This window comes from Neobacillus sp. MER 74 (genome assembly GCF_023714155.1).
Window position 1 is genome coordinate 173,014 of sequence record NZ_JAMAUV010000001.1, and the last position, 57,671, is coordinate 230,684.

The following is a 57,671-nucleotide window of genomic DNA, read 5'->3' on the forward strand; positions in this document are numbered from 1 at the left end:
AACAAGTATAAAATAAATGCCTACTTCAAATACTAAAAAAAATCTATTGAAGGATATGTTTCAATTGAAAATCCATCTAAATAAAAATAACTGCCCTAACTATGAAAAAATTAAATACATCCTAAACGAATCACCAGACTTAATGTGTAGAACACTTGAAGTTGGTGGAGATTGTCTCGAAGTTATTTTTATGAAAAATTTAATTAAACATGAGTTTCTAAATGAGTATGTAATTAAATACATTCAACAACTTCCAATAGAATACATAACTTTCTCTTACTTATTGAAAAACATACCAATGGACGAAGTAAAGACAAACTTTGATGAACAAGAGGTTATCTCTTCCCTCTTAAAGGGATTCGTTTATATTTACTTATCAGTCGAAAGTAAAGCATTTATGGTAAATTGCACTAACCCTATTGAAAGGTCTATCGAGAAAGCTGAAACAGAATCATTGGTATACGGTCCTAAAATATCATTTACAGAATCATTAACTTCAAATATAAAAATTATAAGACAAAATCTAAAAGATTCTAATTTGTGTACAGATGAACTAGAAATAGGAGAACGTGCTAAAAAGCAAGTAAGAATTATATATATTAAAGATATAGCGGATGATGACATACTTAAAACACTTAAGGAAAGGTTTGAAAAAATAAAAACTGACGATATAAGTGACAGTTCAGTATTAGCACAATGTCTTGAAGATAATCATTACTCGTTTTTTCCACAGTTTATATTAACAGAGTTGCCCGATCGATTCCTCTATTCTATTTTAAACGGAAGGATTGGTGTTCTAATAGATAGAAGTCCCGTTGCCATTATAGGACCTGCTAATTTTTTATCATTTTTTGAATCAACAGAAGATATTTATTTAAGATGGTCCTTAAGTACTTTTATTAGATTTGTACGATTATTTGCTATGGTTGGGTCACTCCTCTTTACAGCATTCTATGTTGCAACCATTACCTATCACTTTGAACTTATTCCATCTAAATTGTTAATAATAATTGGTCAATCCCGTTCACAAGTTCCTTTCCCCCCTTTGCTAGAAGCACTTTTATTGGAATTTTTAATTGAATTACTTAGAGAAGCAGGGGCACGCCTTCCTTCAAAAGTAGGTCAAACAATGGGAATTGTTGGAGGGATTGTTATTGGCCAAGCAACTGTTGAGGCGGGCTTGACTAGTAATATTCTAATTATTATTGTGGCATTTAGTGCATTGGGGGCGTTTATGGCTCCAATTTATGAAATGGGAACTGCTATAAGAGTTGCCAGATTTCCTTTCATCATTCTAGCTGGTATTTGGGGATTAAATGGAATTATTATCGGTGTCTGTGTACTGATGGTCCACTTGTTAAAATTGACATCATTAAACAAACCTTATCTTGCACCTTTATACCCGTTTAGGATCGAGGATTTAAAATATTTCTTAATACGTCTCCCACATCATTTTTATATGAAACGTCCTATTGTCAATCGTCCATTAAATGCAATCCGCACCAGGTGGAAATCTAAAAAAACAGAAAAAGATTTGGATGAATTTTGAGGTGGATAATGAAATCAAATATTAGTTTTGTAAACGCCTATATTGCTTTCTTTATCATACACACTTCGCAAATTGGGATGGGCATCCTTGGTGTTCCTAGAATAATTTATCTTGAAGCTAAGCAAGATGCATGGATGTCCATTTTACTATCTGGTCTATACATTAGTCTTATCACTTGGATTATGATTAGCTTACTAAATAAATATGAAAACTGTAATCTTTATGAAATACACGAAATTTTGTTTGGTCGCTTTCTAGGTAGTATCATCAATACCTTTATTGTCATTTACTTCATTGCAGCCAATTACTCTATCATCATTGGTTATATAGAATTGTCCCTAACATGGGGCTATGAAGGGTTTTATGAATGGGGAGCCACTTTAGTACTATTATTACTAACCATTTATGCAGTATCAGGTGGATTCAGAGTAATTGCAGGGATATGCTTCTTATCCTTTATAATGACTATATGGCTGGTATTTGTGATGTATCAACCACTAGATTCCATAAAGTTTACTAGAATTTTACCCATCCTGTCTGCTTCCCCTTCAGAATTGATGAAAGGAGTCTTTAAAAGTAGTTATACCATGTTGGGTTTTGAGACTTTATATTTTATTTTTCCCTTTATAAAGGAGAAAAATAAAATACTTTTTTTCAGTCAATTAGCAGTTTGGTTTACCACCCTCCTTATTTTATTTTCAACTGTTATTTCTATATTATTTTTCAGCCCAAAAGAATTAGAAAGGCATATCTGGCCTATTGTCAGTATGATAAGTTCTGTCCATTTTCCATTTATTGAGCGTTTTGAATTTATAGCCGTTTCATTATGGATAATAGTCATTTTTCCGAATTTATGTACATACCTATTTATTTCTTCAAAAGGAGTTAAACAAATATTTCACTTAAAACAAAAACACGGAATATGGATAATTTCTATCATCATTCTTATAACCAGTCTTTTTATCACAAAAAGAGTCGACAATAACCTTTTTTTTGATCAAGTTAGTCAGGTTGGCTTTTACCTATGGTTTATCTATCCGATATTCTTATATTTCATTTCAATCATTAAATCTAAAATCTTTTCACGTTCTTAACGGAGTTGAAAAAATGAAAAAATGTTTTATTCTATTGTGTTCCCTTCTCTGCACTGCATGTATGCCCCCTGATAAAACATTAGAAAGGCAAGGGATTTCAACAATTATTGGTTATGACTTACTTGATGAGGATACATACAAAGGTACAATTAGCTTGTTACAATTCGACCGTAAAGAAGAAAAGACAAGTGTAACCATTTCTGCCGTCGGAACGACAAGCAAACAAATAAGACAAAGGTTAGAACAACAGACAAGCCACGACATTACTTCTGGACAACTAAGGACAATATTATTTGATAAAGATATGACTGAAATGTTAGGAATTGCTTCTTTTTTAGATACCATGCAACGTGACACCAGCATTGGGTCTTTAATATTTTTGGCAATTACAAACAATGCTGAGGATACGATTAATAATAATAACTATGAAGAATTCCCTGACATGGGATCATATATTTACCAATTATTAGATAAACACGAAAGGAAGGAAATGTTAATAGACTCCAACTTGCACGATTTTTTCTCCTCACTATATGATATTGGTATCGATCCTACCTTACCTATTATAGCGAATAAGAAGGGTGTAGCCCCCTATATCAATAGTGTTGCATTATTTAAGGGTGATAAAATGGTGGGTTCTATCTCTTTGAAAAAAACCTTGTTCATAAAATTATTCACTAAAAGAGATGCTTTTTTGGGAGATATAACATTTAACATTCCTGTTGAGGTTTTAGAAAAAAAGGGAGTAACACTAGTCGAAAAGATAAAAGGAGATAAATTTAATATTACCATTCGCCCAATAAAGTACCGTGGAAAAATTGAATTTTCTAAAGAAGAGGCGGTAAACCTAAACGCCACTATTTCAGTTTCAACTATAGAATTACAGCCTGCTGTGACTTTTAAAAATAAGGAATCCATAAAAAAATTGGAGCAAATACTTGAGGAAGAACTAAACAAAGAATTAGGGGATATTCTTGAGGTGTTTAGGAAATTAGAAATTGATCCAATTGGCATTGGAAGAAAAATAAAAAGTATTCGAAAATATTCCAATACTAATGAAGAAGATTTGAGAGAAAAGTATTCCAGATTAAAGTTCAAACCAAATATAACGATAGAAATAAAACGAACAGGGGCAGTTGATTAGTAAAGATAATGATAAAGTCTTATTCTTCCATGTATCAATATGTAAAACCATAATTAACTACAATCCTTGTTCAACAATTGGGCCAGATTGTTGAACAAAGATCAAACAACACTTTCAACATGAGAAATTATGTAAATGATGAAAATCCATAATTGGCGGGACTGCGTGGGAATCGAACCCACCAGACCTGGCACGCAGGTCTCGAGCAGTATTGAAGTTAGAGGAAAAGTGTTATTTCAAGTTTTTTTAAGTACTTAATAGTTATTGGTAATCCTTATTCTTAAAGGCTTTTTTAGGCACTGTTATAAATTTGGTTACTAATTATTATCGGAAGTTATTTTTAGTTCGTTACCAAAATGTTACAAACTTATTTCTATTCGGAACCCGCCCTAAGTTACCGACAACATCTGCAGATCCTTTTTAAGTGGTCTGCAGATTATTTTATTTATTTTTTAATTTTTACTTTTAATCCATTACTAAATTGACCATTAATCTTTGGTATCGTAAATGATCTCAACCTTGTCAAGGACGAGTCTTGTATTCTTTCTAATTATTTATTGTTACCGACAGTTTCTATTAATCTTTATTTATAAGTTGACTTGAGGGATCTCTTTGACATTTCACATAAATAATGTTCCATATTTAATCCCCTTTCTCTAATCCACTTTTAAGACAATTATGATTTTAAATCCCTTTATAAGAAACCGTTTCATCACAAAAAAGGTGTCTTATATTACGCATCTCTATCATTCTTTTTTCTTATAAAAGGATAAGGTGTTCTTTATTAGTATTAAATAGCGATAAAGGACATCTTTTAAAAATATAAGGAATAATTGCGTAGAAAGCATCCTAAAATTCACAATAAAAAAGTAGGGAAACCTCTCACGAGGCTTCCCCCTATTTTAAACCCTATGTGCCCTACTAAGGCAGCTTTCTAACATGATACCGCCCTAATCCCCTGGGACATATGGTTTTTTACTAATATTCCATCCTGTGTTTTTACTACAAACAACATTTAATTTAATAGAACACAATAGTTCAAAATGAAAGGACCACTAGAACTATTATCTCTAAAAGATATTAACCCTGTTTTCTTGACAGCCATAGGCCAACTTAATTTTAATCTTCGACAAATAGTTGTACTTAATACTTGGCCCTTCCTCTTGAATAAATCATAATCCCTTTGCTTGGTTGAACCAATCCGAAGTAATTCTTTTTTTAGGTCTTCAAGGGTTTCTTCATTTGATTTCAACAAAACCACCCTCCATATATTTTAGATCAACACGTTTTTTATTAATTTAGTCAAGTGTTTTTTTACCAGCCAAGCTCCTCCAATTACGCCTGCATTATTTCCTAGTGTTGCAGGAACAATCTCTACACCTTGGGATACTCTTGGAAAAGTAAAGGAAAAAAACTCCTCTCTCAAATTACTCAAAAGTGCGTTACCTGCTTTTGACACTCCGCCTCCGATGACAATTTTTTCAGGATTTAAGCCATTAGGTAAATTGGCCAAAGCCAATCCCAAGTGATATGCAACTTGTTGGATTATTTGCTTCGCAAATTCATCCCCTTCGTTTGCAGCATCAAAAACTTGCTTGGCTGTTATTGCTTGATTTTCCTCATGAATTCCCCTTAATTTACTAGTACAATCATCAAAAGCTAGTCGTTTTTGAGCTAATCGGACAATTCCTGTTGCAGATGCAACGGTTTCTAAACACCCCGTTTTTCCACAATTACAAGGTAAACCATCTCTGGGAACAGAGGTAATATGATCAATTTCTCCGCCAGCTCCATTGGTACCATGTACAATCTCACCGTTGACGATAATCCCGCCTCCTACGCCTGTTCCTAAGGTGACACAGATTAAGTTCACAGCTCCTTTGCCTGCACCTTTCCACATTCCTCCTATTGCTGCAATATTAGCATCATTTTCAACAATAACTGGTAAGGATGTTTCCATTTCAAGAATTTCCCGTAAAGGAAATTTCTCCCACCCTAAATTTACCGCCACTTCAATGGAACCGTCTTCTTTATTAACGGGACCAGGTGCTCCTATTCCGATACCTATTAACTTATTTTTTTTCATATAATTCGTTTAACTTTTGATCAATCGATTTTGAGATAGTTGTGGGAATATGCTGACCCCTTTCCCTTTTGTCCGTTTCTATTTCCGAACTTTTTATAATCTCACCATGCAAGTTAACAAATGTTTTAATGGTGTCCCACCTATATCCACACCACCAAGCCATTTTTCTTCCATAACTATCACTCTTTTTCCCTTTTTATTTATATGATCTTTAAAACTATCATTACATTTTCTACCTAAAAAAGGGACTTGGCTTTATAAAAATAGAAGAATAGAGTGAGATTTATACATTACAGATAATCTCACTCTATAAATATCATACTATTTTATTTTCTCTGTTTTTTTATTTTCAATTCCGTCGCGGTCGATGACAATCATTTCCCAGTATTCCAAGCTTGGAAGGGTAATGACTAACTCTTCCTTCTCCCATTTATACTGAAGTTCTTTTAATTGTCCCTGGTCGGCATCCGGACTAGCTGAATAAACCTTTAAGTCAGGCAGTTCTTGTTGGCTCATTCCTATTGGGTATCGTACTGTTAATTCTTGATGCTTAATTGGTTTTGATGCTGCATTTCTCCAGTTGGAATCATTATTTAATAGATTAATGAGATGAACTACGTCATAGTCCTCAAAACCATTATTCTTGTTTTCCCTAACAATTGACCAAATAGTATTTTTCTCTCCATCTCTGCTGACTTTTAGTGGCTGGCCTTTCTCTTCGGCCTTTATCATCCGATCCGTCCCTTTACTATCAAAAAGCAGATTTTCGTAGGCAGCAAAAAACTTATAATAATCCTTCATAGATTCTTTAAGAGATTGACTCATTTTTTTACTGCGATTCGGATAATATTCATGTGCCAACATATTAGGTCCTTCATCGTATTTCTCAGCTGTACCCATTTCAATATGTGTCGCGCCCATTGCCGCGAGTCCCGCATCCATTAAACGTACCGATGGTTCATCAAATAGTCCAACGGTCATACGACGTAAATTAATAGAACCCTTTTGATTATCATCCTGTTTCAACGTAATCGTATGTTTACCTGAATCTAAACCTGGTAATACCACATATCCGTCTTCACTATAGGTATCTATATTTTTTGTAGTATTAAATGCGACCGTATACGGATTCCCTTTGTCATCTAACACTGGTTTTCCATCCACATAGATTGTTCTTACTGTGTCGGCTCCTGCATTAGAATAAGTAAATATAAAACTAGTTTCTCCTTTTTCCTTTAAATCTACGTCAAAAGTAACTTCATCCCCTGCATGTCCGAAATTTAATAACGTATCTTTATAGATTTGCATTGTAGGCAGAGAATTAGTTGATTCGGCATGATACTTTTTACTTCCGATTTGTAAATAATCTAGCTTCACCCCATCATCATCTAGATTCTCGACTCTTATGGTAATCTTATTTTTTCCTTCTTTTAAAGGAATTCCTGTCATAGTTTGATCTTTCCAATTATTACTGTAAGCAAAATTAACATCATCTATTTTCTCGTTATTTACATAAACAGAACGATTCGCCGTTCTTTTTGACGAAGAGTCATTGTTATACCTCCATGTCAAATCATACTTCCCTGCATTTGCTGTATTTACATCAAAAGTCAGGAAGTCCCCATCCTCGTTAAAGTCGTATATATAGCCTTCTGATGTCGTAATTCCATTACCTTCCGGAGCAAAAGCTGCCTCTTCGACTTGATATTCCTCATCTCCAACCAGCAAACTATCTAAATTGATATACTCTCCATTTGAAGCCAATTCAAATAACACCTCATGCTGGCCGGCAGGTACAATTGCTTTAATAGACTTTTCCACCATTGCACCGTCCCAGCCGCCTGGTGTACTGGCAAAAATATTCTCAGAAACCGTTTTCCCGTCCACATATGAGTTATTTGCTGGTATTAATTTTCCATCGACATAAATATTTACCCTTGGATTATTACCGGTACGATATTTAAACCGGAGAGTATCTGTTTCTTTTTCGTTATTAACGGTAAAGATGGCCCGTTGACCTGCCTGACCAAAATTATCGGTTTTTCCAGGAGATACAGAAATGCTGCTCGTTCTAGCCTCAACAGGACTCCAGCCTAGATCGGTTTTTTCTGCTTCAATTACTTGATGGTTTACTTCCAACTGATCCACTTCAATACCTTTTTCAGTGGTTTGATCTTCCATCTTCAGTTGAATCTCATTTGTTCCTTTATAAAGATAGATTGGTACATGAACCTTGTTCCAGCCAGCGTTTGTCTGATTAAAGTGAACGATTCCTGCTTTTTTTCCATTTACAAGAAGACTACGTTCTGTTTCCGCTCCAGCATTTTTATATGTAATGGAGATTGGTAACTCTTTAGACTCATCTGAATCCACTTTGAAAGACAGATAATCTCCCTGCTGTTTAAAGTTACTAATTTGATTACTTGCTGTTTCTATTATTGGCTTCTGAGTAGGGTCCCAGCCAACAGTTGATTTTTCCGCTTGATAGCGAGAATCCCCTACCTTAAGATAATCTACTTTAGCGCCTGTATCATTTACCTTTTCTACCTTTAATACCACTTTATTTTCTCCTGCTTTTAAAGGCACTTGAATAGCTTCGGAATCATTAAATATCTCCCAGCTTCCAGTTGGTTCTAATTTAATAGAATTAGATATGAGCTCATTATTCACATACAGATTACGATTGACCACCGTTGTTCCTACACTATAGCCAAATTGAATTGGATAAGTTCCAGCCTGGGCCGACTTTACCGTAAACTCGATATAATCTCCGTCTATCTCAAAATTTTCCACATGTCCAATTTTATCAACTTTACAACTGATTAATTCTGCATCTTCAGCTTCATATTCTTTTTCAAACGAATCGTTTTTAACCACCATACTATCTACGTTTAGCCACAGATTGTTGGTGTTAAGTTGAAGCTTAATTTTATTGGTTCCTTTTTCTAAATGCAGAGATAAATTCTTATTGGCAACTGGATTTCCCCAACCTGTTTTTTCATTAAAAGTAATGGCATTCTCTACAAGTTGGTTATTAACAGATAACTTCCCTTCTGGGCTAGCCTCATTATCATGTCCATATTTGAGATCCACATTGTAGGTTCCTGATTCCGGAACATCCACTGTCCAAATAATTTGATCCTCGTCTTGTCTTCCGAAGTCCCCTACCCAGCCCGGGACTTTTTGAATACTAGAGGAAAATCGCTCTGCTTTCGGAATACCTTTCACATCTGCAGCCTCATAGTGAATTCCGGTTGCCTGCTTATAATTCATATATCCTGCAATAACCACAGCTTTTCCGCCGTTTGTCTTACGAGTATCTTCTACTACTTTAACTAGATTACGATAGTTGTCCTTGTCCTGCCAAATTTCACTGTAATCAAAATCCGTGTTAGTCGTTGGCTTAGGGACATCCTTGTAGCCTTCATTACCTCCAACCATGTTAAAGGTAACAAAATCCTTCTTACTATTATTTTTCACAAGTGAATCTTTAACCGAATTGATTAGTGAATCATAGTCCTTGGAAAAATAACGTTCCTCACCATTGTAGTCATATAAGTAATCATTATCATTTGCGCCCCATTGATCAAGATGCATTCCATCAAAGCCGAAATCGTTTACACTTCTAGCAAACTGTTTGTTAATATAAGTTTGCCAAGATGGATTACCTGGATCCTGAAGGTAAAGTCCTGTATTTGCCCAGTCAAAGATAAAACCTTCCTGATCCTGTTGAGAAGGATTGGGAAACTGGGCATTCTTCCGATACAGTCCCCATTCTTTTTTTACACCGAAATCCTGATAATTTTCCCTTGCCGCGTAGTTCATTTGATAAGCCATGGCGGCTGCATTATATTTTTGCGCAGCTTGAACCTGTTGCTTTATGGTAAGCGGAAACAGCATTCGGCCTAATAAATCTTTGTAAACTGTATTTGAACCGATTTCTTCAGTAATAAAATTTCCGTCTTTATCCAAAATCGGTTTCCCATTACTGCCCGTTTTGGAATAAACCGATACGTCATGGCGCCACATCCAATCATAAAATTGGAATCCATTTAAATAATATTCCTGTGTAAGCTGCTTCATCTTTTTATCGCTTTCAACGGCTGTCTCTTTAGGAAACTCCGTCGTATACCCGTAACGTGGATAGTGAGTCCAATCACTGGAGACATCAATTGCAGCGGTTAGCGTTTGATTGGACCCCTCGATTGAGGCTTTTACCATATAACCGCGGAAGTCATCAGCAGGTGGAGTCCAGACGATTTCTAATCCCTTTACATCCCTCTTGACCTGAATATTCTTCTTTCCTTCCGCTACCTTCTCATTTAAATGATAGACGTCCAAGTTAAGTGTACCTTTCCATTCCTTAGATGAATCGAAAAGTAGTGACATGGTCACTTTTTCCCCCGGATTATAACGGGCTTTATCTACTAAAAAGGCTTGAATTGGTTCACTTGGCAGCTGCTTTTTAGCAGCCTCATAAATATTGGGACTTGTGGCGTGAGCTTTTGTCATTGGTATCAACGGCAGAGAAGTTAGAGTCAAGTTTAATGCAACTAAACTAGCAATTGGTAATATTCGTTTCTTTTTGGATTTTTTCATGGCTTCCTCCTTAAATTCTTGAGATATTGTGAACAAAAGACTCCTTTCGAAATGAGATGATAGGTTCATTTTCTTATAGACAAAGGTAACTTGTAACCGTTAACAATACTTTTTTGGTGTCTTTTATTTTGTTCTTTAGAAGTAAACTTGATTTCGATAGTGTTTTATATTAATAGGTGAGAAATAAAAAACACCAAAAGAACTCCACGAAAAAACCCTGCCAATCAGACAGGGTTAACAAATAAGGATTATTTTATTAAATAAACTCGTGCTTCATATGGCTTCAGGCTAAATGAGGTAACAGGGACTTCTTCATTAACCTCATAGTTGCCAATTAACAGTTCAGGCTTAATAAATTTAATATCATCTGGAAATTCAATTGGTGCATCTTCACCAGAGAAATTACACAAAACCACTAATTTCTCATTTCCTAGTGTCCGCGTATACGCGTAAATCTTTTCATCAGCTTCCAAGATTAAATCGTATCTACCATAGACAATCACCTCATATTCCTTACGAAGTTTAATCAACTTTTGATAGTAATGAAAAATCGAATCTTGATCGGTAACTGCTTGAGCTGCATTGATTTCCTTGTAATTAGGATTCACCTTTAACCATGGTTTCCCTATCGTAAACCCAGCATTTTCACTGTTATCCCACTGCATCGGTGTTCTGGCATTATCACGGCCCTTTATATAAATGGCCTCCATGATTTGATTGTGATCTTCCCCGCCTTCCACCACTTTCTCCATATACATATTGTGGATTTCAATATCGTTGTAATCTTCTATTTGTTCAAAGCAGACATTGGTCATACCAAGCTCTTCCCCTTGGTAGATATACGGAGTCCCTTTCATCATATGAAGAAAGGTCCCGAGCATTTTGGCAGATTCAACCCTGTATTCCTTATCATTTCCGAAGCGGGAAACCATTCTTGGTTGATCATGGTTATTTAGATAAAGACTGTTCCATCCTTTACCTTCCAAATCATTCTGCCATTTGGACATAACTTCTTTTAGGTCAGATAACTTCCAAGGCTTTACATTCCATTTACCTCCAGGACCTGAATCCAAATCCATATGCTCAAAGGTAAAAATCATGTTCAACTCTGTTCCTTCATTGTTTGCATACTTTATGGCATCTGCGGTAGTGGCCCCAGGGCATTCACCAACGGTTATAATGTTATATTTTGAAAGAACTTCCTGATTCATTTCTTGCAAATACTCATGGACACGCGGACCATTCATAAAGAAATCTCCGCCCCAGTCGTATGGTTTTCCCCCAGGAGCACTCGGAAGTCCATCCACTTTTGAAATCAGGTTAATCACATCCATTCGGAATCCATCAATCCCCTTATCCAGCCACCACTTCATCATGTCATAAATTTCTTTTCTAAGCGTAGGGTTTTCCCAATTCAAATCAGGCTGCTTTTTGCTGAACAGGTGTAGATAATATTCTTCCGTTGCTTCATCATATTGCCATGCTGAGCCGCTAAAGAAAGAGGTCCAATTATTCGGTTCTGTCTCGTCCTTGCCCGGCCTCCAGATATAATAGTCACGATATGGGTTATCCTTTGATTTACGCGACTCGACAAACCAGTGATGCTCATCCGATGAATGGTTCACAACCAGATCCATCATCAGTTTCATATCACGTTCGTGTAGCTGTTTCAATAGCTCGTCCATATCTTCCATCGTACCAAACTCATTCATGATTTTTTGATAATCACTGATATCATACCCATTGTCATCATTTGGGGACTGATAAACTGGTGACAGCCAAATGACATCCACACCTAATTCTTTTAGATAATCTAGTTTAGAAATAATTCCACGGAGATCTCCGATTCCGTCTCCATTGCTATCCATGAAGCTTCGCGGATAAATTTGATAAACGACACTATTTTTCCACCATTGCTTTTCCATCTTTATCTTCCTTTCTCTTTCAGAAGTTGGTTATCTATTTCCTTGGCTGCAAGAGACATTCCCTCTTTAGCGCCAATTTGGTCAAGGATGATCATCCTAATATATTTTATATAAATTTCTTCAATCTCGGCCCAATTAGCCAAGGGTGGTAATGAAAAGGAATTCTCTAAACCTGCAATATAACTATCTATGTAACCAGCCTCTTTAATCGATTCTTTTATATTCACCCCTTTTGCAGTGGGCATAAGGCCTGTTTTCATTAAAAGCTTTTGTGGCTCCGAAGTGGCCATCCATTTGACAAATGTCCAACTAGCTTTCGGATTCGTGGCTCCTTTCATGATGACAAGATTCTCTCCACCAAGAATAGACCCTTTTCCGTTTGTAACAGGAAACGGAACTGAGATAGTATTTTTCATAATTTCTTCAAGCTTTTGAGGAGATTGAATACTATAAAACCAAGGACCTTCATCAATCATTAAATACTTTCCATCGATAACGCCCTCCCAAGTATCCGAATTCCCTGATGCGTTAAAGAGGATGCGTAATTTCTCAGCGGCTTGAATACTTTTGGGACTGTTTAAATATCCTTCTGCCTTTTTTAAATCGGGACTTAGTATTTTCCCGCCAAACCCATAAAAGTAAGGCAGACTTTCCCAAGCCGTATATCCAGTCAGACCTATACGGTAGTTGTTCTTGAGAATCAAATCCAGTAATTCATCCATATTACCAGGAGGACTAGTATATCCAACATTTTTAAGGAGCTGGCGATTGAAAATGGCCACCTTCGTATTAGTATTAAGGGGGAGGCCGTAATATTTTCCGTTAAGAAGGTTTGATTTTAATGGTGCCTCAAGAAAACCTTCCTTTACCTGAGTAAAATCATTAAAATCACTGACAGAATAGATTTGTCCCATCTTTGCAAAAAATGGAACCCATGAAATATCCATACGGACGATATCAGGAGGTCTCTTGGCTGATGCTCTTGCTAGAAGTGTCCACTTTAATTGTTCACCATATGGCTGACGGACAGGCTTGACATCAATATCGGGATGCTGTTTTTCAAATAGAGGAATGACCTCGTTTTCAAATACTTTTGTTTCCTCTTCACTATAAGTATGCCATACAATAATTTCTTCCTTCTTTTTGTCCGCTTTTGAAAGAGAATGGCTTCCATACATAATCGATTGGTTATTACAGCCTGAGATAAACAACAATCCTGCTAATACGATTCCTAAAAGCCTCCAATTCAAAACCAGCATCCTCCTTCCGTATCAGATATGTCGAAGTTTCAAACTTAAAATGGACTCTGATTTTTTGAACGGAAATCAATTGGTGTTGATCCTATTAACTTCTTAAATAGCTTGCTAAAATACTTTACATCGTTAAACCCGGATTGTTCTGCCACTTCATACACCTTTAATGAGGTATTTTCTAATAGTTCTTTTGCCTTCTGTATCCGTAGATTCATCACATAATCGATAAAATTTTCACCGATTAACTGTTTAAACAAGACACTAAAATAATTGCGGCTGATATGGACATGACTGGAGACCAACTGCAATGTCAGTTCTCCTGTATAATGACCATGAATAAAATCAAGAGCTTTTTGCATGATAGCATTGTCAGCATGCGGATGATGACGCTTTTGCTGGCCCAACTCGACATATTCTTCTATCTGCAGCAGCAGTGTACTCTTGATTTCATCTAACGTTTCTATCTTCTTTATCTGCTCATATTTTTCCATTAATGTATCAAAATCCAACTGTTTCATGAACAGATGACCGAAAATCTCACAGGCATCATTTTTTATTTCCATTGGAAGAGCCATTTTCGACTCCCATTCTTGAAATCGGTTCGTTAAAAAGTCCATTAGTCTTTGTTTGTCATAAGGCAATAGAATTGGATGTAGCCACTCAATATCCAGTGAAGTCAATTTTCCCGCTTTAAATGATTCATAGCGGAATATAGATTCATTTGAATGAAAAAACCTTTGTTCAGAAGCTAATCGACTTCTTTCAAAACCCTTTTTTACAGATAATAGATCTTGAATCATTTCGAAGCCAACCGTAAAGCTAGAGTTTGTTTCCTGTTCGAGTTCCTCTTTTAATTTTCCGATAACCACATACGGATCTACTTTTGTGTTTAATAGAAAAAACATTTGATTCTCATTTACTGGAAAACAAATTCCCTCATCCATATTGTTATAAAAATAATTCTGAACATCTTCTAAAATCATTGTTTTATATAAAAAACCATACTGTTCTTCTAACATATCATTATGATTAAGTGTCATGGTTGACAAAAGGAATGGTTCCTTTAGCCAGCTCACTTTTTGATGGAGTTCCTCAGAAGAAGCGTCCTCAAGAATAACTTTTTTAATAGCCTGCTCTAGACTTTTTCGTTCCCTTATAAAAGTGGTTTGATTCACAAGTGCCAGTTTTTCTTCGACCATCCGATCCATTTTGATCATATCCACACACTTCTGAATTAGCTTGGTGAAATCCTCTGGTTCTAAGGTAGGTTTTAATACATAATCTACAGCACCTAACTGTAAGCCTTCCCGAACGTAATCAAAGTCGGTATAACTGCTAACGAGAATCACTTTTAACCGGGGAAAAAGTTGGAGCATTTCCTTCATTAATATAAGGCCATCCATAACAGGCATTTTAATATCTGTAATTAATAAATCAAGGGTTATGCCCTCTACTGCTTTAAGGGCTTCCTCTCCGTTTGGGTAATCTCCTACATAATGAAGGCCCTCCCTTGTCCAATCAACAGAGGCCTTTAAACCATATCGTATTACTGGTTCATCATCTACTACCATGACGTTATACATGCTTTCCACCCCCATCTTTAGGGAATAATTCTAAAGTAACCAAAGTCCCATGTTCTCCACTTTTAATCGTTACAGTTGATACTGGTGAAAAATAAAGCCGAACCGAATCGTACACATGATTCAACCCGATACCTAAAAATGAATTTTTGGTTTCCCCTTTTCGCCTGATTTGGTCTAATCTATCTTTTTGAATTCCGATTCCATTATCATGTACTTCAATTTTTACACCATTGTTTAAGGTACTTGCTTTAATCGATATGTTTCCAGATTTCCCAGTAGGAACCAGGCCATGGAAGGCTGCATTTTCTACAATAGGTTGAATAAGCATCCTAGGAATAACAAATACTTCGGTTCCTGCTTCGATAGTCAGCTGTAAATCAAAAGTCTGATCATAGCGGATTTGTAGAATAACAAGGAATCGTTCAATAATTTCTAACTCTTGATGGAGCGTGACAAAGTTACCATTCTTCCCCATGCTCGCTTCAAGCAAACGACTTAATGCAGATAAAGCGGTATTTGCTTTATCTGTTTGCTTAAATTGTACAAGCCATCGGATGGTAGTAAGGGTATTAAATAGAAAATGTGGATTGATCCGATGTTTAATTGCCCTTAGTTCAGCTTCTGTCTTAAGACTTTGCTCCTCTTTTACTTGCTCCAGTAATTGATCAACTTGTTTCGTCATCTGGTTAAATTGGTCACTCATCAACCCAATCTCATCATTTGAATTAACTTCGGAGCGAACTTTAAAATTCCCTTTTCCGACCTGCCTCATTTGCTCCGTCAGTTTTTTTATCGGTTTTGTGACCTTATTGGTTGCAATTAAACCAAAAACAACAGCAAATAGAGTAAATAAGATCGAAATTAATATGGTAATTTGCTGGAGCTTTGTCAACTCACCCGTAATTTCCTTAATAGGCACAATCCCCACCAATGACCAGCCATTCGACAATGGTTGTTTCACTCCATAAAATAGTTCATCATTGTTCTTAAATTCAAATTCATCAGTATTTTTATTTTGAATATGCTTGAACAAATCAGGATTTTCAACAGTCTTGTTGATTTTATCCATATTGGAATCAATCATGATTTGACCCTTGTCGTTAACAACAAAAAAATGGCCTGTTTTTCCAAGCTTTAATTGTTCTATTTTATTCAGGATTGATTTACCGTCCAGATTCACCTGTATATAAGCGATATTCCCCATGTTAGTAAAGTCTTTCATAACCCTAGTGACTGGCAGAACAAGCTCCGTATTCTCACCAGCCCCGCTAAATAAATCATATTGGAGCCCCCGCCAAACGAGGGCCCCATCTTTCTTCTTGGATTCCTGAATCCAATCGAAATCTACGAGATGATATTTGCTCAATTTAACAGGTGAAAAAGTTCCGCTCCCCCAGCTCGTTCCCTCTTCTTTTAATATATAGAGAATTCGAACAAAGGAGCTTGAAAAAATTTGTGAATTTAAAAAAGTTTTTATTTCATCATAATTCTGTTCTTTATCAATCCGAGAAAGTTGGGGTTCCCGGTCCATTTTGACCATTTCCTGAAGCCGCTTGTTACTATACAGAAGATCCGACATATCACTTCCTACCGACAAAGCGAATGATAGGGATTCAGCCGCCTGGGTAGATGTCTGAAGAGAAGATTCCCTGACATTTTCTTTCACAATGTTAGAGGAAGAGATAAAATAGAATACACTTATGAACGAAGTAGGAATCAATATCCCAATACAAATAGCAAGGATAACCTTCGTAGAAAACTTTTTAATTAGTGGCTTCTTGTTCATATGATCCCTTCTTTTCTTCCATTCATCTGTATTCCATGTTACCGCTTCAATCAATATGGTTCAACCGCGATTTAACTAAAATAGTTATCTATCATTAATTGGTAAATAATTCTTGACTAGTTTGCCTCTTTTTCAATTCAGCTCTCATACTTTTCTCATAAAAATAAGTCGATAGAAGAGCGACCAACCCAGGCAAAATAAAGAGTAATAAAGGTGGAAAGACCATCCACATGATATAAGCAGCTGCGAATATCTCAAAAATCATAAGAAGCCCATTGAAAGGATATTTGAGCAATAACATCATGCTATTGCTTAAGTATGCCTTCAAAGGTAATTCCTGGTCGACAAGAAAACTATAAACGTACAGGAAGAAAAATGGGGTCACAATGGCCAGAGCATAAAAGAAGGTCGCCAATATAGGAGAAAGCCCTGCATAATACCTTATGGATAAGTAAAATACAGTTAATACTGCGGTATTAATAATCCCAAAGATCATACTTTTTACGTATTCCCTTGTGTAATACTTCCAGAAAAACTTAAAAAACGGAAGCTCATCGTAACCTTTTATATATTTTCTTGCCAGTGCCAAGGTTGTCACAGTCGCTGGGATTGCCACAAATGGAAAAAGGATTAGGCCTGTGATGCCCATCATATGAACGGTAGCTACATCAGGTGCCCCCCAGAGATACGCTCCTATTAATATATATGGGACATTTAAGAGCCACCAAATCCCCGTCAGTTTTAGAATCGTATAGAGCGAATTCATCAAATGGTTACTGTGTTGAAATAAGTTCATTTGCATGTCCCCTTAAAAAAGGCTATTCCTTAACAGAACCGATTACTAATCCGCTTGTAAAATATTTCTGTAAAAACGGATAGATTAATAGTACAGGAATTGTAGAAACCACAATCTTCGCGGCATTTAATGTTTGATTTGAAATTTCAGCTACAGCTTTTAATTGAGACACATCTGTAATTTTTGTTACGTCGATGTTTAGTTGTTGAATATATGTTTGCAATGGATAATTAGCCGCTTTGTTAATATAAAGCAAACCACTAAAGTAGTCATTCCAATGACCTACAATTGCAAAAAGTGAAATAGTGGCCAACGCTGGCAGTGAAATAGGTAAATAAACTTTGAATAAGACTTTTAATTTTGTCGCCCCATCCATAATTGCCGCTTCTTCCAATGAACTTGGAATACTCTTAAAAAAGTTCATAAGTAGGATAATGTTAAAGATTGGTACTGCACCTGGCAATACAAGCGACCAAATGGTATCAAGCAATCCTAAGCTCTTTACAACTAAGAACGTTGGGATCATCCCACCGGAAAAAAGCATTGCAAAAATTAATAAATTCATATAAATATTACGTGATCTAAATTGCTGCTTACTTTTTGACAATGGATAAGCCATCAAAATTGTTAACAACATATTAAGGGCCGTCCCTAGGACCACTCTTTCTACCGATATCATAAACGATCTCCAAAACTGTGTATCACCTAAGAGCACTTTATAAGCACCGACATTAAAATTGACAGGCAGTAACCCCACTTCATTTGCTTGGGCCGCAACTCGGTCGCTAAAAGAGATAGATACCATGTTAAGTAAAGGTAATACACATAGGGCTGTCACTAATAAAAGAGTAACCCAGATACATATATCAGCAATCCTGCTTCCAAGTGGTTTAGAGCGTTTAGATATTTTCAACCCTCTCCCCCATGTAATAGCCATCTGACTGGAGACTGTTTTTGGTTTCATTGGATCTGACCCTCCTTTTAAAAAATCCTCATGTTTGCAAGTTTTTTAGATAATTCGTTGGCTGATAAAATGAGGACGCAGCTTACCACTGATTTTAATAAGCCAATGGCTGTTGCAAAACTATATTGTTGACCTATGAGACCAATTCGGTAAACATAAGTATCAATGACATCCCCAGTTTCATAGACAATCGGATTATACAAGGCAAAAATCTGGTCAAAACCAGCGTTTAAGATATTCCCCAAATTGAGTGCGGTAATCAACATAATGGTTGGTAAAATACCTGGTAAGGTGACATGCAATAATTGCTTAAAACGATTCGCACCATCCATTGAAGATGCCTCATATAGCCCTGGGTCAATCCCCGTTAACGCGGCCAAATAAACAATGGCACCATAGCCAAAACCTTTCCATACATCGGTTGAAACAATGATACTTCTAAACCACTCGTTGCTCCCTAAGAATAAAATTGGCTTATGTCCAAACGCCTGTAAGAAATTATTTACTGGTCCATGATAGTCAAAAATGTTTATAAAAACGGCTGCTAAAACGGCCCACGATAAAAAGTTTGGTAAATAAACAATCGTTTGAATCGATTTCTTTGCCCATTTCAATCTAATTTCGTTTAATAGTAAGGCAAATATAATGGGTACCAGCGTTCCTAGAATAATCTTACCAACTGCTATCACAAGAGTATTCCTTAGTATCTTCATACTATCTGGAATTTCAAGCATATATTTAAAGTTTTCAAAACCGACCCATTCGGATCCAAAAACACCTTTAGCAGGAACATAATCTTCAAATGCCATAATGATTCCAAACATTGGTATAAAACTAAAAATAATCAAAAAAATCATGCCTGGTGCCAACATTAGATGATACTCCAGCTGCCCACCACGTTTTTTCATGTCCATCGCACCCTCTTCTTAGAATAATGATTTTAAATGGGTACAAATCAAGATTTGTACCCATTTGTAGATTACTTTTCTTTAATGGCTTCCGAAACTTCTTTCGTAATTTCAGTACCGCCTGTTTTCTTCCAGTTTTCAACAAACTTATCAAAGTAATCTAAGTCTTTCTCACCTGTTACAATCTTTAAGAACGCCTCATCTTCTAACTTTGTTAAATTAGCCCATTTTAACTTCATGCTTTTGGTCTGGCCAAAGAAAACTGGATTTACCTCATTTATTTTTGTTTCAGCCATTAACTTACCCGCTACCACTCTGGAATTATAAGCACTCCATTGATTAGCGTCTGCCTTCGCTGGGTCTTTTAAATAATCTGTGATCTTTTGATAGGATGATAGATCATCTAGTGATAATGTTTTAGGATCTTTTTTACCTTCAATGGCAGCATTAATATTTTCATACATTTGTGCTGTTGCATCATTAAAGTTAACCATGATATTTACTGGTGCCCCACGGTCTCCGCCAAATTTAATGAAATCTACTACAGGCTGGTAATTACGGTCTTCTTGACGCAGCTTATCATCTAATGCACTAACTAATTTAGGAAGTACTTCTGGATGTTTAAAACCTTTTCTTACAACATAGAATTCAGATGCCGGGTTTTGTGTATAAGCTGTGATGGTGCCACTACCATCTTTTGAAATGATAAATGGTGCCCATTCAGCATTTGGATTTTTCTGTTTGGCAGAATTCAAAGGATAATCTGGGGTCCACCATGGTCCAAAGTACGCACCTGTCTGACCTCCAATGATCAAATCTTCAATACTTTTACGTACTGCTATTTGAGGATCGATTAGACCTTTTTTGTACCAATCAGCCAGTTTGCCTAACCCTTGTTTTGTTTCTTCTGTAATTGATCCATAAACTACCTTGCCATCTTGTTCAATCCATTGACGCGGGAATGAATCATAAGTTTGAAGGATATTGTCCGCTTGGAACAGTGATCCGTACATTCCACCAATACTTGGGGATAGCGCTAAACCTACTGTAATTCCTTTCCCATTACCACCTGGATCTTTTTGGGTAAATTCAGTTAAGATTTTCTCTACGTCATCCAACGTCTTTGGTCCTTTTAAGCCAAGCTTATCCAACCAATCTTGGCGGAGCCAAAGCATAGTTGGGATGTTTGCATTTTGTGTTGATGGCAGGGCCATTAGTTTACCATCGAATGTAGCAGCTTCCAATGCACGACCATCGTATGAATCATACATATCTTTTACTAAGTCAGAAGTACTTGATTCATACACATCTGTTAGATCGGCAATTAATTCATTATCGACCAACTGACGTAATGTTGCAGCATCAACAGCCATAATGTCAGGTATATCACCTGATGCAACAGCCATGGAAACTTTCTGTTTGTAGGCATCTCCATCTTGTGCCTCAAACTTATTTTTACTTTGAATATTAAGCGTTTCCTTTAAGTATTTTGTATAAGCATTGTCTTCGTATGTTTGTCCTGAAGGTAATTTTGCAATACCAGGTGTGGACTTCCCTACCGTATAATTGACTGTTTCTTTATATTTCCCGAATGGTTTTAATTCTTCTTTGGTGGCTATTGGTTTTGTATCTGTATCTCTAGAAGAACTTGAGCCAACCGAGCATCCTGCCAAAATTCCAAATGACATCATGGTTACTGCAGCAATTGAAAAAACTTTTTTCATGATTGTTTCCTCCAACTCATTGTTTCAAATCAGTTAACTAAACTGCTAGCTTTTTAGAGAATCTTCCCTTAAATCTAATAGAAAAAATTTGCGGTATTCAACTTAGTCCAATAATGTACCGCTTACAAAGCTTCATAAAAATAACACTAGTACAAATGTAATGGATTTAACTTTATCATTCGGTTCCCCCTTACTATGTATTTATAAGTTAATTATGATTCTAAAACCCCATTCAGGAAACCGTTTCCATCATAGAGAAGGTGTCTTATATTACGAACATCTCTACCTCGTTTTCCCATAAAAAGGATTTAGTGTTTTTTATTAAATTTAATAGAGATAAAAAACTCCTTTTTTTATTCGTTTCTAGTAGGAATTGTAAAAAACATAAAATTTTACATAAGAAAAAGCCTCCAAACTATGTAATTTGAAGGCTTTGAATAAACTTAGGTTTCTTGGGGTTCAAATACATACACTTGATGAATGAAATGCTTTAATGCATAATACGCTCTTCTGTAAAACAGTCATTCCATAAAAGATTGTATTTCCTATTTCCCAAGGTCTTGTGGTTATACAAGTAATACTGCCCCAAATAAGTAAAAGATCGCCGCAGCGATCTTGACTTTAACTCCCATATTTTTAGTAAGATGTGTTTTTAAAAATGGGCAACGCTTACACGTTACCCCTTTCTTTTCTAAGCTTTTTTTATTTTTAACATCGAGTTAGCATTTTTCTGAAATTCATATGGTACTTTGACTTCTTCAACCATACAGCCATTGTCAGTCAAATAACCTATTATTTCATCTAATTTCTCGTATCTGTTTCCCTGTAAATCAACTAAAGGAAAAATTCGAACTTCCTCTTTCGTTATCCTTAAGAACTCAGTTAACGGTTCGATGTGAATTGATAATCTAAACGATCCGCATACATAAATAGAAAATGTGCAGATAGAAGAATATCAAATTGTTCATCCTTAAACGGTAAAATAGGTAGAGGAACGGGAATGTATCTTTCTCTGGATTCTATCATATGGTTGGTACAATCTTGTAAGGCACTTAAACGATTATTTCTAAGTCCTTCTATATCCTTGAAATAATCCCATTTATAATTGTTATGGGCTTTTTCCATATGCTCCATCGCGTGTTCAATATCCTGAAGACCTTTATTTTTTAGGTCTTCACCTGAGTGATAATAAGCAATATCGCACGCTGTTACATCTAAATCTGATTTGTTACCAACAGCAGTATATGAACAAGCTCCTGCTGGACAATCAAGTATTTTCTTTCCTTTTAGTTCTTCCTCTGAAAGAGAAAACATATCAAAATACTCTTCGAATGTTCTCCCAATAAAAACAATTCTTTCTAAACCGAACTTTATACTCTGCTCTACATTACTCAACTAAACTCACCTCATCAAAAAGCATTACATTCCCAGTTTCATAACCAAGTTGGTTCCTATAATTATTTTGCTGTGACCTTTAAATTATCCTTGAATTGTAGGTTTTGCCAAACCCTCAGTTTGTTTGAAGGCCATAAATCGCTCAAACATTTCAAACAGAGTCATCTTTTGCTCAGTTTGTTTGAACCGTTTAATATTCTGATTACTTCTTGAACCTTTTCGCTGAGTTTTCCTTACGGGTTGCATAAAAAAATCCACCCTTCTTACAAGAATTTGGTGGATTTGACACACTGGTACACACAAAATCAGTCGCACTTGTACTATGTAATTTTTAGAAAAAATACTGGTGACTTTTTAACTTTAACTCATTTTTCAAACAGTCGGTAAAACAAAGATGAAAAACAGTCGAAACCCTTGATATATCTGGGTTTAGTTGGCGGGACTGCGTGGGAATCGAACCCACCAGACCTGGCACGCAGGTCTCAAGCAGTTTTGAAGACCACGTAATACAATCCGCTTAATCATTCCGTTCAATCAGCGTTAACCTCAACGTTAAATCAACGCTTTACACAGTTTTCGGTCAATCACCGTTACAGTTTTCGTTCGTCCTTTACGGTCTTATAATAGTTGAAAGGTAGCGAAAATGTCAAGATTCGAAAACCGTACGCCAACGATGTCCGCAAATATAAAAATTTTGAATTCGCTAGTTTGCATTTACACAAAAAGTAAAAAATCGTAAAATTAACCAAAAGAGTGTTGGAGGGGATTCGCATGTCAAACGCATTAAAATGGGCGGGCTATTTCGCCATTATTACCGGAATCATCATCGCCATTTACCTTATTACTTCGTTAAAGGTAATCGACATAAACGCAATTGACTATCAATCACCGCACCCTTATCGCTGGCTATACGCTTCCCTAGTCCTCGCAGTCACAATGCCAACCGGTCTAATGTCGGTCGCTGCCTCGAGCTTCGTCGAAAAGAAATTCACCGACTACACTTACGACGCGAAAGAACGGAAAAATGAATCGTATCATAACCGCCCATTTTATTAAGCCTTGGCGTACCTGCCGTGGCTTTTTTAGCTGAAATAGTTACTCTCGGTTTTCTTGGTTTGAAATATCCTATTTCGTTTCACCCCAATAAAAAACACCCGATTATTCGGATGCGTACTTAATTATTCCATGTAAATAAACCGAGTATTCTCGCTGTATACACTCTCTTAACTTGATTTTTCCTTCACTTTCTAATTCTCCAACCCATTCTTCAATCTTTTTTTCATCTTCTTTTGTAGCCTTAGGAATCTCTGTTGAAAAGAAATTACCTCGACTTGCTTTGTGTAGATTTTTTAATAAACCAACTTTATTCATTGGGTCATCCCCTTTATCTATAATTTTCGACATAAAGGAGGTTTTCTCCTTTGATACCAATAATTTTCTCGAGTTTTCTTATTCAGCTAACGAGTGCTTTGTTAAATAAGATGTCATCAAAAAAGTCCTTTTTCTTTTGGTAAATTATCAAGGTTATTGTATAACAGATCTTTAAAAAAGAGTAGGTCGTTAAACCCACTCTACAAAACTAGGCAGCCGTAATAAGCCAGCCTTAGTTAGATTTCGGTATTTCACACGTAAACCAATCGGAGCTATATACGCAAAATCATCTGTTTCCTTTATGATTGGAGCGCGATACACTTTCGCTTTTTCACGCGTTAGCACACCGAGTTCCATCACGCCCATGTATTTTCCATCAGTGTCAGCTAATTGCCAGCCGAAATCCTTCGGTTGCTTACGGTAGCCAACAACGATTATATCAGCGTACTGGTAATTGATAACCTTCAGCCAGGAGTGCGATCTCTTGCCGACTTCGTAACGTGAATCTTTGCGTTTTAGAACAATTCCTTCGAGGTCTTGCGTATGTACAAACCCTAATTTATTAAAGGTAAAAGAACTTATGAAGAAATAGTTAGTAAATATCCTGAATATAAGTAGTCTTTTACAATATTGGACAATTTATAGTTGTATCTTCTCGTAGAAAAGGGAAATAAACGTGTACATAGGGGCTTCCTTCGGGAAGTCTTTCTTTTGTAAGCAATATTAAATAAAAATAACATGAAAAAAGGAATACAGCCACCGTTTAAGGTGACTGCTTAATGAGCGAACACTTAATTTATCAACTTTTTTGGCAAGTAAGATATGTATAAAAAATCTATCATTGAATGCCTCTTTAGATATTAAAATAAAAAATAAAATGTCCATTTTCTTTTAATTTGAGGAATTAAGACTCTGATTTCATTAATATTTAGATAAATAGTTTATTAGACAATTCCAGATAGCTTTTCATTCTCCTTTTTAATAAATAATTCATTGACCTTTACATGCGACGGAAGCAGCGGATGATGGCGAATGATGTGGACTGTTTTTTGGACACAATCCATTAAAGTTTTTCCTCCCTGTAACCATTCACTTACCGTACCCCTAGGAAATTCCGGCTTGGTATTACTAAAAAGATAATCCAGTGTTTGAATCTTATCCTTTAATTCTTTGTTTTTATTAATTTTGATCAGTATATCCTCAGTGTTCTTTTGATAATCATCTGTGAAGGCAACAACGATTTCTTCAACATTTTCCTGAAAGACCGTAATGATTATGTCCCTCACTAATTCGTCGAAGGGGTGTGAAATGACCAGTTGATTTCTTTGCAAGATAATCATATTTTCCTGATTGTTGGTTTCTTCTTTAATAAAACGTTCTAATTTATGATCCATACCAATCACATATAGTACTTTTTTCTTTTCATCTCTAGACATCAAATTCACCTCATTATTAATTTGTATTGTATTCTAAATAAGATTCTGATGCTTTCCTTTAGAAAAAGATATTTAAGCCTTGAATATATCCTTTTATTTCTAACATAATTTGCTTTGCAGATTGCTGGAAAGCTTAAAGACCATTGATCGTTCTCCAGTATGCGTACTAATATCGGTGTGAAAACTAATTACTTCTTCGCCTGTTATCGTTAAGATAATTTCCTTTAAATCAGCCAGACCGGATTCCACCAAACTGTTGCGATATTCTTTTACTGATAACAATCCTTCTTTATCCCGACATACTTCATATTCTGCAGGAGTTAAAATAGCTCCAAGAATCACAATCACCATATCCCGTAATATATCTGATTTAACTGATACGGAGCCTCGTCCAAGATAATTTTTCTCCCAATGTGTTAAAGCTTTGCTTATTTCAGCTTCAAGAATTCCTTTTGATTTTTCCATACCGATTCCTTTTCCTTTATTCAAAGTTACATTCATAGATGGCCAAACACATGGCCAAACATTGCCTATAATATTCAAAAAACAATCTATTTTATCAACGTAACACTATCTTTTAGAAAGCTATTTACCATTGCTTTAAGAACTGAAAAGAAAAGCAGCCCAATCAAGGACATTATATAAAAACCAGGAATTGTTAAGACCAACTCTCCCAGTGTCCTTCCGGGTCAATGGACGCAAGCCGAATCCATCCGTTTTTCACTTTTTGCTGAAAGGCATGATCGTGGTCGAGCATCCTTTTTACATATTCCTTTGGCGCTTGGATGACCACCAGCAAACGTAGTGGCTCATGATATGCCTCTTCATCTGATTTCATCACAGATTGCCAGGGAAGTCCGGATAGTAAGTCACTAGCGTTCCCTTGCATGACCCCGAGCCCAGCTGTCAAGGTTTGGGTTGTTTTATTCCCGCTTCCATAATAATGAGGGGCAACAGTAGATGCATAATATTGCAGATTAATCCATTGAGCTACCGTTGCAGGTCCGGAAATAATGTTTGCTAGAATATGACCGTTTTTATCCTTCTTCCAGTTATAATTATTGAGGAAAACTCTTCCACCCAAATTGCAACCTTGGGTCAGCCAACGTTCCCCGATGATAAACGCAGCGTTGCGCGCTAAACCCCATTCCGGACGCACCTCACTCCAATCTTCTGAAAGTCGTTGAGCCTCAGCCTTTGGACTTTTAAGATGGGGTCCGATATTTGGCAATTGCGGAATCCTCTCAGAATTGGCTTCCTCACTCACCTTTGGCAACTCGGCCTGGACACGATAAAATGCTTTCTTAGCTTCATCTGATAGTTCTGGAATGTAAAGCCAACGCAATTCATCAAGTGTGGTAATATGCTCAGCAGCTGCAAAAACGGTATCTTTAGGAATAATTATTCCCTCTGTTTCAAGGCTCTTCCTTACGGTTGGCAGATTGCACAATGCTGCCAGTACTCTTGCATTGAATCCGCTTGAGGCTCCTCCACATGCACCGCAGTCGAGTGCGGAACTATATGGATTGTTCGTGCTGTGACTTCCATGTCCGCAAATAACCACTAGTGGTGCAAAATGATCGGTGAGGCCCATCATTATTAGTGCCTGCCTTACGTAGTGTACTTTTTCTTTCACCGAAAAGCCAGTTGGCAAAGCTTTTTCAAATGTTTGCGTATGGTCAAGCAAGAGTTCCGTGGATGGTTTATGTAGCCATCTTTCGTGCAATTTCCTTAATGTCCGTCCTGCACTCCTAGGCACAAAGCTGCGAGCGAGAGATTGCAAGCTGAGCCAAGGACCGCTAATTTCCGGCAATACCATACTGGAAATCAGATTATGTTTCATCGCATTAAATGTATAACCTATTGAATTGACTACATGATGCCGTTGTTGATAGGATTCAGACTCCGGTGAAAACTCTTTTATTTTGTATTGCGGTTTAAACATTACAGGCAAAGAGTTATGCGTATGGTTACTGCCAAGCTCGTAGGTTTCTATCGGTAATCCGAAAAAGCCTGCTGTTCCAAAAGTCTTAAATTCTCCTCCTTTTTCAAGTTTGCGGCGAAAAGGCTCTGAACGAACATCAATACAAAATACAAACTGAGCCAGTTCCGGCTTTATGTTTTCCGCCTCTTCTGCCGTCTGTTGGGATATAAGCATCTTCTTTAATTGGTCCTCATATGTTTTTTCCCATGCTTCAAGCCATAGTCGATTGCGTTGAATCTTATCAAAACGATATGCAAGGGTCAAACATGCCTTTATTTCTGTAGACGATAACTGAGACCAAGCATTGATTGACAGGTTCCCCCATTCGGCCCAGGCCGTAATCAATGGTTCTAAATGTACTTTATTGTTTCTTTTTTCAGGCAAGGGAAGAAAGGGTTTAACTAAAGCCCATTCCATCGATATTCGGACGGCTAAATACTCAAGTAGTAGCGAACTTTCTTCGGTCGATTGCTGCGAACGCCAAAGCATCATGCCACTCCAGCCCGGTAATGCAAGGAAATGGCCTTCAAAATATTCTTGAATTTCTGAAAATCGAATTTCTAGTGCGAACAAAACTTCCATTAATGCAGCATCAGCTTCTTCCGGCAAATCACTTAATTGTTTACGGACCTTACGGCTAAGTGCCGGGTCGTGCTGGACTAATTTCCGCCACGCACGATAGAAACCTTCTTCACGATTTGGCATCGACCAGACAGCTTGGGACTCATCAAGAAACAATTTACACCACTTGATAATATTGCAGTTAAGATCGTGAGCTGCATTTACCCTTCCCAGCTGTTCCAAGCGTTGGCTATAGGTTTTGACCGAATGTTTTTCGGTCATTTGGGATGTAAAACGGTTTAGTTTTCTTGCCATACTTTTTAACTTAGGTTCTTCCATAGTGCTGGAAGGTAGTTGCTTTTGCATTAGTGCAGCTCGGCAGAACCGCTCTGCGACCTCATACGGCAACTCCAAAGATTGTGTGTTTAGCCAATGTTGAAGTCCATTTTCTAAAAAATCCTGATGAATCTCGCCTCGTTCCCAAGCAGATTGAAATACGGAGTCATTAGGATAGATATCTATATCACAAGTATCTTTGAGCCAGTAAGCCGTTTTTTCAAACGTTTGTCCCTCCAAGCCTACCCAGGGGTTACGTGCTGCAAATGTGTTAATTGGCCCGAGCGGTACAATAACCCTGCTGGCCGATTTCACTAAGTCAATAAGATCAAAATCAAGACTATCAGGCAGCTTTTCCCAATGTAATGTTTTTGCTAATGTTGTATTCATCGTAAATGACCTCCTCTAAAGAATGATTGTGTCAAATATTTAGGATGACTTTCTATCAAATTATTTTGAGGCTCACCCAATCGTACAAGCCAAAGATAAATAACAAAATAGGCAGCTGATGAACGATTACGAGCAAGCCATGCACCTGCAGCACTTCCGGCCAATAAAATAATCAGAAGTAAAATTGCCGCCGGTTCCGGTGGTTGCATTCCCTTCGGGATTGAATTTTGTAATACACCATAAAAAGCATCATGTACGAAATTATATACAATTGCCGCTACTGCAAATAAAGAAAATCCTGCAATCCGCGCGATATGTCCAGAACCAAAAGCCACGAGCTGGGTCCAGGCTAATGAAACTGACCACCCTAAGGTAAGAGCGCTTATGATTTGATAATTCTCTCCAGATGAAGATAGCCAAAGACCAATTGCCACCAGGAGGCCTAAAATCCCTCCTGTGATTGTCCATAATAATGACAATGGCTGGTATGACTCTGATGTTGGCTTCTTGTGATGTTGAAGCGTAGAGCCAGCCTGTAAGAAAAGAGTTGACTTAAATAGACCATGTAAGACAGCGTGGATAATGGCAGCCAAAAAAGCACCTAATGCACATTGGATTAACATAAACCCCATCTGTGCAATCGTAGACCCAACAAGCTGTCGTTTATAATCAACCTGGACCAGCATAATTCCGGTACCTGTCATGACTGAAACACTAGACACTAAAAGTAAAACGATTTGGGTAATATCTCCACTAAAAAGCGGAGAGAACCGAGTCAAGATAATTCCGCCAGCATTCACTAATCCCGCATGCATTACCGCGGATACAGGAGTTGGAGCTACTACTGAATTCAATAGCCAGCGTTGGAAAGGCCACTGTGCTGCCGGAATTACGACAGCCAAGATTAGCATCAGGCTAATACAAGTCCTTTCCCATAAATCAAGCTGTGTAAGACTGCTTTTTGTGAGGACAAGCGACAACTGCCAATGCCCAGTGGATTGGGTTACCCAGATTACAGCTCCAAACAGTATAAGCCAGCTTATTGCAAATAGTCGTCCTGATTGTTTAGCTGCGTTTCTAGCAACACTCCACTCCTTTTTTAATCTTATCAGTAGTATTAGCCCCAGGAGTGTAACCCCCCAGCAAATCAGCAACAGGCGAAGATCATTACTTAGCCAGACAACTGAATCAGCAGTAATAGTAATAGTCAGCAAGGCAAAATATTTTCGATAGGAACGATCACCAAGGAAGTAACGAACAGAATAGCACTGCACGATAAAACCGATGGTAAGGACAAACAATACCAGCATCCATGATAAGGAATCAAGCCACCAGGGACCATAAATTATGGTCTCCTTGGTAGTAACAAGGACCATTAGGGCAGCCAGTGGAGGCAACAATGTGATACCGATGTGAAGCCGAACAAAAGACAGTGGAACCCTTGGATATAACAGGAACAGTGCACTAAGCACCGATATCGCAAGCAATACAAAAAATATTTCTGGCAGGGAATTTAACATTTTACTTCCCTCCATCCGTGGATAGAATAAACCAACATTATGAAAATATGACTTTGACCGATTTCCTTCATTACGCTGCATTCCTTTCTGTTTTATTAATAAAAAAAACCGACAATTTTTAAGCATAATGGTCAAAACCATTAAACTTTGAAAATTGTCGGTTTACTTTTAACGGGCCATTCAGGCCTTTTAATAGTCTACCTAATTATGTAATATAGTATTCATACTTAAGAGGTATATTTACAGATTACCCTTTTGTTATAGATTTACTTTTTCATTGAATCAATAGATAGTTATTAACCTTATGCTAAAGTAATCTATTTAGTTAGGGAAATCATTTAATCAATTTATTTATGAAATGAATTTTACTATTAATGAAAAATTATGTCAAGTTGTAATTCGGTCAAACTTTCCACCAACCCGATTATCTACTTGCCCTTTTTTGAATTCATCTCTTGAAAAAAAATAAACTCAAAACTTGTGCTGTCCTTGGACATCCATATTGCTCATCTGAATATATTTACGTGTCATGCTCATATCTGTATGCCCTAAAGTTTTTTGTAAGCTAAATGGATCTCCACCTTTTTTTATATACCATAGTGCACCAGTATGACGAAATGTATGAGGACTGACACGTTTTTTAACCCCAGCTGCCCTTTCAAAGGTCTCTCAGGTCAATTCTGACTGTAGCATGGTTTATTTCATGCCCATCATAGGTTAAAAATAAATGATCGTCATCAAAATCCTCGGTAATTTCCATATATTCTTTCAGTAATTCAATTGTAGGATCTGTTATTGGCACAATACGGGCTTTTCTAGTCTTTGTATCCATTGCTTCAAGGAAAATTTCGCCCGTATCTATATTAACGTTCTCCCGCTTCATTGCGCAAAGCTCTGAAATGCGCACTAGCGAATCTAAAAGTACATAAATGATTACCTTATTTCTGAATCCTGTATATGTTGAATCGTCAATGACATCCATCATCCTCATAACTTCAGCGGGTGTGAATGATTCTAACGTATCCTCAGGTATTTCTTCGGCTTGAAATCCTCATGGATAGGCTCAGTAATCCATTCCTTCTTATGACTTACCTAATGAATGCCCTTATATTACGAATGCGAATATTAACTGTCATAGGGGAAAGTTCCTTATCAATGAAGCATATACCCTACATATCCTTGGAAATCCTCTGCAGCAACGTTCTCATTCGTCGTTTCTTCACCAAGAAAACCTTTGAGATAGGCATAGTTATTGTAGTACTCATCAAGCGTCCTAGGTGCTAATCCTTCTGTTTTCTTAGCGGTCATAAACTTATTAAACATCTGATCCAATGTCAGGATATTGGAATTTGCCTTTGTTTTCGTTTTGCTTCCCTCTCTAATCTTACCTAGTTTCGGCTTTACCTTCTTTGGAATAACCTTTGATTGCATAAATTTAACCTCCAATAAATAATTATTTGGAGGTTGAAGGAAACGTTCCCTACAGTCTCTGTTACAGCCCCTCTACAGTCTTGTCAGTAGATAGGGGTATGACTGTGAAGGAATATGTAAAAACTATCATTAAAATAAAATTAAGAAAACCCTTGATACATCAACTTTTTGGCGGGACTGCGTGGGAATCGAACCCACCAGACCTGGCACGCAGGTCTCAAGCAGTTTTGAAGACTGTGGAGGACACCAGTACCCCATTCAGCCCCAAGATTTTAATATATCAATATAGTTGTAACTATATCAACAAAAGCTATCTTATCCAATAGATTTCATCATTTGTTATCATATTACAATGGAAAATGATTATTATCAATACATACCGCGTTTTTGTCATTTTTTCGACAAGCTTTTCAATTGTCAATAAGGAATTCATAAATTGATTGGAGATTACTATACCAGCAGAAGAACATCAGGTAAAATTTATACAATTACGTCCAATACTTGTCTATCCTTATAAAAAAAGATTATAATAAGATGAAAAATAGTTATTTATGTAGGTGAATAGAATGCTTCATGGTTGGTTTTTATGGTTTATCCTGTTCTGGGTAGTTTTCCTAGTTGGTTCTTTTGCCATCGGTGGATTTTTTATGTTCCGGAAGTTTTTGAAAAAGATGCCGAAAGAAGATGGCAAGTCAGTTATGGATTGGGAAGAACATTATGTTAATGAATCCCGTCATTTGTGGGGACCCGAGGAGAAAGTGCTCCTTGAGGATTTAGTCAGCCCTGTTCCCGAACTTTTCCGTGATGTGGCCAGACATAAGATTGCAGGAAAAATTGGCGAAATCGCCTTAAAAGAAAAAGCTCCAAAAATTACTCAAGATTTAGTTATTCGGGGCTATATTCAAGCAACACCAAAGAGAGATCATAAATTCTTACGCAAAAAGCTGTTTGAAAATCGGATTGATGTCGCTCCCTTTGAGCACCTATTTTAACCGTCTAGATAATAGACGGTTATTTATTTTCAATAAAAAAACTGATCCAATAAAGGACCAGTCTCTCTCTTTACTATATCTGTTTCCCACCATGCAGCTGTTTGAACAGTTTTTTATAGTCCAAATACATCGCGATCCGCCAAGGCACAATCATTGAATAGGCCAGAAGGAAGAACATACCGCTTAGTTCTCCAATATCGATGGTTGCACTTAGCACCGACTTCATGACAAGACGTACAACTAATAGCCCAACTAATATAAAGAAAAATGCTTTGGAGCGTTTTAGATAAATATCATTATCGCGAATCTCAAACTTCGAGGTTTTAATAAGTAAAATAGAGAATAGCATCCCCACAATTGCTGCCTCGATCATTTCTGCTCCAGTTAATCTAAATTGCGGTTCAATATACATTAATGCCCCGCTCGACATGAACAGAGGCGGTAGAATTATTTTACGAGCATTGGTGGGTTTTTTTGCGGCTTTCATCCGGACTACTAGGGCCAGACTACCCATAAACACCGCTCCAATTGAAGAAGCAAGAACTATGTTCATTAGATTCATTCCTTATCTAATTTATTTACTACCCCATTATAACTCAAATAAATGGATTTGAAAAAAATTATCTCAATAAAATAGAACCCATTTTTACCAACCTTGTTATTGATACAAAAAGGGAAAAACCTCCTCAGGAATTTTCCCTTACATACAATATTTATATTTTTATATATTTAGAACCCTGTAAAGCCACCAAACAAATTTGAAAAAATCGAAATGATTTTTGTCATCCAGTCAAAGAATAAGACAATCCCCATGACAATCATTATGTAACCACCAATTTTGACGATTTTCCCGCTGTTCTTCTTAATCCAATTCATGCGGCCAAGGAAAAATGAAAGAATAAAGAAAGGAATCGCAAAACCTAGCGAGTATGCAATCATATACATCATCCCAGAACCAGGATTAGTCGCTGCTAAGGAGATAACAAATGAAAGAATTGGTCCGGTACAAGGTGTCCATCCAGCTGCAAACGCCATCCCAATTAAAACGGAACCAAAATAGCCAGAAGGACGATTTTTAAATTCAATACGGCGATCCTTCATCATAAACTTCGGATTTAAAATTCCAACGATCACTAAACCAAAGAAAACAATAAAAATTCCGCCGAGTTGACGAATTAGATCTTTATACTGTAAAAAAAAGCTTCCTAGAAACGAAGTTCCAAATCCAATTGCAATAAAAATAATTGAAAAGCCTAGTAGAAAAAATAAGGTGTGGAGTAAACTCCGCCTTTGAAGCATGGCATTTTCACTTTTTAACTCCCCAACAGACATCCCTGTGATATATGAGAGAAATGCAGGATAAAGCGGCAAACAACAGGGTGAAATAAAACTTAAAAATCCTGCCCCTAATGCTAAAAATATATTTACATCTGACATATTAACACTCCCACTATAGTCGATACGTTTCTATTCTAACAAATGTTTGTTGTAAATGATAATGTTGACCTTGAATATTTTGTGTCGCACTCGTTTTTTATTTCTCCTTTCCAATATTCCTCCTAACTATTTATATGCATAAATTGGATGGGTATTTATTTACAATTCTCTTTGAAAAAATTTACAACATAGGTTATACTAGTAAAACCAATTGAAATTTGGTATATTAGTATTCTGTTTTAACCAAAATTTAGGGGTTACTCTGGAAAGGAAATCGGCCGTGACAAAGGATGATTTAGTTACATTAATTGAAAAAAAACGAGCTGAATTAATTCAAGTCGCTACTAGCAACGGCTTGACATCCTCCGTTGCGATTCGCTACAGCCAGGAGCTTGACCACCTCTTAAATGAATATCATCGTATATATATAAAAAAGGTTCCATCATCAGCTTGTTAAGAAAAAACTCCTATAAAAATACGAAAAGCCTGGCAGCGCTGCCAGGCTTTCTTCATTAATTCACAACATCCATACTCTCTACCACTCCATTTTGTAAAAGGAACATTTTATGGTATAACCCACCTAGAGCGAGGAGTTCCTGGTGTGTTCCCCTTTCAACAATTTCTCCTTGGTGCAAAACTAAGATTAAATCAGCATCTTGAATCGTTGACAGCCGATGAGCAATCGCAATGGTGGTTCGCCCTTTTCGCATTTTGGAGAGGGCCGTTTGAATAGCTTCCTCTGTTTCCGTATCAATATTGGCTGTTGCTTCATCAAGGACCAATATTTTAGGTTTGGTCGCAATCGTTCTAGCAAAGGCGATTAATTGCCTTTGACCGCTAGAAAAAGTGGTCCCTCTCTCTACTACTTTATGGTCAAATCCATCGTCCAATTTTTCTATAAAGGTATGGGCCTGGACAAACCTCGCCGCCTCTTCCACTTGTTCGTCCAACATGTCATTGGCATGCAGGCGTATATTGTCCTTTACCGTCCCGAAGAATAAAAATGGATCCTGTAAAACGAGGCCCATTTTCTCTCGGAGCTCTGTTTTGGTGAAATTTCGGATAGAATGACCATCAATGAATATGTCTCCCCGTTCATATTCATAGAACCGCATCAACAAATTAATGATTGAGCTTTTCCCGCTACCGGTATGACCAACTAGGGCGACGGTTTCGCCAGGTTTAGCCGTGAATGAAATAGATTTAAGCACATCCTGTTTCCCATTATAGGAAAAACTCAAATCTTTAAATTCAATTTTTCCTTGCTCAATCGCTAGAATGTTCTCTTCCTTTTGGGCAGGTGCTAACTCAGATTCATCTAATAATTTAAAGACGCGTGATCCAGCGACAATTGCTTGCTGGTACAAGGAAAGTCTCATCATCATTTGATTAACCGGTTCAAAAAAACGATCCAGATAGTTGATAAAGGCATATAAAACTCCGATTTCAATCACATGGTTCAAAGAAGTGAGCCCAAAATATGATAACACAATGATTAATGCTAAAACGTAAATCAAATCAATCGCTGGCCTTAACAGAAGGCCGTCAATTTTAAGATTCTTCATTCCTGCCTCATAGTGCTGGTCATTTATCATTCCAAATTCAGCACGCAGTCTTTTTTCCTGACGAAACACTTGAATGATGCCCATTCCTGATAAAGATTCACTTAACTTGGCATTCAACTGGCTCAGTCGTTCACGCATATCAAGGTAGAATCGTGAACTTAACTTTCGATAGAGGTTCATAACAAATAACAGCATTGGAAGGATAATAATGCATAATAATCCAAGTTTGATATTCAAGATAAACATCGCGATAAAAATCCCCGATAATAAAAACCCACCTTGGATAAACGTTGCAATGACTGTGACAAACATGTCTTTAATCGCTTCGGTATCATTCGTTACCCTAGAGACAATACTTCCGGCAGGTGTTTGATCAAAATATTTCAGCCCAAGTGACTGAACTTTAGAAAAAACATCTATTCGAAGCTGTTGAATAATTTTTAAAGCTAGCTCTTGGAATTTTACAAATTGAAAAAACATTAGAATGGCTTTGATGATTTGAATCCCCATATATGTGGAGCCAAGGATTAATAGAGGCTGAAATTCAAGCTTTCCGGGTGTTAAATAATCATCGATAAAAATTTTGACTAGGATCGGAAGGACAATATCACCGATGGTCGTTAATAATAGAAAGATAAATGCCATTCCTATCAGTTTTTTATGTGGTTTCGTGTAGGACAGCAGCCGAAATAATATATTTCGTTGTTCACGGTCAGAAAGATGTATTTTCTCTTCCATATTAATGTCCTCCATGCTCGACCAGCTCTTCTAGCTGCTGGCGTATATACATTTGCTTATACCATCCGCCCATTTCCATTAATGCCTGATGGGTGCCTCTTTCGACAATCTTACCTTCTTCGAGAACGAGAATGAGATTGGCATGTTGAATCGCACTTAATCGATGGGATGTAATTATGGTTGTTTTTCCTTCCCGGTTTTCTCTTAACGAAGAAAGAATGGCTTCTTCTGTTTTTGCATCTACTGCAGATAAAGAATCGTCGAGGACCAATACTTCTGGATTCATCAAAATAGCCCGGGCAATCGAAAGCCTCTGTTTTTGCCCGCCAGATAATGACACCCCCCTCTCCCCAACAACCGTATGATACCCTTCCGCAAATTGAAGGATATCATCATGGATATTCGCTAACTTTGCGGCATTCTCTATTTCCTCTATCGTGGAGTTAGGATTTGTAAAGGCGATGTTTTCACCGACTGTAGCCGAAAACAAAAAGTGATCTTGCGGTACATAACCAAACGCCTCACGTAATTTTTCAAGTTTGTAGGCCTGAAGTTTCTTTCCACCAAAAGTAATTTCCCCTTGATAACTATCAAACTCACGAATGAGCAGCTTTAATAGTGTTGTTTTCCCGGCTCCCGTTTTACCCACTATACCGAGTGTTTCCCCGGCATGTAGAGAAAAGTTAATATCCTTTAAAACTGGTTCCGTTTCATTTGGGTAGGTAAACTTCTCAAGGTCGAATTTTATTTTTCCTGCCGGCACTACGTTTAAAGCATCCTCCTGATCGGTAATATCTACTTTTTCCTGAAGGAGCAAGGTGACACGGTCATAGGAAGCCCTGCCTCGCTCAACAATATTAAACAACCAGCCAAATGCAAGCATCGGCCAAATAAGTAACCCCAAATATGTAGTAAACGAGAGTAATTGTCCAATCGTTAGTTCCCCATTAAGGACATATCTAGAACCAAATACAATCGATAAAAAGAAAGAAATCCCCACAATAATTGATATCGTTGGATCAAACAGTGAATCAATTTTAGCAACACTAATATTTTTTTTGACAACATCTTCTGATTTCTTCCGAAAATCCTCGATATCTTCGTTTTCCTGACCAAACGTCTTAATCACTTTAATCCCAGTAATACTTTCCTGTGTTTTATCATTTAAGGACGAGAAAGCTTCTTGTGCCTGATAAAAGGTTCGATGAAGCATTGTTCCAAACCAACTCGTAAGGATGACCATAAAAGGCATAGGAATCAAACAAATTAAGGTAAGTTTCCAGCTGATTGTAAATGCCATCGCACAGATCACAAAGCCACCAGTTGACAGCGAATCAACCAACGTTAACACGCCAACACCAGCTGTTTGCTGAATTGCTTGCAGATCATTTGTAGCATGAGCCATCAAATCGCCAATTCGACGCTTTTGGTAGAATGATGGAGACATATTTGTAAAATGCTGATACAGTCGATTCCGAAGCAGTCTACTGAGCTTTACAGATGACCCAAAAATCATCACTCTCCAATAATAGCGGAGAACATACATAGCCAGGCCTACTGCAACAAGAGCCCCTATCCACTGAAGGAGGATTCCCTTTGTCATAGTCCCATCCTTAATTTCGTCAGCGATGATTCCAATGACCTTTGGCGGCACTAACTGAAGGACAGCTACAAGCATTAAGATGAATATCCCTGAAATATAAGCTTTTTTCTCTTTTTTAAAATACCATGCTAAGTCTAAAAATACTTTCATCCAACCGCCCCCAAAACACAAAAAAATATATTGTTGTCAGGTAAAATAATCCATTTACTGGAGTTTCATTTTACCAAATATTATCAAGATAAGAAAGATTAAGAATACTTATTGAGGACGAAAAAACATAAGGATCTTCCTTTATGAAAATAAAAACCACCTGTCGGAATTTAATAAATTCAGAAAGGTGGTTAATTATTGTCTGATCGGATCGTGTTCGCTTGTCCGTTTATTTAGATTGTTGCTTGTTCATGGCAGCCATCATTTGGTTGATCTTCTTTTGTGATGGTTTTTGTCCCATTTGCATCATCATCATTTTCAGCATTTGTTCATTGATAGGCGGATTTTTCTTTAAGTAGCTCATCATATATTTACGAGCAATGAAAAATCCTAGTGCTACACCAGCTGCTAGTGCCAGTATACCAACTAGAACGTAATACATATTCAACTTCCTCCTTCGTGTTGTCTACCATACAGTGTACTAAATAAAACACGATTAGACAATATCTGCAATCAGATAAATTTTCTTTCTTTTATCGGTTTTAACCAGCCATATCTTTGATGTTCAAGGTCAAGCGCTAAAAAAGAAGACTCACATTTTCTTAATACTTCAAAAAAGGCAGTCTCGGCTTCATAGCTTCCTTGTGCATCAATAGTAATTAAGTCTTGGAATACCTCTAACTTTGCCGTACTTAGTTTTCCGCTTAATTCCATCGAATATGCACCATTTTCAGCTTTAAAACCCTTGATTTTTCCAAGTTGCTTTAGAATAAGCTGATGAATCTTTAGCGCCTCGACTTTTCTGGTTATATAGGAAATTTGTTTTTGGGTTATAAATTTAAATTCACCGTTTGCTTTATGATTCTCTTGAAAAAGCTGAAAAAACAATCGCTCTCTTCCGAAGTAATGGGTCGCAAATTCATCTTCTATTAAATATAGTTGATATTTTCTCACCACTGTTCTCTCCTTCGTTGGTTACCCTTTTTACTATTATAAAAAAAGACAAGCGAAACTTTTGTCTTACGGCGCCAAAAACTTCCACTATTTTTGTCGATTGTAAGAATTGCAAGCTATTTTTATATATTTCGGTAGATTTTATGAATTTTCCTGCAGCAATATCTTTGTGCATATTTGTGCAAAGATTATCTGCCCCAACAAAAAAAGAGAACGGATAAATCCGCTCTCCTTAAAATTACGATTTTATTTTTGTAAAAGTGCCTTCACACGTGCCACAACGTTATCTACGGTAAATCCGAATTCTTCCATAATCTTTTCTCCTGGTGCAGAAGCTCCAAAATGATCAATCGCTAATACATCGCCTTCGTCACCTGTATATTTGTGCCAGCCAAACGATGAGCCAACTTCAATTCCAAGACGTTTTTTCACACCTCTTGGTAAGACAGAGTCTTTGTATTCTTGGGATTGTTGCTCGAAGCGATCCCATGAAGGCATACTTATGACTGAAGCATGAACCCCTTCTCCAGCAAGTGCTTTTTGAGCTTCCACTGCAAGACTTACTTCAGATCCAGTTGCTAAAAGCAATGCATCTGGAGTTTCTCTTTCAGAAGGAGATACCACATAGGCGCCCTTAGAAACACCCTCATAAGCATTGGTATCAGTATTTTTTAATGTAGGTAAATCCTGACGAGTTAACACAAGTGCAGTTGGTTTGTCTGTTGACTCAACAGCAAGCTTCCAAGCTGCCGCTGTTTCGTTTCCATCTGCTGGGCGAATGACTGAAATTCCTGACATTGCACGTAATGCCGCCAATTGTTCTACCGGTTCGTGCGTTGGTCCATCTTCCCCAACAGCAATACTATCATGCGTAAATACATAGGTAACAGGTAATCCCATTAACGCAGCTAGTCGAATCGCCGGACGTAAGTAATCAGAGAAAACAAAGAATGTTCCGCCAAAAACTTTTACTCCGCCATGAAGAGCGATCCCGTTCATTGCAGCACCCATTCCAAATTCACGAACACCAAACCAGATATTGCGGCCTTCATAAGAACCTGGCATAAAGTCTTTCGTACCTTTGATCATCGTTTTGTTAGAGCCTGCAAGATCTGCTGAGCCCCCAATAAAAATAGGTAGATTTTTAGCAATGCCATTAATTACTTCACCTGATGAGGCACGGCTTGCAAGGCTTTTCCCTTCACTATAAACAGGGATATCCTTGTCCCAACCCTCTGGAAGTTCATTATTTAATGCTTGCTCAAGCTGAGCTGCTAATTCAGGGTATTCATTTTTATATTGAGCGAAAAGGTCATTCCACTCTTTTTCCTTTTTCTCACCATTTTCAACGATAAGCTTTTGGAAGTTATCATAGACTTCTTGTGGTACATGGAAATCTTCTTCAAAAGTCCATTTATAGGATTCTTTAGTAAGTTTTAATTCATCAGCACCAAGTGGTGAACCATGAACACCTGATGTACCCGCACGATTTGGAGAACCATAACCGATTACTGTTCTTACTTCAATCATTGTTGGTCGTTCTAAATCATTTCTTGATTCTTCAAGCGCTTTTGCGATTTCTTCTAGATTGTTTCCGTCCTCCACACGAAGATATTGCCAGCCGTAGGATAGGAAGCGATCTTTGACACTTTCTGAAAAAGACTTATTTAAATCACCATCTAGAGAGATATCATTTGAATCATAAAGGACCACTAATCTTCCTAGTTTCAAGTGCCCCGCGAGTGAAGCTGCCTCTGCAGAAACACCTTCCATCAAATCTCCATCTCCACAAATACTGTATGTAAAATGGTTCACAAGTTCATACTTATCTTTATTATAAACACTTGCAACATGGCGTTCTGCCATTGCCATTCCCACTGCCATTGCAATCCCTTGTCCAAGTGGACCAGTTGTTGCTTCTACACCTTCTGTGTGGCCGTATTCAGGGTGACCAGGTGTTTTTGAGCCCCATTGACGGAATTGTTTTAAGTCATCCATGCTTAAATTGAAACCAGACAAGTGAAGCATGCTGTATAACAACGCTGACCCATGTCCAGCAGATAAAACAAAACGATCACGGTTAAACCAACGTGGATTCTTCGGATTTTGGTTCATGAAACGAGTCCATAAAGTATACGCCATTGGCGCTGCACCCATTGGCATCCCTGGGTGTCCAGAGTTAGCTTTCTCGATTGCATCAATCGAAAGAGTTCGGATCGAGGTAACTGATAAATCATCAATAGTATTAAACATGAATTACATCCTTTCCTAATGACTAGGTACTAAGTACATTTCAATTTTATATTGATACTGTGGTTTATTCAACAAATAGCATAATAATAAAGAACAAAATCCGCTTTATTTTTTAGTTTGACTCAGAAAATGCCGCTCTATGTAAAAAAGGGATACAAAAATTGTATCCCTGAATTTTTAGTGAAGTGTATTTTTTTTCCTAGCTTTGATTTTTTCTGGTGTGACATCATTTCCCTTAGGATCAATAAACTTAGTGTTGGTAAGGGTATCAAGCATATTAGAACGAAATGCTGCCAAATATTCGCTTCTTAATTTTGATTGTTCTTTGGCTTCTGTTTCAGTCAATCCCGTTGCTTTTGCTTTTCTTGCCAACTCGTTAATTCTAGCCATTTTTTCTTTGGATAGCATGGAGTAAACCTTCCTTTCTACCTGTTTACATGACACTTGATTTTACTAAAAAAAAAAACTAATGACAAGGCAAAAGGTTTACTCTTCTTGTGATTCGATATATTCTTGGTATCTTCTATGTACGGTTGCCTTTGAAATGTTATAGCCAAAACCTCTCAAAGTGGCAGCAATTTCAGCAAAAATTAATCCATTCTTTCTTAGCCGGACAATTTCTTCTACTGGTACTTCAATTTTTTCACGTCCGGAACCTTCACCAAGATTTTTTAAGTTTTTTTCAGGTTTATAACCATTCTGTACAGCTCGCTTCATGCCGCGCTTAATTTTTGCATTATGAAGTTTACGTTGATATTCTTCCACCATGCCAACAATTTTTAAAACCATGGAATCTGATTCTGACAGCTGTAATTCTCCACTTTGAGAGATACTGTAAAGTTTAATATTTTCTTTTAAAATGCAGTGCAAAATCGCTATTTTAGCGTTACCTCTACCAAGTCGGGTTTCGTCCTGGATTAATACCGCATGAACTTGATCATCTTTAATACGCTCTAATAATTGAAAGATCCCTTCTCGGTCGAATTCGTAGCCACTTGCCTTTTCTTTAATTACACTATCAACTTCAAATTGATAGGAATGAGCAAGTTGTGTTAATTCCTCTTCTTGGCGCTTTAATGATGTTTCTTGTGTTTCTTTGTTGGTGCTGACACGGCAGTATATGATTGCTTTCATTGTTATTCCTTTCTATTCACTCACAGCACTAGCTAATTCTTGTGTTGTTAAACCCTTTTCGTTACTCACTGGAATGATAATTTCTTCACCAGGAAAAATTAGGTCTTCATCAATTTCATTATGCTTTTTTATCCAAGAAACAAATTCCTGGTTTGATAATGAATGTTGTTCGGAATATTGGTCAGAGATATCCCAAAGTGAATCCCCTTCTGAAATCGTAATCTTTAAATACTTATCTTGATCATTTGAATGATGTTGAAAAGATAATATGAAGGAAAGTGAACAGCTTAAAATAATTAGAATAATAGCATAGGAGTATTTGTTCCATAATTTTTTCATATAAAAAACACCTCTACTAAGAATATATGTTCGTTTTATTAATATGATTATAAATCGAACGTTTGTTTGTTGTCAACTATTTTTCGAACTTATGTTTGTATAAAAAATACGAACATGGTATAATAAAGACAACAAAAACCAGACGAGGTGGATTTTATCATGGCTAAAATATCAAAGCGGCAGCAGGATATATTAGACTTCATTAAAAGTGAGGTTAAGAGTAAAGGATATCCCCCTTCCGTAAGAGAAATTGGAGAAGCAGTTGGACTTGCTTCCAGCTCCACTGTTCACGGTCATTTAGCAAGGCTGGAAAGCAAAGGACTGATTAGACGGGATCCAACCAAACCAAGAGCAATTGAAATATTAGAAGCAGATGCTGCAGCACATATACCAAGAAATGCAGTTGTAAATGTTCCCGTGGTAGGTAAAGTAACTGCAGGATTACCAATTACAGCTATTGAAAATGTCGAAGAGTTTTTCCCGCTCCCAGAAAGTCTTGCACCTGCAGATGAACAGGTTTTCATGCTAGAAATCATGGGTGAGAGTATGATAGAAGCTGGGATACTAGATGGGGACTACGTCATTGTGAAACAGCAGCCAACCGCGAATAACGGTGATATCGTTGTAGCAATGACCGAGGAAGATGAAGCCACCTGTAAGAGATTTTTTAAAGAAAAAGATTACATACGCCTGCAGCCGGAAAATTCTACAATGGACCCTATTATTCTAAGGAATGTTTCAATTCTAGGAAAAGTTATCGGCGTTTATCGGCATATTCATTAATAGGGAGCTTGCACAACTGTGCATGCTTTTTTTATGTCACATTATTGGGAAAATTTTTCATTTTTATCATATCATGTATATTATATAGTGAAAATTCAGTATTTTTACTCATGTCCATGTTGTAAATGTTTGATATAATTGAACTACACCAAGATTTACCTTAGGTCCAAAAAATTAGGCTTAAGGAGGTTGAGAAACAGTGTTAGCCGACATTATTTTCTCTATTGTAATTGGTGGAACTGTTGGCATTGTTGGACATGTTCGTAAGAACGGAAAAATTATCATGCCAAGGAAAACAAAAAGATTCATTTATCTCGGCTTTTTAGAAGAGTTGCTCCTAGGTGCGGTTGCTGCGCTTCTCCTCGTTCTATATACAGCTCCAAATTCAACGGTTGAAAATATCCTTTTTTCAATCATCGCAGGAATTGGTGGTGATGCCGTTCTTTCTAAAATTAAGCTACTTAATCAGAGTGAAAAGAATAATGAATAAATCGAGAGAAACGCCATGATACTATTCGTATTAAGGCGTTTCTCTTACCAATGAAGACTGTTTATTTGATTATTTTGCTATCCGTGCCTGAATATCAGATAATTTCACCTTAAAAAACGCTTTGTAAACTTCTGTATCCGCTTCCTTAAATACGGAATGGCTCACATAATCTCCTTTTAACGTTCTACGTTCCTCATCAAATAGAAAACATTCCTGACCTTTGGCTCCTGACTCTAGCAAACTTAATATAAGGTCCGGTTTCTTATACGTCTTTTCACGAAGTATTTCTTGGGTTTGAGCATTACAAATTTGCAGTTTATACAATTAGAGCACCTCCCAAATGTTTTCAAGTTAATAATATAATATATATGAGTAGCAGAAGGAAGATAATTGTGAATTTTTCAAGAAATAAGGAAATTATTTTAGCATGTGTGGGGATTGACTACTGTAGTTTGATGTACAGATTAAATGTAATTTACCGTTGGGGCTCTTTTTTCCTCCTACAGGTAAATGCAGTCCTCTTTCATTTACCGCTAGCCTGCTTTTTTTCTCCTACCAGTAAATCCAGTCCTCTTTCATTTACCGTTAGCCTGCTTTTTTCCTCTTTCCAGTAAATCCAGACCTCTTTCATTTACCGCTAGCTTGCTTTTTTCCTCCTACCGGTAAATGCAGCCCTCTTTCATTTACCGCTGGTCTGCTTTTTCCTCATCTCAGTAAATCCAGACCTCTTTCATTTACCGTTCTGCCTCTTTTTTGTCTTCTCGGCAAATCCCCTCTTCTAGTTCCCCACAAACCAACAAAAAAACCCTGTCACTTCAAGCGACAGGGTTTACTGATATTAATACATGCTCATATATTGATCGCGTTCCCATTGGTGAACGACTGTACGGAACATATCCCACTCGATTTCTTTTGCCTCAACAAAGTGTTCCATAATGTGCTCGCCTAGACCAGCCACGATTACTTCATCAGCTTTTAATTGATCTAATGCTTGAGCTAATGTAGCAGGAAGATCGATGATGCCTTCTTCGATTCTTTCTTCTTTGCTCATTACATAGATGTTTCTATCAACTGGTGCTGGAGGAGTTAATTGGTTTTTAATTCCGTCTAAACCAGCTTTTAGAAGAACAGCCATTGCAAGGTATGGATTAGCAGATGGATCAACGCTTCTTACTTCCACACGAGTACTTAATCCACGTGAAGCAGGAATACGAATTAATGGTGAACGGTTTCTAGCTGACCAAGCTACATAGCATGGCGCTTCATAGCCAGGAACAAGACGCTTATAAGAGTTTACTGTTGGGTTGGTAACCGCAGTAAAGGCTGGAGCGTGCTTTAGAATTCCGGCGATAAATTGACGAGCTGTATCGCTCATTTCTAAGTCGCCGCTTGGTTGATAGAATGCATTTTCTCCATTTTTAAATAATGAAAGGTTCATGTGCATTCCAGATCCATTAACTCCGTATAAAGGTTTTGGCATGAATGTTGCGTGCAAGCCATGTTTACGAGCGATGGTTTTAACAACTAATTTAAACGTTTGGATTTGGTCACATGCTGTTAATGCATCAGCATATTTAAAATCAATTTCGTGCTGACCTGGTGCTACTTCGTGGTGAGAAGCTTCAATTTCAAAGCCCATCTCTTCTAATTCAAGAACGATATCACGACGGCAGTTTTCACCTAAATCTGTTGGTGCTAAATCAAAATAACCACCTTGGTCATTTAACTCTAAACTTGGCTCGCCTTTTTCATCTAATTTAAATAAGAAGAATTCCGGCTCAGGTCCTAAGTTAAAGTTTGTAAATCCTAACTCTTCCATTTCTTTTAATACTCTTCTTAAGTTATTTCGAGGATCCCCTTCAAATGGTTTTCCTTCTGGAGTATAAATATCACAAATTAAGCGGGCAACTTTCCCCTTTTCTGCTGTCCATGGGAATACCACCCATGTATTAAGGTCAGGATAAAGCAGCATATCAGACTCTTCAATTCGTACAAAACCTTCGATTGATGATCCGTCAAACATCATTTTGTTATCAAGTGCTTTTTCTAATTGAGAAATTGGAATTTCCACGTTTTTAATAGTTCCAAGGATGTCTGTGAATTGTAAACGAATAAATTTTACGTTTTCCTCAACAGCTAATCTTTTAATATCTTCTCTTGAATACTTTGCCATTTTCTTACCCCCTATTTTTTGAAAAGATGCTGCCAATTTAATGGAAGAATCTTGACATATCTCCTTGACGTAATGATGATCGGTTGTTTCGGCCAGAATGCATCATTTCGTTGCGCAGTAGTTTTCTAAGTTGGTCATCCGTTAATTCGCGTTTAGCCTTCTCTGCTTGTTGTTCGATTATGTTAGATTGTTGTTGCTCTTTTACTAGGAATAATTGTTTAATACCAGCCATGTTCACACCTTGATCAATCAAATCCTTAATTTCTAGAAGCCTATCAATATCATTTAAGCAATATAGACGTCTATTCCCTTCGGTTCGAGCTGGAGAAATCAATTGGTGTTCTTCGTAGTAGCGAATTTGCCTGGCTGTAAGTTCCGTTAACTGCATGACCGTTCCAATTGGGAACAGCGGCATGGAACGGCGAATTTCCTTTCCACTCACCTAATTACTCCTCCCTTCGGGTTTGTTTATAATGCTATTATATTTCGTGTTAGAAAAGTTGTCAATGATATGTTAGATATTCTTACATGAAATTTTCTTAAAGAATTGTACAAACCAATAAATGCACTAAATAAGGTCTATTAATCCTTTTTCAGTTAAATGATCAATCGCGAGGCAAACAGCCATTTTTACATGGGCATATGTTAAACCACCTTGTACATAGGCAACATATGGCGGTCTAATCGGCCCGTCTGCGGTGAGTTCAATACTTGCTCCCTGGATAAAGGTACCTGCAGCCATAATCACGTCGTCCTCGTACCCTGGCATATAGCTCGCATGGGGAGTCACGTATGAATTAATGGGCGACGCAAATTGAATGGCCTGACAAAAAGCAATCATTTTATCAGGGTCATCAAACTGTACAGATTGAATTAAGTCAGTCCTGTTAGCATTCCATTTTGGCGAGGAATTCATACCTAATTTCTCCAGCATTGCCGCCGAGAACACAGCACCTTTTAAGGCCTGGCCCACCACATGAGGAGCTAGGAAAAAGCCTTGATACATTTCTTGAAGACTATAGAGGGATGCACCAGCTTCAGCTCCAATCCCAGGTGAAGTCATCCGATATGAACAAGCTTCTACCCACTTTTTTTTCCCAACGATATATCCTCCAGTCTTCACGATTCCGCCGCCAGGATTTTTAATCAGCGAGCCAGCCATTAAGTCCGCACCGACATGACAGGGCTCCAGTTCTTCTACAAATTCTCCGTAGCAGTTATCCACAAATACAACGACATCTGGCTTAATTTCTTTAACATACTTAATCATTTCGCCAATTTCAGCTACTGTAAAAGAAGGTCTTGGGTCATAGCCCTTGGAACGTTGAATCCCAATCATCTTCGTATTCGGTTTTATTTTTTCAGATACTTGATCCCAGTTAATTCGCCCTTCATTTGTCAGGGCAACACTATCATAAGAAATGCCAAATTCTTTTAAAGAACCAACCCCATTTCCACGAAGACCGACGATTTCTTCCAAGGTATCATACGGTTTGCCTGTAATATAAAGGAGTTCATCCCCAGGGCGAAGAACACCAAATAATGCAATGGAAATGGCATGGGTACCAGAAATGATTTGCGAGCGAACCAGTCCTGCTTCACCGCCAAGGACATCTGCATAGACATTTTCCAACGTATCTCTTCCTATGTCATCGTAGCCGTATCCAGTTGACGGGATAAAATGAGAGTCACTGACCCGATGTTTTTGAAAACTCTGTAAAACCCTAAATTGATTGGTTTCGATTCTTTCATCAATTTCCTTATGTACCCCAGCAATTTGTTGTTCGACTTCCCTAACGATTGGCTGGAGTTTTTCCCCATTTTTTAACTGTTGAAACATGCATGAATCTCCTATCTACTTTTATAATTCTGTAATTGGCCTGTAATTTGATGATCTTGCAGCGAAAATCCCTTACAGTGATATAACTGACTATCTTCATCAAAAGAAAGTCCTCTTAAGATGGTCTCATTTTTTAATTGAGAAAGCAGTTTTCCCTCCGTAGAAGGAACGGCTACCTCATAAGGAACCATCAATTCCATCACAATTTGCTCTATTTTTTCTTTTAAAGAATGGCGGTCATTCTCGTCAAAAGCACTGATAAATGCTGTTGGTGTATCCGCAGTTGGGACAAAATCGGCATGCTGAATATCCCTCTTATTATATACCGTTATTTGCGGGATATCTTTCACTTCTAAGTCATCTAGCAGTCTTTTTACCGTTTTCTCATGATGGAAATAATCCGGGTTGGACATATCCACTACATGAAGCAGCAGATCCGCCTCCTTTACTTCCTCGAGGGTGGACCGGAAGGCAGCAATCAGCGTTGTCGGTAAATCTTGAATGAAGCCAACTGTATCCGTAATCAAAGCAAAGAAACCACTGGGCAGGATCAATTTTCGTGTCATTGGATCAAGGGTGGCAAACAATTGATTTTCCTCATAAGACTCGGCTTCGGATAAACGGTTAAACAAGGTTGATTTACCAGCATTGGTATATCCAACAATCGCCACTTGAAAGGCTTTATTTTTCTTCCTTCTTTCTCGGTATCGATCCCTGTGCTGAACGATGACAGAAAGCTGACTTTTGATATCATCGATTCGGCGCCGGATGTGACGACGGTCCGATTCTAATTTCGTTTCACCAGGTCCTCTAGTCCCAATTCCGGCACCAAGACGAGATAAAGCGGTCCCCTGACCGGCAAGCCGCGGTAGTATGTATTGCAATTGAGCAAGTTCCACTTGCAGTTTCCCTTCTTTGGACCTCGCTCGCTGTGCAAAGATATCTAAGATCAGCTGGGTGCGGTCAATCACCCGGGCATTTAATTCTGTAGCAAGATTTCTCTTTTGACTTGGCGAGAGTTCATCATTAAAAATGACGATATCAGGCTCAAGTTCTTCTACGAGTGCATTTAGTTCTTCGACTTTCCCTTTACCTATGTATGTCGCTGGATGACGGCGCTCTCGTTTTTGAACGACAGATACCAACACTTCCCCCTGAGCGGTTTCAGTTAATGCCTCTAACTCCTCCATTGAATAGTGAAAACGTAAGTCATCGTCCCCGCTGGTTTGGCAGCCAACCAGGATTACTTTCTCTTTCGTTTCTTTCTGTTCCAAAAGGCATCCTTCCTTTCTAAACATCTAGCTTTCATCATAACAAAAAATATATATAATCTCTATTTTCTCCAATTCCCAAAAAACTTATTGTTTTTTTTCTACAACATGATAAAATTTTAATGTTTGAAACCCGTTACATATTTACTATATTAATAGTGTAAAAATAAAATAGACATCAAGGGGATAGCAAAAATGACATGGGATGTTTTAAGTATGATTGGAACCATAGCCTTCGCTGTCAGTGGAGCAATTGTGGCGATGGAGGAAGAATATGATATTTTCGGGGTTTATATTTTAGGAATCGTTACTGCTTTCGGAGGCGGAGCAATTCGAAATTTATTAATTGGCGTACCGGTATCTGCACTTTGGGACCAAGGATTATTTTTTCAAATTGCCTTGTTATCAATTACTGCTGTGTTTTTATTTCCAAGCAATCTTCTCAAACACTGGCAAAAATGGGGGAACTTATTTGATGCGATCGGCCTCTCTGCTTTTGCCATTCAAGGTGGCATTTACGCCGTAAAAATGGACCTCCCTCTTAGTGCTGTAATCGTTGCCTCGGTCTTAACTGGAATTGGCGGCGGAATCATTCGTGATTTATTAGCCGGAAGAAAGCCTATTGTACTAAGAGCAGAAATTTATGCGCTCTGGGCTATTTTGACAGGCTTATTTCTCGGGCTGGGTATTGCTGAACAGCCATTGGAGTTATATTCCTTATTTGTTATTGTAACTGTGTTACGAGTACTTTCTTATACCTTTAATTGGAAATTGCCCATTCGTAAGCTCGAAGCAAATTAAGATTCTTTTCCAAATAGAAACGACAGATTATCAAGAATCTGTCGTTTTTTTATGGTTAATCTTCTTCAAACACAAGATCATTACTTCTAAGTGTCATTAATTCATGACGGTCATAGCTATTTAACATAAGCAGCCTCATCGCCTGAGCACGGATTGATTTTTCAATAATATTTCGAACATACCTACCGTTTGAAAAACTATTTGGGCTTAATACTGCTTTCACCCATATTAAATGTTCTTTAAGCTTTTTTTCCGCTTCACGACTGAATGCGTATTCTCTTTCAATTAGCATTCTACCTGAAATCTCCATTAATTGATCGATATTATAATCAGGAAAATCTACCACTAACGGAAAGCGCGAATGCAGCCCAGGATTAAGCGTTAAGAAATGATCCATTTCCCGAGAATATCCGGCAAGAATCAGAATAAATTCATGCTGTTTATCCTCCATATGCTTTACTAGGGTATCAATAGCCTCTTTGCCAAAATCCTTTTCACCACCTCGGCCCAATGAGTACGCCTCATCAATAAACAAGATTCCCCCTTGGGCCTTCTTGATTAAATCTCTAGTCTTTTGTGCGGTGTGGCCAATATACTCGCCGACGAGGTCAGCACGCTCAGCCTCAATTAAATGACCTTTTGTTAATACACTCATTTTTTGAAAAAGCTTGCCAATTAGTCTTGCTACTGTCGTTTTTCCTGTACCTGGATTTCCTTTAAACATCATATGAAGGGCTTGTTTTCTTGCTTTCAAACCCATTTCTTCACGTTTTTTATTTACATAAATCCAAGCATAAATTTCCTTAATCATCATTTTCATTTCTTCCATCCCAACCAATGCCCCAAGCTCGTCTTCAATTTCTTTAAGAGCCGTGTGTTCAGGCGGAATATCCTTCGGAACCACTTGAAATTCAGGTAACTCTTTTGAAATGGTTTTTCCCTTTTGTGAGTTGAGGACAACACTTATTTGGCCGTTACTTTTCATTCGAATGGGTTGGTCCAAAGCTTTCACCTCTCATTTTCGCCAACAGATTACAAAGGATGCTTTTTTATGGCCACTCAGAATTTATCCTCTAAATTCCGACCTCAAATATACTTAGGAGAAATGCATAGTCCTTCAACTAATATGTATTCATACACGTTGAATTTCATTAAAAAAGTTTTCACAAAAATAAAAAAAAGCCCTTAAGATGGGCTCTTAAAAACTTATTGGTTATCCAATTCAAGATGAACGTTTCTTTGCGGTGCAAAGGTTGAGATGGCATGCTTATATACTAATTGCTGCTTTCCTTCTGATTCAAAAAGGACTGTAAAATTATCAAAGCCTTTAATTTGGCCTCTTAATTGGAATCCGTTTAATAAAAATACGGTCACATGTATGTTATCTTTGCGGCACTGGTTTAAATATTGGTCCTGAATATTAATTGTTGTTTTCATTTGTATTTCCTCCTCTTTTATCTCTACTAATATGTATTCGATTTTACTTTAAGCTTTCCTTCAACACAATGTGAAATTTCCTTTATTTTTTTTGATATATTCTCCACATCGGTCATATCAAACCAAACAACATCCATCTTGTTCCGAAACCATGTCAATTGTCTTTTCGCGTATCTTCTCGAATTTTGCTTTAAATTGGCTATTGCTTCTTCTAACGACATTTTACCATCAAAGTATGTAAAAATCTCTTTGTAGCCTATCGCTTGGATGGATTGGCAATCACGTAAACCCTGTTGATATAGACGTTTTACTTCTTCTATGAGCCCTTCCTCAACCATGATATCCACTCGGTAGTTGATCCGCTCATAAAGTTTCTCTCGTTCCATTGTTAACCCAATAATCGCAGTATCGTACAAAAGGTCTGGTTGCTGCGTACTTTGAAACTCTTGCATTGTCTTCCCTGTCAGATGGAAAATTTCAAGAGCACGAATGACTCTTCTTATATTATTCGGGTGGATTTGTGAAGCACTTTCAGGATCCACCTCCATTAATTCTTTATACAGAGCTTCATTTCCGATTTCCTTTACTCTTTCCTCCAGCATAAGACGATATGTCTCATCACCGGGCACATCTGAAAATTGATAATCATAAATGACAGACTGTATATATAACCCTGTTCCACCAGCAATGATAGGCAGCTTGCCTTTTTGGACAATCTCATCAATCTTAGCCCGAACAAGGTGTTGAAATTCGGCAACCGAAAAATTTTCAGTTGGCTCCTTAATATCAATTAGATGGTGTGGAATTCCTTCCATTTCTTCTGGTTTAATTTTTGCTGTACCAATATCCATGCCACGATAGATCTGCATCGAGTCCCCGCTGATAATCTCTCCATTATAGCGTTTAGCCATTTCGATACTTAACTTTGTTTTTCCGACAGCAGTTGGTCCGATGATTACTAATAACTTTTGTTTTAAATCCAATATTTTCACACTGCCTTATCCCATTTTCAGTGAAAGCACGCTTTCGATTCCACTTTCACCCCTTTATCGTAACATAAATTTAAAAAGCAGTTGAACATCAAACTATTATATACATAAAAGTTCTTTTCTATGCTCCTAATCCACATGAATCATAATTTTTCATTTTCATTACCAAAAAGGAATAATTTTCTTGTAACTTTACAAAAGGATAACGGTTCATTTACAAACCGCTTACTACCCCCAACTTTATGATAGACTACCCGTAGCATATCTAGTAACCAAAAATAATGGAATAAGGTGAAAAAAGATGTTATCAACTTTTGATATTGGAATTGATTTAGGAACTGCAAATATACTTGTGTATAGTAAAAATAAAGGAATTGCGATAAATGAACCAGCGGTGGTAGCAATCGATACGGTCACCAAAAATGTAGTAGCAGTTGGTCAGGAAGCTAAAGAAATGATTGGAAAAACTCCTGAAAAAATCGTGGCTATTCGTCCGATGAAGGATGGGGTAATCGCCGATTATGATGTAACGACTGAATTACTGAAACATATCATGCGCAAGGCATCCAAAAAGATTGGATTTGCCGTCCGGAAACCAAATGTTGTCGTTAGTATCCCATCTGGTTCTACAAGTGTGGAGAGAAGAGCGATCCAAGATGCGGTAAGACAAGCTGGTGCAAAGAAAATCAGCTTAATCGAAGAACCGGTCGCAGCAGCAATCGGGGCAGGAATGCCAGTTGATGAACCTGTTGCCAATGTTGTGGTTGATATTGGAGGCGGTAATACGGAAGTTGCCATTATCTCCTTTGGTGGTGTGGTTGCCTGCCATTCAATTAAAATCGGTGGAGACCGTCTGGATGAAGATATCATTCAACATATTCGAAAAGAATATAATATCCTCATTGGCGAAAGAACAGCGGAAAACATCAAGATGGAAATTGGATATGCCCTCATTGACCACGAGGAAATTTTCATGGACATCCGCGGTCGTGACCTTGTAACAGGTCTGCCAAAAACAATTAAACTATCATCATATGAAATCCGTGTGGCTATCAAGGAAGCACTTTTGCATATTTTAGAAGCCATCCGTGCAACTCTAGAAGATTGTCCAGCCGAACTAAGCGGGGACATTGTCGACCGTGGTGTGATTCTGACAGGTGGTGGTGCTTTATTAAATGGAATGGAGGCATGGCTAAGCCAAGAGATCGTCGTTCCCGTCCAGCTTGCCCCAAACCCGCTAGAATCAGTAGCAATGGGTACTGGCAGGGCCCTGCAGTACATGAGTAAATTGCAAGCCGCAATGAAATAAACCAATTCAAGAGCGAAACCAGGGATACTCCCCTATATAAAAACTTTTTGAAAAAAGCTGTAGAATTCTGCAGCTTTTTCTTTATTATTAGATCGCCATTTAATGTTTGTTAGTTTCAAAGAGTTAATTAATCGGATACAGAAAGCCTACATGACAGAAAATGTCGAAATTTGTTGAAAAATATTATTTCATTGTATCCGCTTCCACTTGTTAAAATTATTTTATCATAAATATTTATAATTTTTTTTGTTTTTAAACTATTCTTTTTTTTTAATTGCACAGGGGAGGCATGATTAATGCAGCAGCTAAGAAAAGAGGAACTAAAGGAGAAGAATTTGACCGAAACGGTTCAAGTAAGTATCGACGTTCCACCACATATTAGAGACAGATTTTTGGAAGCAGTAGAAAAAAGCGGAAAGACAATTAATGATGTTTTAAAGTTGTATATGCAAAAATATACGTGGAAACAGGGAGAATTGCAGAGAAATAGACAAAAACGCCGTCAAGAACTTGGCTGATGCTACGGAATTAAAGAAGAGCAAAAAGCCTTACTCAATAAAGAGTAAGGCTTTTTGCTCTTCTCATAGGTTCTGTGCTCACTTTCTACATATTGAAAATCACATCACCCGTTTAAACATTTTTTCCATTTCATAAACCGAATAATGGACAATGATCGGTCTTCCATGCGGACACGTAAATGGATCGGAGGCCTTACGTAGATCATCCAAGAGTGCTTGGATCTCGTCATTTCGTAAATGGCGGTTCGCTTTAATGGATGCTTTACAACTCATCATAATCGCGGCTTCTTCACGCAGTTTCTTTATATCTACCTTTTTCATTAATAATAGCTGCTCAATCATCTCTTCAATGATTTCTTTTTCCTCCCCTTTTGGAAACCACTGCGGGTGGGAACGAACAATATAGCTATTAATCCCGAACTCCTCAAGAAAAACTCCAACTTTTTCGAGCTCGTGTTGGTATTCATTTATTTTCAAAAATTCATCCGTCGAATATTCAAACGTTAAGGGTACCAGCATTTCTTGTAACTCAGATTGGACCTGACCTACCTTTTCCCGGAAATACTCGTACTTTAACCGCTCTTGGGCTGCGTGCTGGTCAATGATATATAAGCCATTTTCATTCTGAGCAAAAATATAGGTCCCATGCATTTGCCCAATTGGATATAACCGGGGGACTCTACTTTCTGAAGGTGTGTCACACTTAGTCTCGATTATATCAGGGTTGGGTTGAACAGTAGTGCTTACATATGAATCAGACCTAGCCGGCGCCTCACTAAATGGATTCGTCTCGAACCAGGTGTCAGGCACCATTGTTTCTTCCTCTTCGATTTCGGGTTGAATCGGCCATTTGGAAATAGGTGTTTCCGTTGATCCATCACCCAGCGACGGACGTTTTTCTTGGACGATTGCCGTGGCTTCTGGTCGGAACCACTCTAACTCTTTCCTCTCGACAGGCGTTATGGTTCCTTCATCAAGGGCCAAGGAAGTTTGTTCTTCCTTTGGCGTTTCTTTTTTCACGGCTGTATAGGCTGTCGGGATGAGGATTTTCGATTTAAACTCCTCTTTTATCATCGTTGTGACAAGTTCATTCAACTCTGCTTCTTTACTAATACGGACCTCCATCTTGGAAGGGTGAACATTGACGTCCACAAGCAATGGGTCCATCTCAATGTTCAGGAGAACAATTGGGAACCTGCCGATTGGAAGCAAGGTATGGTAGCCTTCTTGGATCGCCTTGGCTAATGGATAGTTTTTGATAAAACGGCCATTAATCATCGTTGAAATATAGTTTCGTGAAGCTCTGGTTACTTCAGGCATGGAAGCAAAACCAGTGATGTTATAATCGAGCGATGTCCCGGAGATGGGAACCAGCTGCTTGGCAATTCCTAAACCATAAATCGATGCTAGGACCTGGCGAACATCTCCGTTTCCATTGGTTTGCAATAATTTCCTATCATTATGGATGAGGCGGAAGGCTACTTCTGGATGGGAAAGGGCCAATCGATTCACAACGTCCGTAATATTTCCAAGCTCGGTATGAATGGTCTTCATATATTTCAAGCGGGCAGGTGTATTGAAAAATAAATCGGTAATCGTAATATCGGTTCCTCTACGGCTCGATGCTTTCTCAAATATTTCCACTTTACCGCCTTCGATAACCACCCGATTTCCTGCCCCTTCACCCGTAGAAGTTTTCATCTCGAGCCGTGAAACAGAGGCGACACTTGGCAGGGCCTCTCCCCGGAATCCGAGGGTCCTGATTCGGAACAAATCATTTTCATTCTTTATTTTAGAGGTGGCATGGCGTTGAAAGGCGAGTAACACATCCTCTTCCTCAATCCCATATCCATTGTCAGTAATGCGGATTTTGGCAAGTCCGGCTTCTTCCACTTCAATTTCAATCACCGTACTGCCCGCGTCAATTGAATTTTCAACCAACTCTTTTACCACGGAGGCAGGGCGCTCGACTACCTCTCCCGCTGCGATTTTATTCGATAAGGCATCATCTAATTGAATAATTTTCCCCATTCCATTCACCCCCTACTTTAACTTTTTTTGGAGCTCATACAACATATTTATTGCTTGAAGTGGTGTTAAATCCAATATATCTAATTCCTTCATTTTATCAATCACACGCTTCTCTTTAGAAGATAACTCTTGCTTCTTCACATCTTTCGGTTCGTCAAAGAAAGAAAGTTGAGCAGGCTGTTCTTCTACGTGAACTACCTCCACTACTTCTGTTTTCGGCTTGACCTCCTGGGAATCTGACTGCTCTAGCGCAGTTAATATTTCATTCGCACGGCTGATTAAGTCAGAAGGCAGTCCTGCCAGCTGAGCGACATGAATTCCGTAACTCTTGTCAGCTGGTCCTTCTTTTATTTTATGAAGAAAGACGACTTTTCCATTATGCTCAATCGCACTAACGTGAATGTTTTGCAGCTTAGATAGTTCTTCCTCTAAAACCGTTAATTCATGATAATGGGTGGAAAAAAGAGTCTTTGCCCCAATATTGGTATGAATGTATTCAATGATTGCTTGTGCAAGGGCCATCCCATCATAAGTGGAGGTACCACGCCCGATTTCGTCAAATAAGATTAAGCTGTTTTGTGTAGCATTTGAAATCGCATTTTTAGCTTCAAGCATTTCAACCATAAAAGTACTTTGTCCGGAAATTAAATCATCGGCTGCACCAATCCGGGTAAATACTTGATCAAAAATGGGCAGGACCGCATCGGAGGCTGGGACGTAACAGCCGATTTGCGCTAGTATCGCAACCAAAGCGACTTGACGCATATAGGTACTTTTCCCCGACATGTTCGGGCCTGTAATCAATAAAACTTCCCGGTCGTTGTCCATGAAGCAATCATTTGGGACGTATTCCTGGGCGTTCAATACCTTTTCTACCACGGGATGACGGCCTTCTTTAACAAAGACACGACCCTCCATGGAAAACTGTGGTTTAACATAATGGCGGTCTTCACTTACCTGAGCGAAACACTGAAGGACATCCATTTCACTAATCGTTTTTGCCAATGCTTGTAAACGCGGAATCTGTTC

General features: G+C 37.7%; 49 protein-coding genes, 2 tRNA genes and 4 pseudogenes (1 of these 55 running past the window's edge). 11 read left to right on the forward strand and 44 right to left on the reverse strand.

Annotation, left to right across the window (positions count from 1 at the left end; all coding sequences use genetic code 11):
- Window positions 1-55 precede the first annotated feature (55 nt).
- From M3610_RS00800 to M3610_RS00810, 3 genes are read left to right on the forward strand one after another with little or no spacing between them, the layout of a single operon-like run.
- Window positions 56-1,549 carry a spore germination protein gene (locus M3610_RS00800; protein WP_098572265.1) on the forward strand — a complete coding sequence of 498 codons (1,494 nt, stop codon included), beginning with the start codon at window positions 56-58 and terminating at the stop codon, window positions 1,547-1,549.
- A gap of 8 nt (window positions 1,550-1,557) precedes the next feature.
- A complete protein-coding gene (locus M3610_RS00805) occupies window positions 1,558-2,643 on the forward strand; it encodes a GerAB/ArcD/ProY family transporter (RefSeq protein ID WP_251456041.1) in 1,086 nt (361 codons plus the stop codon).
- Between the two features lie 13 nt (window positions 2,644-2,656).
- Window positions 2,657-3,787 carry a Ger(x)C family spore germination protein gene (locus M3610_RS00810; protein ID WP_251456042.1) on the forward strand — a complete coding sequence of 377 codons (1,131 nt, stop codon included), beginning with the start codon at window positions 2,657-2,659 and terminating at the stop codon, window positions 3,785-3,787.
- Window positions 3,788-4,802: 1,015 nt separating this feature from the next.
- Here the strand turns inward: M3610_RS00810 and M3610_RS00815 are convergent.
- The 13 genes and pseudogenes from M3610_RS00815 to M3610_RS00875 form a co-directional block, all read right to left on the reverse strand.
- Window positions 4,803-5,039, reverse strand: coding sequence for a hypothetical protein (locus tag M3610_RS00815; RefSeq protein ID WP_098572262.1), 237 nt, complete (start codon window positions 5,037-5,039; stop codon window positions 4,803-4,805).
- Window positions 5,040-5,060: 21 nt separating this feature from the next.
- Window positions 5,061-6,047: pseudogene (locus M3610_RS00820) on the reverse strand (ROK family glucokinase).
- A 147-nt stretch (window positions 6,048-6,194) separates the two neighbouring features.
- Window positions 6,195-10,472 carry a glycoside hydrolase family 66 protein gene (locus M3610_RS00825; protein ID WP_251456043.1) on the reverse strand — a complete coding sequence of 1,426 codons (4,278 nt, stop codon included), beginning with the start codon at window positions 10,470-10,472 and terminating at the stop codon, window positions 6,195-6,197.
- A gap of 248 nt (window positions 10,473-10,720) precedes the next feature.
- Window positions 10,721-12,397 carry a glycoside hydrolase family 13 protein gene (locus M3610_RS00830; RefSeq protein WP_251456044.1) on the reverse strand — a complete coding sequence of 559 codons (1,677 nt, stop codon included), beginning with the start codon at window positions 12,395-12,397 and terminating at the stop codon, window positions 10,721-10,723.
- Between the two features lie 2 nt (window positions 12,398-12,399).
- Complete coding sequence (locus M3610_RS00835) at window positions 12,400-13,647, reverse strand: extracellular solute-binding protein (protein WP_180230013.1); 1,248 nt, start codon at window positions 13,645-13,647, stop codon at window positions 12,400-12,402.
- 44 nt (window positions 13,648-13,691) lie between these two features.
- Complete coding sequence (locus M3610_RS00840; protein ID WP_180230012.1) at window positions 13,692-15,233, reverse strand: response regulator transcription factor; 1,542 nt, start codon at window positions 15,231-15,233, stop codon at window positions 13,692-13,694.
- Window positions 15,226-17,019: a cache domain-containing sensor histidine kinase gene (locus M3610_RS00845; RefSeq protein ID WP_098572257.1), complete on the reverse strand. Its 1,794-nt coding sequence runs from the start codon at window positions 17,017-17,019 to the stop codon at window positions 15,226-15,228. The genes M3610_RS00840 and M3610_RS00845 overlap by 8 nt, the downstream gene beginning before the upstream one ends.
- A gap of 94 nt (window positions 17,020-17,113) precedes the next feature.
- Window positions 17,114-17,815: a YesL family protein gene (locus M3610_RS00850; RefSeq protein ID WP_180230011.1), complete on the reverse strand. Its 702-nt coding sequence runs from the start codon at window positions 17,813-17,815 to the stop codon at window positions 17,114-17,116.
- Window positions 17,816-17,837: 22 nt separating this feature from the next.
- A complete protein-coding gene (locus M3610_RS00855; protein WP_098572274.1) occupies window positions 17,838-18,752 on the reverse strand; it encodes a carbohydrate ABC transporter permease in 915 nt (304 codons plus the stop codon).
- Between the two features lie 44 nt (window positions 18,753-18,796).
- A complete protein-coding gene (locus M3610_RS00860; RefSeq protein WP_098572273.1) occupies window positions 18,797-19,687 on the reverse strand; it encodes an ABC transporter permease in 891 nt (296 codons plus the stop codon).
- A gap of 71 nt (window positions 19,688-19,758) precedes the next feature.
- Window positions 19,759-21,411 carry a type 2 periplasmic-binding domain-containing protein gene (locus M3610_RS00865; protein ID WP_098572255.1) on the reverse strand — a complete coding sequence of 551 codons (1,653 nt, stop codon included), beginning with the start codon at window positions 21,409-21,411 and terminating at the stop codon, window positions 19,759-19,761.
- Between the two features lie 691 nt (window positions 21,412-22,102).
- Window positions 22,103-22,806: pseudogene (locus M3610_RS00870) on the reverse strand (SAM-dependent methyltransferase).
- 434 nt (window positions 22,807-23,240) lie between these two features.
- Window positions 23,241-23,322 (reverse strand) — tRNA-OTHER (locus M3610_RS00875).
- Between the two features lie 255 nt (window positions 23,323-23,577).
- On the opposite strand from M3610_RS00875, the gene M3610_RS00880 reads away from it, so the two are divergent.
- Window positions 23,578-23,862, forward strand: a complete 285-nt coding sequence (locus tag M3610_RS00880) for a hypothetical protein (protein ID WP_098572254.1) — start codon at window positions 23,578-23,580, stop codon at window positions 23,860-23,862.
- Window positions 23,863-23,964: 102 nt separating this feature from the next.
- Here the strand turns inward: M3610_RS00880 and M3610_RS00885 are convergent, their stop codons facing one another.
- The 11 genes and pseudogenes from M3610_RS00885 to M3610_RS00930 form a co-directional block, all read right to left on the reverse strand.
- Window positions 23,965-24,177 (reverse strand): hypothetical protein, encoded by a 213-nt coding sequence (locus M3610_RS00885; RefSeq protein WP_180230010.1) that lies wholly within the window; start codon window positions 24,175-24,177, stop codon window positions 23,965-23,967.
- A 189-nt stretch (window positions 24,178-24,366) separates the two neighbouring features.
- Window positions 24,367-24,543 carry a hypothetical protein gene (locus tag M3610_RS00890; RefSeq protein WP_251456045.1) on the reverse strand — a complete coding sequence of 59 codons (177 nt, stop codon included), beginning with the start codon at window positions 24,541-24,543 and terminating at the stop codon, window positions 24,367-24,369.
- Window positions 24,544-24,648: 105 nt separating this feature from the next.
- A pseudogene (locus tag M3610_RS28305) lies at window positions 24,649-24,816 on the reverse strand (hypothetical protein); the annotation flags it as partial.
- Between the two features lie 305 nt (window positions 24,817-25,121).
- A complete protein-coding gene (locus M3610_RS00895; RefSeq protein ID WP_098572252.1) occupies window positions 25,122-25,613 on the reverse strand; it encodes a carbonic anhydrase in 492 nt (163 codons plus the stop codon).
- A 99-nt stretch (window positions 25,614-25,712) separates the two neighbouring features.
- Complete coding sequence (locus M3610_RS00900; RefSeq protein ID WP_098572272.1) at window positions 25,713-26,078, reverse strand: Na-translocating system protein MpsC family protein; 366 nt, start codon at window positions 26,076-26,078, stop codon at window positions 25,713-25,715.
- A gap of 193 nt (window positions 26,079-26,271) precedes the next feature.
- The gene (locus M3610_RS00905) at window positions 26,272-28,884 is read right to left on the reverse strand and encodes a DUF2309 domain-containing protein (protein WP_098572251.1); all 2,613 of its coding nucleotides are present in this window, start codon (window positions 28,882-28,884) and stop codon (window positions 26,272-26,274) included.
- Window positions 28,881-30,419, reverse strand: coding sequence for an NADH dehydrogenase subunit 5 (locus tag M3610_RS00910; protein ID WP_098572271.1), 1,539 nt, complete (start codon window positions 30,417-30,419; stop codon window positions 28,881-28,883). The genes M3610_RS00905 and M3610_RS00910 overlap by 4 nt, the downstream gene beginning before the upstream one ends.
- Window positions 30,420-30,875: 456 nt before the next feature.
- Window positions 30,876-31,052 (reverse strand): annotated as a pseudogene (locus M3610_RS00915) (tyrosine-type recombinase/integrase); the annotation flags it as partial.
- Window positions 31,053-31,062: 10 nt separating this feature from the next.
- Window positions 31,063-31,389, reverse strand: a complete 327-nt coding sequence (locus M3610_RS00920; protein ID WP_251456047.1) for a tyrosine-type recombinase/integrase — start codon at window positions 31,387-31,389, stop codon at window positions 31,063-31,065.
- A gap of 167 nt (window positions 31,390-31,556) precedes the next feature.
- Entirely contained in the window at window positions 31,557-31,835 is a 279-nt protein-coding gene (locus M3610_RS00925) for a type 2 periplasmic-binding domain-containing protein (RefSeq protein ID WP_098572249.1), read from the reverse strand.
- A 169-nt stretch (window positions 31,836-32,004) separates the two neighbouring features.
- Window positions 32,005-32,101 (reverse strand) — tRNA-Sec (locus M3610_RS00930).
- Window positions 32,102-32,401: 300 nt separating this feature from the next.
- On the opposite strand from M3610_RS00930, the gene M3610_RS00935 reads away from it, so the two are divergent.
- Window positions 32,402-32,827 carry a DUF2621 domain-containing protein gene (locus M3610_RS00935; protein ID WP_098572248.1) on the forward strand — a complete coding sequence of 142 codons (426 nt, stop codon included), beginning with the start codon at window positions 32,402-32,404 and terminating at the stop codon, window positions 32,825-32,827.
- A gap of 73 nt (window positions 32,828-32,900) precedes the next feature.
- Here the strand turns inward: M3610_RS00935 and M3610_RS00940 are convergent, their stop codons facing one another.
- Window positions 32,901-33,380: a CcdC family protein gene (locus M3610_RS00940; protein ID WP_098572247.1), complete on the reverse strand. Its 480-nt coding sequence runs from the start codon at window positions 33,378-33,380 to the stop codon at window positions 32,901-32,903.
- Window positions 33,381-33,556: 176 nt separating this feature from the next.
- Window positions 33,557-34,264 (reverse strand): cytochrome c biogenesis CcdA family protein, encoded by a 708-nt coding sequence (locus M3610_RS00945; RefSeq protein ID WP_098572246.1) that lies wholly within the window; start codon window positions 34,262-34,264, stop codon window positions 33,557-33,559.
- A 280-nt stretch (window positions 34,265-34,544) separates the two neighbouring features.
- On the opposite strand from M3610_RS00945, the gene M3610_RS00950 reads away from it, so the two are divergent.
- Window positions 34,545-34,721 (forward strand): aspartyl-phosphate phosphatase Spo0E family protein, encoded by a 177-nt coding sequence (locus M3610_RS00950; protein WP_098572245.1) that lies wholly within the window; start codon window positions 34,545-34,547, stop codon window positions 34,719-34,721.
- A 55-nt stretch (window positions 34,722-34,776) separates the two neighbouring features.
- Here M3610_RS00950 and M3610_RS00955 read toward each other — a convergent pair whose 3' ends face one another.
- The 8 genes from M3610_RS00955 to yneA all read right to left on the reverse strand — a co-directional run bounded on the left by M3610_RS00955 (window position 34,777) and on the right by yneA (window position 43,000).
- Window positions 34,777-36,567: an ABC transporter ATP-binding protein gene (locus M3610_RS00955; RefSeq protein WP_251456048.1), complete on the reverse strand. Its 1,791-nt coding sequence runs from the start codon at window positions 36,565-36,567 to the stop codon at window positions 34,777-34,779.
- Between the two features lies 1 nt (window position 36,568).
- The gene (locus tag M3610_RS00960; RefSeq protein WP_098572243.1) at window positions 36,569-38,320 is read right to left on the reverse strand and encodes an ABC transporter transmembrane domain-containing protein; all 1,752 of its coding nucleotides are present in this window, start codon (window positions 38,318-38,320) and stop codon (window positions 36,569-36,571) included.
- Between the two features lie 229 nt (window positions 38,321-38,549).
- Complete coding sequence (locus M3610_RS00965) at window positions 38,550-38,762, reverse strand: YneF family protein (RefSeq protein WP_373561664.1); 213 nt, start codon at window positions 38,760-38,762, stop codon at window positions 38,550-38,552.
- Window positions 38,763-38,833: 71 nt separating this feature from the next.
- Entirely contained in the window at window positions 38,834-39,274 is a 441-nt protein-coding gene (gene sirA, locus M3610_RS00970) for a sporulation inhibitor of replication protein SirA (protein ID WP_026566602.1), read from the reverse strand.
- A gap of 246 nt (window positions 39,275-39,520) precedes the next feature.
- A complete protein-coding gene (gene tkt, locus M3610_RS00975) occupies window positions 39,521-41,527 on the reverse strand; it encodes a transketolase (RefSeq protein WP_098572242.1) in 2,007 nt (668 codons plus the stop codon).
- Between the two features lie 177 nt (window positions 41,528-41,704).
- On the reverse strand, window positions 41,705-41,935 hold the full coding sequence (locus M3610_RS00980) for a DUF896 domain-containing protein (protein ID WP_098572241.1): 231 nt from the start codon (window positions 41,933-41,935) through the stop codon (window positions 41,705-41,707).
- Window positions 41,936-42,013: 78 nt separating this feature from the next.
- Window positions 42,014-42,661 (reverse strand): YneB family resolvase-like protein, encoded by a 648-nt coding sequence (locus tag M3610_RS00985; RefSeq protein ID WP_098572240.1) that lies wholly within the window; start codon window positions 42,659-42,661, stop codon window positions 42,014-42,016.
- A gap of 12 nt (window positions 42,662-42,673) precedes the next feature.
- Window positions 42,674-43,000, reverse strand: coding sequence for a cell division suppressor protein YneA (gene yneA / locus M3610_RS00990; RefSeq protein WP_098572239.1), 327 nt, complete (start codon window positions 42,998-43,000; stop codon window positions 42,674-42,676).
- A gap of 159 nt (window positions 43,001-43,159) precedes the next feature.
- Between yneA and lexA the strand changes: the two genes are divergently transcribed.
- Entirely contained in the window at window positions 43,160-43,783 is a 624-nt protein-coding gene (gene lexA / locus M3610_RS00995) for a transcriptional repressor LexA (protein WP_098572238.1), read from the forward strand.
- 199 nt (window positions 43,784-43,982) lie between these two features.
- The gene (locus M3610_RS01000) at window positions 43,983-44,273 is read left to right on the forward strand and encodes a DUF4257 domain-containing protein (protein ID WP_098572237.1); all 291 of its coding nucleotides are present in this window, start codon (window positions 43,983-43,985) and stop codon (window positions 44,271-44,273) included.
- A gap of 69 nt (window positions 44,274-44,342) precedes the next feature.
- On the opposite strand, the gene M3610_RS01005 is transcribed toward M3610_RS01000, so the two are convergent.
- From M3610_RS01005 to hflX, 5 genes are all read right to left on the reverse strand, one after another.
- A complete protein-coding gene (locus M3610_RS01005; protein WP_098572236.1) occupies window positions 44,343-44,597 on the reverse strand; it encodes a hypothetical protein in 255 nt (84 codons plus the stop codon).
- A 514-nt stretch (window positions 44,598-45,111) separates the two neighbouring features.
- Window positions 45,112-46,446: a type I glutamate--ammonia ligase gene (gene glnA, locus M3610_RS01010; RefSeq protein WP_098572235.1), complete on the reverse strand. Its 1,335-nt coding sequence runs from the start codon at window positions 46,444-46,446 to the stop codon at window positions 45,112-45,114.
- 37 nt (window positions 46,447-46,483) lie between these two features.
- A complete protein-coding gene (locus M3610_RS01015; RefSeq protein WP_180230015.1) occupies window positions 46,484-46,861 on the reverse strand; it encodes a MerR family transcriptional regulator in 378 nt (125 codons plus the stop codon).
- A 153-nt stretch (window positions 46,862-47,014) separates the two neighbouring features.
- On the reverse strand, window positions 47,015-48,286 hold the full coding sequence (locus M3610_RS01020; RefSeq protein ID WP_251456049.1) for a methionine gamma-lyase family protein: 1,272 nt from the start codon (window positions 48,284-48,286) through the stop codon (window positions 47,015-47,017).
- An 11-nt stretch (window positions 48,287-48,297) separates the two neighbouring features.
- Window positions 48,298-49,560 carry a GTPase HflX gene (gene hflX / locus M3610_RS01025; protein WP_098572232.1) on the reverse strand — a complete coding sequence of 421 codons (1,263 nt, stop codon included), beginning with the start codon at window positions 49,558-49,560 and terminating at the stop codon, window positions 48,298-48,300.
- Window positions 49,561-49,752: 192 nt separating this feature from the next.
- Here hflX and M3610_RS01030 point away from each other — a divergent pair, with 192 nt between their 5' ends.
- Window positions 49,753-50,358 carry a trimeric intracellular cation channel family protein gene (locus M3610_RS01030; RefSeq protein WP_098572231.1) on the forward strand — a complete coding sequence of 202 codons (606 nt, stop codon included), beginning with the start codon at window positions 49,753-49,755 and terminating at the stop codon, window positions 50,356-50,358.
- Window positions 50,359-50,413: 55 nt separating this feature from the next.
- Here M3610_RS01030 and spoVK read toward each other — a convergent pair whose 3' ends face one another.
- From spoVK to miaA, 3 genes are all read right to left on the reverse strand, one after another.
- Entirely contained in the window at window positions 50,414-51,361 is a 948-nt protein-coding gene (gene spoVK / locus M3610_RS01035) for a stage V sporulation protein K (RefSeq protein ID WP_098572230.1), read from the reverse strand.
- 203 nt (window positions 51,362-51,564) lie between these two features.
- Complete coding sequence (hfq, locus tag M3610_RS01040; protein ID WP_026566590.1) at window positions 51,565-51,795, reverse strand: RNA chaperone Hfq; 231 nt, start codon at window positions 51,793-51,795, stop codon at window positions 51,565-51,567.
- A gap of 26 nt (window positions 51,796-51,821) precedes the next feature.
- Window positions 51,822-52,778 carry a tRNA (adenosine(37)-N6)-dimethylallyltransferase MiaA gene (gene miaA, locus M3610_RS01045; protein ID WP_098572270.1) on the reverse strand — a complete coding sequence of 319 codons (957 nt, stop codon included), beginning with the start codon at window positions 52,776-52,778 and terminating at the stop codon, window positions 51,822-51,824.
- A 307-nt stretch (window positions 52,779-53,085) separates the two neighbouring features.
- Here miaA and mreBH point away from each other — a divergent pair, with 307 nt between their 5' ends.
- The gene (gene mreBH, locus M3610_RS01050; protein WP_251456050.1) at window positions 53,086-54,093 is read left to right on the forward strand and encodes a rod-share determining protein MreBH; all 1,008 of its coding nucleotides are present in this window, start codon (window positions 53,086-53,088) and stop codon (window positions 54,091-54,093) included.
- Window positions 54,094-54,389: 296 nt separating this feature from the next.
- A complete protein-coding gene (locus M3610_RS01055) occupies window positions 54,390-54,611 on the forward strand; it encodes a hypothetical protein (protein ID WP_098572228.1) in 222 nt (73 codons plus the stop codon).
- A gap of 99 nt (window positions 54,612-54,710) precedes the next feature.
- On the opposite strand, the gene mutL is transcribed toward M3610_RS01055, so the two are convergent.
- Together mutL and mutS are read right to left on the reverse strand one after the other, a co-directional pair.
- Complete coding sequence (gene mutL, locus M3610_RS01060) at window positions 54,711-56,642, reverse strand: DNA mismatch repair endonuclease MutL (protein ID WP_251456051.1); 1,932 nt, start codon at window positions 56,640-56,642, stop codon at window positions 54,711-54,713.
- A gap of 12 nt (window positions 56,643-56,654) precedes the next feature.
- On the reverse strand, window positions 56,655-57,671 hold the 3' end of the coding sequence (gene mutS / locus M3610_RS01065) for a DNA mismatch repair protein MutS (RefSeq protein WP_251456052.1). 1,584 nt of this gene lie beyond the right edge of the window; the window shows 1,017 of its 2,601 coding nt (coding positions 1,585-2,601); its start codon lies beyond the right edge, outside the window — the gene reads right to left on this strand; the stop codon is at window positions 56,655-56,657.

Bases quoted from the DNA above. Each gene is read 5' to 3' on its own strand.
- M3610_RS00800 (WP_098572265.1), top strand. From the start codon at position 56: ATGTTTCAATTGAAAATCCATCTAAATAAAAATAACTGCCCTAACTAT.
- M3610_RS00805 (WP_251456041.1), top strand. From the start codon at position 1,558: ATGAAATCAAATATTAGTTTTGTAAACGCCTATATTGCTTTCTTTATC.
- M3610_RS00810 (WP_251456042.1), top strand. From the start codon at position 2,657: ATGAAAAAATGTTTTATTCTATTGTGTTCCCTTCTCTGCACTGCATGT.
- M3610_RS00825 (WP_251456043.1), bottom strand. From the start codon at position 10,472: ATGAAAAAATCCAAAAAGAAACGAATATTACCAATTGCTAGTTTAGTT.
- M3610_RS00830 (WP_251456044.1), bottom strand. From the start codon at position 12,397: ATGGAAAAGCAATGGTGGAAAAATAGTGTCGTTTATCAAATTTATCCG.
- M3610_RS00840 (WP_180230012.1), bottom strand. From the start codon at position 15,233: ATGTATAACGTCATGGTAGTAGATGATGAACCAGTAATACGATATGGT.
- M3610_RS00845 (WP_098572257.1), bottom strand. From the start codon at position 17,019: ATGAACAAGAAGCCACTAATTAAAAAGTTTTCTACGAAGGTTATCCTT.
- M3610_RS00850 (WP_180230011.1), bottom strand. From the start codon at position 17,815: ATGAACTTATTTCAACACAGTAACCATTTGATGAATTCGCTCTATACG.
- M3610_RS00855 (WP_098572274.1), bottom strand. From the start codon at position 18,752: ATGGCTATTACATGGGGGAGAGGGTTGAAAATATCTAAACGCTCTAAA.
- M3610_RS00860 (WP_098572273.1), bottom strand. From the start codon at position 19,687: ATGAAAAAACGTGGTGGGCAGCTGGAGTATCATCTAATGTTGGCACCA.
- M3610_RS00865 (WP_098572255.1), bottom strand. From the start codon at position 21,411: ATGAAAAAAGTTTTTTCAATTGCTGCAGTAACCATGATGTCATTTGGA.
- M3610_RS00880 (WP_098572254.1), top strand. From the start codon at position 23,578: ATGTCAAACGCATTAAAATGGGCGGGCTATTTCGCCATTATTACCGGA.
- M3610_RS00885 (WP_180230010.1), bottom strand. From the start codon at position 24,177: ATGAATAAAGTTGGTTTATTAAAAAATCTACACAAAGCAAGTCGAGGT.
- M3610_RS00890 (WP_251456045.1), bottom strand. From the start codon at position 24,543: ATGGGCGTGATGGAACTCGGTGTGCTAACGCGTGAAAAAGCGAAAGTG.
- M3610_RS00895 (WP_098572252.1), bottom strand. From the start codon at position 25,613: ATGTCTAGAGATGAAAAGAAAAAAGTACTATATGTGATTGGTATGGAT.
- M3610_RS00900 (WP_098572272.1), bottom strand. From the start codon at position 26,078: ATGGAAAAATCAAAAGGAATTCTTGAAGCTGAAATAAGCAAAGCTTTA.
- M3610_RS00905 (WP_098572251.1), bottom strand. From the start codon at position 28,884: ATGAATACAACATTAGCAAAAACATTACATTGGGAAAAGCTGCCTGAT.
- M3610_RS00910 (WP_098572271.1), bottom strand. From the start codon at position 30,419: ATGGAGGGAAGTAAAATGTTAAATTCCCTGCCAGAAATATTTTTTGTA.
- M3610_RS00920 (WP_251456047.1), bottom strand. From the start codon at position 31,389: ATGATGGATGTCATTGACGATTCAACATATACAGGATTCAGAAATAAG.
- M3610_RS00925 (WP_098572249.1), bottom strand. From the start codon at position 31,835: ATGCAATCAAAGGTTATTCCAAAGAAGGTAAAGCCGAAACTAGGTAAG.
- M3610_RS00935 (WP_098572248.1), top strand. From the start codon at position 32,402: ATGCTTCATGGTTGGTTTTTATGGTTTATCCTGTTCTGGGTAGTTTTC.
- M3610_RS00940 (WP_098572247.1), bottom strand. From the start codon at position 33,380: ATGAACATAGTTCTTGCTTCTTCAATTGGAGCGGTGTTTATGGGTAGT.
- M3610_RS00945 (WP_098572246.1), bottom strand. From the start codon at position 34,264: ATGTCAGATGTAAATATATTTTTAGCATTAGGGGCAGGATTTTTAAGT.
- M3610_RS00955 (WP_251456048.1), bottom strand. From the start codon at position 36,567: ATGGAAGAGAAAATACATCTTTCTGACCGTGAACAACGAAATATATTA.
- M3610_RS00960 (WP_098572243.1), bottom strand. From the start codon at position 38,320: ATGAAAGTATTTTTAGACTTAGCATGGTATTTTAAAAAAGAGAAAAAA.
- M3610_RS00965 (WP_373561664.1), bottom strand. From the start codon at position 38,762: ATGTATTACGTTCTAGTTGGTATACTGGCACTAGCAGCTGGTGTAGCA.
- tkt (WP_098572242.1), bottom strand. From the start codon at position 41,527: ATGTTTAATACTATTGATGATTTATCAGTTACCTCGATCCGAACTCTT.
- M3610_RS00980 (WP_098572241.1), bottom strand. From the start codon at position 41,935: ATGCTATCCAAAGAAAAAATGGCTAGAATTAACGAGTTGGCAAGAAAA.
- M3610_RS00985 (WP_098572240.1), bottom strand. From the start codon at position 42,661: ATGAAAGCAATCATATACTGCCGTGTCAGCACCAACAAAGAAACACAA.
- yneA (WP_098572239.1), bottom strand. From the start codon at position 43,000: ATGAAAAAATTATGGAACAAATACTCCTATGCTATTATTCTAATTATT.
- lexA (WP_098572238.1), top strand. From the start codon at position 43,160: ATGGCTAAAATATCAAAGCGGCAGCAGGATATATTAGACTTCATTAAA.
- glnA (WP_098572235.1), bottom strand. From the start codon at position 46,446: ATGGCAAAGTATTCAAGAGAAGATATTAAAAGATTAGCTGTTGAGGAA.
- M3610_RS01015 (WP_180230015.1), bottom strand. From the start codon at position 46,861: ATGCCGCTGTTCCCAATTGGAACGGTCATGCAGTTAACGGAACTTACA.
- M3610_RS01020 (WP_251456049.1), bottom strand. From the start codon at position 48,286: ATGTTTCAACAGTTAAAAAATGGGGAAAAACTCCAGCCAATCGTTAGG.
- M3610_RS01030 (WP_098572231.1), top strand. From the start codon at position 49,753: ATGACATGGGATGTTTTAAGTATGATTGGAACCATAGCCTTCGCTGTC.
- hfq (WP_026566590.1), bottom strand. From the start codon at position 51,795: ATGAAAACAACAATTAATATTCAGGACCAATATTTAAACCAGTGCCGC.
- mreBH (WP_251456050.1), top strand. From the start codon at position 53,086: ATGTTATCAACTTTTGATATTGGAATTGATTTAGGAACTGCAAATATA.
- M3610_RS01055 (WP_098572228.1), top strand. From the start codon at position 54,390: ATGCAGCAGCTAAGAAAAGAGGAACTAAAGGAGAAGAATTTGACCGAA.
- mutL (WP_251456051.1), bottom strand. From the start codon at position 56,642: ATGGGGAAAATTATTCAATTAGATGATGCCTTATCGAATAAAATCGCA.